This is a genomic window from Pseudoalteromonas sp. NZS100 (genome assembly GCF_015864815.1).
Taxonomy (GTDB): Bacteria; Pseudomonadota; Gammaproteobacteria; order Enterobacterales; family Alteromonadaceae; genus Pseudoalteromonas; species Pseudoalteromonas distincta.
Genome location: NZ_JADYWM010000020.1, coordinates 1 through 57,671, shown reverse-complemented (window position 1 = coordinate 57,671; position 57,671 = coordinate 1). Strand labels below are relative to the sequence as shown.

Annotated in this window: 45 protein-coding genes (1 of these 45 running past the window's edge); 17 read left to right on the top strand and 28 right to left on the bottom strand. The window is 38.6% G+C overall.

Features of this window, described 5'->3' with window-relative positions; translation table 11 throughout:
• Together I6E69_RS17170 and I6E69_RS17165 are read right to left on the bottom strand one after the other, a co-directional pair.
• Positions 1-1,733, bottom strand: the 5' portion of a protein-coding gene (locus tag I6E69_RS17170; RefSeq protein ID WP_197121731.1) for a TonB-dependent receptor. 856 nt of this gene lie to the left of the window's left edge; 1,733 of the gene's 2,589 nt are visible here — the first part of the coding sequence; its start codon is at positions 1,731-1,733; its stop codon lies beyond the left edge, outside the window.
• Positions 1,734-1,966: 233 nt separating this feature from the next.
• Entirely contained in the window at positions 1,967-3,124 is a 1,158-nt protein-coding gene (locus tag I6E69_RS17165) for an ROK family transcriptional regulator (RefSeq protein WP_220486982.1), read from the bottom strand.
• 286 nt (positions 3,125-3,410) lie between these two features.
• Here I6E69_RS17165 and fucP point away from each other — a divergent pair, with 286 nt between their 5' ends.
• The 7 genes from fucP to I6E69_RS17130 all read left to right on the top strand — a co-directional run bounded on the left by fucP (position 3,411) and on the right by I6E69_RS17130 (position 11,861).
• Positions 3,411-4,718 carry an L-fucose:H+ symporter permease gene (gene fucP / locus I6E69_RS17160; protein WP_029753314.1) on the top strand — a complete coding sequence of 436 codons (1,308 nt, stop codon included), beginning with the start codon at positions 3,411-3,413 and terminating at the stop codon, positions 4,716-4,718.
• 131 nt (positions 4,719-4,849) lie between these two features.
• Entirely contained in the window at positions 4,850-5,458 is a 609-nt protein-coding gene (locus tag I6E69_RS17155; protein ID WP_197121730.1) for a flavin reductase family protein, read from the top strand.
• Between the two features lie 43 nt (positions 5,459-5,501).
• On the top strand, positions 5,502-7,433 hold the full coding sequence (locus tag I6E69_RS17150; RefSeq protein WP_024598254.1) for a S9 family peptidase: 1,932 nt from the start codon (positions 5,502-5,504) through the stop codon (positions 7,431-7,433).
• 76 nt (positions 7,434-7,509) lie between these two features.
• The gene (locus I6E69_RS17145; RefSeq protein ID WP_197121749.1) at positions 7,510-9,159 is read left to right on the top strand and encodes a YHYH protein; all 1,650 of its coding nucleotides are present in this window, start codon (positions 7,510-7,512) and stop codon (positions 9,157-9,159) included.
• A 9-nt stretch (positions 9,160-9,168) separates the two neighbouring features.
• On the top strand, positions 9,169-9,711 hold the full coding sequence (locus I6E69_RS17140; protein WP_197121729.1) for a hypothetical protein: 543 nt from the start codon (positions 9,169-9,171) through the stop codon (positions 9,709-9,711).
• The gene (locus I6E69_RS17135) at positions 9,698-11,143 is read left to right on the top strand and encodes an ATP-binding protein (protein ID WP_197121728.1); all 1,446 of its coding nucleotides are present in this window, start codon (positions 9,698-9,700) and stop codon (positions 11,141-11,143) included. The genes I6E69_RS17140 and I6E69_RS17135 overlap by 14 nt, the downstream gene beginning before the upstream one ends.
• Before the next feature lie 43 nt (positions 11,144-11,186).
• The gene (locus tag I6E69_RS17130) at positions 11,187-11,861 is read left to right on the top strand and encodes a response regulator (RefSeq protein ID WP_197121727.1); all 675 of its coding nucleotides are present in this window, start codon (positions 11,187-11,189) and stop codon (positions 11,859-11,861) included.
• 24 nt (positions 11,862-11,885) lie between these two features.
• Here the strand turns inward: I6E69_RS17130 and I6E69_RS17125 are convergent, their stop codons facing one another.
• On the bottom strand, positions 11,886-12,743 hold the full coding sequence (locus tag I6E69_RS17125) for a PA4780 family RIO1-like protein kinase (RefSeq protein WP_197121726.1): 858 nt from the start codon (positions 12,741-12,743) through the stop codon (positions 11,886-11,888).
• 311 nt (positions 12,744-13,054) lie between these two features.
• On the opposite strand from I6E69_RS17125, the gene I6E69_RS17120 reads away from it, so the two are divergent.
• Both I6E69_RS17120 and I6E69_RS17115 read left to right on the top strand, forming a co-directional pair.
• The gene (locus I6E69_RS17120; protein WP_197121725.1) at positions 13,055-13,330 is read left to right on the top strand and encodes an EF-hand domain-containing protein; all 276 of its coding nucleotides are present in this window, start codon (positions 13,055-13,057) and stop codon (positions 13,328-13,330) included.
• Between the two features lie 12 nt (positions 13,331-13,342).
• Entirely contained in the window at positions 13,343-13,798 is a 456-nt protein-coding gene (locus I6E69_RS17115) for a hypothetical protein (protein ID WP_197121724.1), read from the top strand.
• A gap of 88 nt (positions 13,799-13,886) precedes the next feature.
• On the opposite strand, the gene I6E69_RS17110 is transcribed toward I6E69_RS17115, so the two are convergent.
• The 5 genes from I6E69_RS17110 to I6E69_RS17090 all read right to left on the bottom strand — a co-directional run bounded on the left by I6E69_RS17110 (position 13,887) and on the right by I6E69_RS17090 (position 20,280).
• Complete coding sequence (locus tag I6E69_RS17110) at positions 13,887-15,266, bottom strand: VCBS repeat-containing protein (protein WP_197121723.1); 1,380 nt, start codon at positions 15,264-15,266, stop codon at positions 13,887-13,889.
• A gap of 499 nt (positions 15,267-15,765) precedes the next feature.
• Positions 15,766-17,706, bottom strand: coding sequence for an EAL domain-containing protein (locus I6E69_RS17105; RefSeq protein WP_197121722.1), 1,941 nt, complete (start codon positions 17,704-17,706; stop codon positions 15,766-15,768).
• A gap of 259 nt (positions 17,707-17,965) precedes the next feature.
• On the bottom strand, positions 17,966-18,811 hold the full coding sequence (gene yghU, locus I6E69_RS17100; RefSeq protein WP_149603032.1) for a glutathione-dependent disulfide-bond oxidoreductase: 846 nt from the start codon (positions 18,809-18,811) through the stop codon (positions 17,966-17,968).
• An 87-nt stretch (positions 18,812-18,898) separates the two neighbouring features.
• Positions 18,899-19,480, bottom strand: a complete 582-nt coding sequence (locus I6E69_RS17095; protein ID WP_010555361.1) for a rhomboid family intramembrane serine protease — start codon at positions 19,478-19,480, stop codon at positions 18,899-18,901.
• 116 nt (positions 19,481-19,596) lie between these two features.
• Positions 19,597-20,280, bottom strand: a complete 684-nt coding sequence (locus I6E69_RS17090; RefSeq protein ID WP_182196857.1) for a type 1 glutamine amidotransferase domain-containing protein — start codon at positions 20,278-20,280, stop codon at positions 19,597-19,599.
• A gap of 157 nt (positions 20,281-20,437) precedes the next feature.
• Here I6E69_RS17090 and I6E69_RS17085 point away from each other — a divergent pair, with 157 nt between their 5' ends.
• Complete coding sequence (locus I6E69_RS17085) at positions 20,438-21,361, top strand: LysR family transcriptional regulator (RefSeq protein ID WP_024597041.1); 924 nt, start codon at positions 20,438-20,440, stop codon at positions 21,359-21,361.
• Between the two features lie 19 nt (positions 21,362-21,380).
• On the opposite strand, the gene I6E69_RS17080 is transcribed toward I6E69_RS17085, so the two are convergent.
• The 5 genes from I6E69_RS17080 to I6E69_RS17060 form a co-directional block, all read right to left on the bottom strand.
• Positions 21,381-22,115, bottom strand: coding sequence for a dienelactone hydrolase family protein (locus I6E69_RS17080; RefSeq protein ID WP_149603030.1), 735 nt, complete (start codon positions 22,113-22,115; stop codon positions 21,381-21,383).
• A 245-nt stretch (positions 22,116-22,360) separates the two neighbouring features.
• Positions 22,361-23,686, bottom strand: a complete 1,326-nt coding sequence (locus I6E69_RS17075) for a glycerophosphodiester phosphodiesterase family protein (RefSeq protein ID WP_197121721.1) — start codon at positions 23,684-23,686, stop codon at positions 22,361-22,363.
• 69 nt (positions 23,687-23,755) lie between these two features.
• The gene (locus I6E69_RS17070; protein WP_175413904.1) at positions 23,756-24,607 is read right to left on the bottom strand and encodes a carboxylate/amino acid/amine transporter; all 852 of its coding nucleotides are present in this window, start codon (positions 24,605-24,607) and stop codon (positions 23,756-23,758) included.
• A 114-nt stretch (positions 24,608-24,721) separates the two neighbouring features.
• Positions 24,722-26,857, bottom strand: a complete 2,136-nt coding sequence (locus I6E69_RS17065; protein ID WP_197121720.1) for a M3 family metallopeptidase — start codon at positions 26,855-26,857, stop codon at positions 24,722-24,724.
• A 213-nt stretch (positions 26,858-27,070) separates the two neighbouring features.
• Complete coding sequence (locus I6E69_RS17060; protein ID WP_002958182.1) at positions 27,071-27,277, bottom strand: hypothetical protein; 207 nt, start codon at positions 27,275-27,277, stop codon at positions 27,071-27,073.
• 195 nt (positions 27,278-27,472) lie between these two features.
• Between I6E69_RS17060 and I6E69_RS17055 the strand changes: the two genes are divergently transcribed.
• From I6E69_RS17055 to yegD, 6 genes are all read left to right on the top strand, one after another.
• Positions 27,473-28,333 carry a mechanosensitive ion channel family protein gene (locus I6E69_RS17055; protein WP_002958183.1) on the top strand — a complete coding sequence of 287 codons (861 nt, stop codon included), beginning with the start codon at positions 27,473-27,475 and terminating at the stop codon, positions 28,331-28,333.
• A gap of 415 nt (positions 28,334-28,748) precedes the next feature.
• Positions 28,749-31,019, top strand: a complete 2,271-nt coding sequence (locus tag I6E69_RS17050) for a TonB-dependent receptor (protein WP_197121719.1) — start codon at positions 28,749-28,751, stop codon at positions 31,017-31,019.
• A 105-nt stretch (positions 31,020-31,124) separates the two neighbouring features.
• Positions 31,125-31,424 (top strand): hypothetical protein, encoded by a 300-nt coding sequence (locus I6E69_RS17045; RefSeq protein ID WP_002958185.1) that lies wholly within the window; start codon positions 31,125-31,127, stop codon positions 31,422-31,424.
• Between the two features lie 75 nt (positions 31,425-31,499).
• Positions 31,500-32,156: an HAD family phosphatase gene (locus tag I6E69_RS17040; RefSeq protein ID WP_197121718.1), complete on the top strand. Its 657-nt coding sequence runs from the start codon at positions 31,500-31,502 to the stop codon at positions 32,154-32,156.
• Between the two features lie 33 nt (positions 32,157-32,189).
• Positions 32,190-33,032: a DNA ligase gene (locus tag I6E69_RS17035; RefSeq protein ID WP_197121717.1), complete on the top strand. Its 843-nt coding sequence runs from the start codon at positions 32,190-32,192 to the stop codon at positions 33,030-33,032.
• Positions 33,033-33,094: 62 nt separating this feature from the next.
• Positions 33,095-34,459, top strand: a complete 1,365-nt coding sequence (gene yegD, locus I6E69_RS17030) for a molecular chaperone (RefSeq protein WP_182753206.1) — start codon at positions 33,095-33,097, stop codon at positions 34,457-34,459.
• 19 nt (positions 34,460-34,478) lie between these two features.
• On the opposite strand, the gene I6E69_RS17025 is transcribed toward yegD, so the two are convergent.
• The 3 genes from I6E69_RS17025 to I6E69_RS17015 all read right to left on the bottom strand — a co-directional run bounded on the left by I6E69_RS17025 (position 34,479) and on the right by I6E69_RS17015 (position 36,850).
• Positions 34,479-34,943: a methylglyoxal synthase gene (locus tag I6E69_RS17025; RefSeq protein WP_039487135.1), complete on the bottom strand. Its 465-nt coding sequence runs from the start codon at positions 34,941-34,943 to the stop codon at positions 34,479-34,481.
• A gap of 66 nt (positions 34,944-35,009) precedes the next feature.
• Positions 35,010-35,654 carry a LysE family translocator gene (locus I6E69_RS17020; RefSeq protein ID WP_024589445.1) on the bottom strand — a complete coding sequence of 215 codons (645 nt, stop codon included), beginning with the start codon at positions 35,652-35,654 and terminating at the stop codon, positions 35,010-35,012.
• On the bottom strand, positions 35,651-36,850 hold the full coding sequence (locus I6E69_RS17015; protein WP_002958193.1) for a multidrug effflux MFS transporter: 1,200 nt from the start codon (positions 36,848-36,850) through the stop codon (positions 35,651-35,653). The genes I6E69_RS17020 and I6E69_RS17015 overlap by 4 nt, the downstream gene beginning before the upstream one ends.
• Positions 36,851-37,033: 183 nt before the next feature.
• On the opposite strand from I6E69_RS17015, the gene I6E69_RS17010 reads away from it, so the two are divergent.
• Positions 37,034-37,507 carry a hotdog fold domain-containing protein gene (locus I6E69_RS17010; RefSeq protein ID WP_002958195.1) on the top strand — a complete coding sequence of 158 codons (474 nt, stop codon included), beginning with the start codon at positions 37,034-37,036 and terminating at the stop codon, positions 37,505-37,507.
• A 21-nt stretch (positions 37,508-37,528) separates the two neighbouring features.
• Here I6E69_RS17010 and I6E69_RS17005 read toward each other — a convergent pair whose 3' ends face one another.
• The 12 genes from I6E69_RS17005 to bcsR all read right to left on the bottom strand — a co-directional run bounded on the left by I6E69_RS17005 (position 37,529) and on the right by bcsR (position 57,513).
• Positions 37,529-38,011 (bottom strand): polymer-forming cytoskeletal protein, encoded by a 483-nt coding sequence (locus I6E69_RS17005; protein WP_076925442.1) that lies wholly within the window; start codon positions 38,009-38,011, stop codon positions 37,529-37,531.
• Positions 38,001-39,164 (bottom strand): M23 family metallopeptidase, encoded by a 1,164-nt coding sequence (locus I6E69_RS17000; protein WP_076925443.1) that lies wholly within the window; start codon positions 39,162-39,164, stop codon positions 38,001-38,003. Before I6E69_RS17000 ends, I6E69_RS17005 begins: the two co-directional genes overlap by 11 nt.
• Before the next feature lie 143 nt (positions 39,165-39,307).
• Positions 39,308-40,621 (bottom strand): fumarylacetoacetase, encoded by a 1,314-nt coding sequence (gene fahA / locus I6E69_RS16995; protein WP_197121716.1) that lies wholly within the window; start codon positions 40,619-40,621, stop codon positions 39,308-39,310.
• Between the two features lie 135 nt (positions 40,622-40,756).
• Positions 40,757-41,803, bottom strand: coding sequence for a 4-hydroxyphenylpyruvate dioxygenase (hppD, locus tag I6E69_RS16990; protein WP_024589439.1), 1,047 nt, complete (start codon positions 41,801-41,803; stop codon positions 40,757-40,759).
• Positions 41,804-42,121: 318 nt separating this feature from the next.
• Positions 42,122-44,851: a metallophosphoesterase gene (locus I6E69_RS16985; RefSeq protein ID WP_197121715.1), complete on the bottom strand. Its 2,730-nt coding sequence runs from the start codon at positions 44,849-44,851 to the stop codon at positions 42,122-42,124.
• 147 nt (positions 44,852-44,998) lie between these two features.
• Positions 44,999-46,492: a peptide MFS transporter gene (locus I6E69_RS16980; protein WP_170072070.1), complete on the bottom strand. Its 1,494-nt coding sequence runs from the start codon at positions 46,490-46,492 to the stop codon at positions 44,999-45,001.
• A 246-nt stretch (positions 46,493-46,738) separates the two neighbouring features.
• A complete protein-coding gene (locus I6E69_RS16975) occupies positions 46,739-50,557 on the bottom strand; it encodes a cellulose synthase subunit BcsC-related outer membrane protein (RefSeq protein ID WP_197121714.1) in 3,819 nt (1,272 codons plus the stop codon).
• Positions 50,548-51,678, bottom strand: coding sequence for a cellulose synthase complex periplasmic endoglucanase BcsZ (bcsZ, locus tag I6E69_RS16970; protein WP_010555125.1), 1,131 nt, complete (start codon positions 51,676-51,678; stop codon positions 50,548-50,550). The genes I6E69_RS16975 and bcsZ overlap by 10 nt, the downstream gene beginning before the upstream one ends.
• The gene (bcsB, locus tag I6E69_RS16965; RefSeq protein ID WP_197121713.1) at positions 51,678-53,924 is read right to left on the bottom strand and encodes a cellulose biosynthesis cyclic di-GMP-binding regulatory protein BcsB; all 2,247 of its coding nucleotides are present in this window, start codon (positions 53,922-53,924) and stop codon (positions 51,678-51,680) included. The genes bcsZ and bcsB overlap by 1 nt, the downstream gene beginning before the upstream one ends.
• Complete coding sequence (gene bcsA / locus I6E69_RS16960; RefSeq protein WP_197121712.1) at positions 53,917-56,586, bottom strand: UDP-forming cellulose synthase catalytic subunit; 2,670 nt, start codon at positions 56,584-56,586, stop codon at positions 53,917-53,919. Before bcsA ends, bcsB begins: the two co-directional genes overlap by 8 nt.
• A gap of 1 nt (position 56,587) precedes the next feature.
• The gene (gene bcsQ, locus I6E69_RS16955; RefSeq protein WP_197121711.1) at positions 56,588-57,304 is read right to left on the bottom strand and encodes a cellulose biosynthesis protein BcsQ; all 717 of its coding nucleotides are present in this window, start codon (positions 57,302-57,304) and stop codon (positions 56,588-56,590) included.
• Positions 57,305-57,324: 20 nt separating this feature from the next.
• On the bottom strand, positions 57,325-57,513 hold the full coding sequence (gene bcsR, locus I6E69_RS16950; protein WP_007581346.1) for a BcsR/BcsP family cellulose biosynthesis protein: 189 nt from the start codon (positions 57,511-57,513) through the stop codon (positions 57,325-57,327).
• Positions 57,514-57,671 lie beyond the last annotated feature (158 nt).

Here is a 57,671-nt window from a genome sequence, read left to right as displayed (position 1 = left end):
ACATTAAAGTTTCGGTAAGTCCCATCACCAAAGGGCAGGGTAATATTCCCATTGACGGTATCAGTATCGCTGGCAAAACTGTCAATTGTGTAATTAGCTTGGTTTTGCGCTTCCCCATCTGCTTTGAGGGTTTCGTACCTTAGGCCCAGATTAAACGACACATCTTCAAGCTCGTATTCAAAGTCAGCAAAGGGCGCCAGGGTATTTTCACTATAAACAATATCGGCAAAACCATGTGATCCAGCCTGAATACCTTTGTAAGTACCGCTGGCAATGTCAAGACCTTGTGCATCTGTAAATACAACATCTAAGCGCTGCGGCAGGGGCTCTACTGATTGCAGTGTATTAATTCGATAGTCGGTAACATGGCCATTAATATTAGAGAAGAATAAGCCAAAATTAGCATAAAGAGTCCCTTCGCCTACATCATCAAAGGTGTAGTTGAATCTGGTTTCGTTTTGAAAGTTATCGCCTTCAAAACGTCTATGCCAAAAGCCTGCGTTTATTCCGTATCCATTGGTGTTGTAGGTATTTACGTTGCTTGAATCAGCCAATACAAAGCCGTTTCCTGCATCGCGTATATCGTAACTTAGGTTACCATCAACCATGGCACCTGCAAGGACATCAGTATTTGCAGCATATATAGCTTGTGCTTTACTAGCTAACGATTCGGCGTTACCTACGTTAATGATGCCGGTAAAGGTTGTTAGCATATCGGTATAACGCATTTGATTTGAAAAGACTAAGTTTTCGTTGATTTCAATTTCGGTTGTATTGCCAAAGTAGGTCACATTAGCGTAGTTACCATCTGCAATATCCAAATCAATGTCGCCGCTTGGGGTGTTATTAAGAGTTAATAAACGCGCACCTGCTGAGTTACCGGTGGTGCCATCTCTGATATCCATCCCGCCTGGGATTGTTTTAGCATTGGTGGTTGAGCCTATTAATGGCTGAGGAATAAAAAAGAATGATCTATCGTTTTGTTTATTAAACTCAAAGCGGGTAAAGCCGCTGCCATCTTTAAAAAAGTGCTTAATATTGCCATTAAGCTCACCACCTTGGTTAGCTGTATACCCCGGATCGCGTGCGGAGTCATCCTTGCGATACCAAGCGCCAACAGCATAGGTTGTCTGATCGTCTATTGATCCGCTAACCCAACCTTGTCCACCTAGGCGGTTGTTGCTGTTGGTTTCAAAAAACACATCACCTTGGGTATCATCGGAGCCTTCACGAGAAATAAAATTAATAAACCCAGCTGGCGCGCTACCAACAAAAATTGACGAGGCACCACCACGAATAGCTTCAACGCTGCCAACAAAATTAGACAAACGGGTAAAGCGATCATTTTGAGTAAATAAAATATCTTGATTATAAAACACGGTCATACCATCACGAAGTAGTGCTGTAAACTCTGTTTGCGTTGATAACGGAAAGCCTCGTGGGGCTACGTTGTTACCGGTTTCTCCACCGGTGTCTTCGGCATGAAAACCAGGAATACTTCGCACTAATTCAGCAACACTGTGCGGAGCCAATTGCTCTAACTTTGCTTCGTTAAAGGTAGTTATTGCATTAGTTGATTCGATTTTCTCTTTTGGCCGAGATGTTCCCGTTACAATGATGCGCTCAAACCCTAAATCACTTTTTGCTTCTTGTTGCTCTTGTGACAAGACGCTAGGGGATATGGATAGACCTACAGCGACTGCAATTAGAGTCATTTTTGCTGATACTTTCATTTTTCTGTTCTCTCTTTGTTGTGTGTGTATACAAATTTGCGGTTTTATTAATCAAACATGTCAGTGTTATCAAATTTGTAAATAGAATGTAGAGAACTTAAAATAATAAATCAACTATTATTACTTATTATTTTTTGTACAGCTTTTTGATTGTTCAAGTGAATTTTTTCCTCTGATAAAAAATAAATAAGCAGCCAACGTTACCGATGGCTGCTTTTTAACTTTAAAGTATATTAGTGGTGTGAAAGGCTTGCGTGATCTTGAGAAAAGTTGATAAGTAACGGAAGGTTAGCGCAGCCTACTGATTGAGCCTTGGCGCCAATAGAGCCACTTTGTACTTCACAGCGATTAATACCGCGATGATCAGCCTGGCTCAATTTTAACTTTGTTGCCAAAACTATTTTTTCTCTGACATTGATAGGAATGGCGCCATCAATGACAATCGCCTCAAAATCAAAAATAGCTAAAGAACACAATGCCGCGTAGGCGAGACCATCTGCAACTTGGTCTATCCACTTATCGAGTACGGGGCCTAAGTCTCCCCAATACTCTTTTGAACTCCACAGTATGTCAGTATTGTAGCCATCACCTTTGAGCATTTTTTCGAGAATATACAGTGATGATTGCATAATAAGTTGTTGGGAGGTTAGTTGACCTTCACTATTAAGCATAGGCCTAGGTAATGAGCCTATAGCGCCGGCATTACCTTTTTTACCGGTAAATAAGGTTTCGTTTATAACAACTCCACCACCAATAAAAGTACCAATAAAAATATATAAAAAATCGCTAAAACGAGCAGGATTACCAAAGCTTAATTCAGCTGAACAAGCCGCGGTATCATCATTACATACATACACGGGAAGATGTACAATTTGATTTATTTTTTCTTTAAAATCAAAAGACTTCCATTCATTCAATACTGTTTTTGGAGCGCCGGCTTCTTCTGTCCAGTTCCAAATTTCGTAAGGGGTTGCAACACCCACACCTAAGATACGCTTGGCTAATTCGTCACTTAAGCTCATTTTAAGTACGCTGATCCCTTTCTCTAAAAAGGTTAGCAAGCTCTGTACTGTGGGGTAAGCGCAGTTTTCGTGCAAAGTTGCGCGTATATTTCCTACTAAGTCAATCAAGGTTAAATCAAAACTGCGACGACCTACTTTTAAGCCAATTCCAAACGCACCATCTGGATTTAACGCAAATGGGATGGTTGGTTGGCCAACCTTACCACGCTGAGGGTCTTTCCGTATTAATAACGATTCGGCTTCTAAACTATTGATAATTACTGTGACGGCCTGTGCTGAAAGCCCTGTTTTTTGTGCTATTTCAGCTTTTGGAGCACTACCGTGTTGGCGAATTAATGACATAATTCGGCGTTCATTATGAGCACGCAGGCCAGATTGGCTTCGGCCTTCTTGTAAAGAGAGTCGAGGGTTTTTAGATTTGATAATTATTCCTACCTAGTTGTTATTATCTTGAATAACCTGATTAATTGTACACCGAGTGTGTGTAATTGGCGACTATATTAGCTTTATTGCCGGGTTCATTTCTTATTATTAAATTTACGACAGAGTATAAATAAGTCACAGGAGGTCAATAAATAACTATAGTTGATTTATTGACGGAGTGATATTTAACTGGTTAAATGCTTTACTTAACATTAACAACTGAGACACGGCAATGACCACACACACACACACACAAACACCTCTTGTCTCCAAGGAGATGGTGGTTCCCTTTATTTTACTTGTTCTGTGCTTTGCTGCATGGGGAGCTGCGGCAAACATGACTGATCCGCTAGTAAAAGTGTTTAGTAAAATTTTTACTATGTCGTCAGTGCAGTCTGCATTGGTACAATTTAGCTACTATGGAGCTTACTTTTGCTTAGCTATTCCGGCGGCATATATCAATAAACGCTTTTCGTATAAAACAGGTGTGTTAACCGGTTTAGGGATGGCTGCAATCGGAGCATTTTTGTTTTATCCCGCCAGCCAAGCAATGACTTATGGCTTTTTTTTAGTGGCTTTGTTTGTGTTAGCTGGAGGCTTATCTATTTTAGAGACATCAGCAAACCCTTATGTAATGGGAATGGGCACCCAACAAGGTGCAACTCGCAGGTTGAATTTGGCGCAATCATTTAACCCTGTTGGTACTAATATTGGTGTTTTTTTAGCCGCCACCCTTATTTTACCAAAGCTCAATACAGCAACCTCTGGTGAGCGCACAAATATGAATAGTGAGCAATTAACCAGCATTATAAGCGCAGAACTTGATGCAGTTATGGTGCCTTATGTTGGTATGGCTTGTGTGTTGGTTTTTATTTGGTTGGCAATTGCGTTTACTAAAACACCTAATTTTTGTAAGCAAAAAAAAGTCTCTAAGCATGTAGAATTTAGTGCAACGTTTAAGCGCTTGTTTAAAAATACCCATTACCGCTTTGGTGTTATCGCCCAGTTTTTTAATGTTGCGGCGCAAACTTGTGTATGGACATTTACCATCCAGTACGTAATGGAGGCACTCGATACAAATGAAGTTACCGGGGGAAGTATTTTACAATACAGTATGATCACCTTTTTAGTTTCTCGATTTGTAATGACCTGGCTTATGGGATTTATTCGTCCTGCCAAACTGTTAATGGCAACCTCTATTATTGCAATGCTGCTGTGTTTTTATATGGTGAAAATGCCAAATATAAGTGGCGTATGGGCGCTGGTAAGTATATCGGCTTGCTTATCATTAATGTTTCCAACTATTTACGCGATTTCACTACATGGGTTAGGCGATGATGCAAAACTAGGTGCTGCTGGTTTAGTAATGGCTATTTTAGGTGGAGCGATAGTTCCTGTATTCCAAGCTGTGTTTATTGATACATACAGTGTCGCGTTTTCTTATGTTGTGCCTGCGGGGTGTTTTATTATTGTTGCAGCTTATGCTGCATTTGATTTAAAAACAAAAGTCAGAGTATTCAATAATGTAGCGCCTTGCTAAATGGATTGAAAACCGAGCCTGTAGGCTCGGTTTTACTTTTTAACTTTTCTCATTTGTAAATCTTCTTTAACCCCAACCTTCATCGGATTAAGATATTAGGCATGTTGATATTCTTATTTAGTTGAAAAAATATGTTTTTAGATCTCACCGAAAATACCAACCAAAATGTTTACTCTTACTTAGTAGGCGGTATCAGCCCAAGGCCTATCGCATGGATAAGTACATTAAATAGCGAAGGTATTGCAAATATTGCGCCTTATTCATTTTTTACTGTGGCTAGCTGCAAGCCAGCTGTTTTAAGTGTTACGCAAGTAAACCCAAGTGATAAAACGAATAAAGATACGCTCAGTAATTTAATGGCAACTAAAGAATGCGTGGTTAATATTGTCAGCCAAGAGCTAGTTGAAAAAATGAATCAAAGTTGTGCAAATTATCCTAGTGATATAAGCGAATTTGATGCAGCTAACATTGCCCAAGCTCCAAGTAAGTTAGTTAACGCGCCAAGCGTTGCCGATTCAAAAGTACGGTTTGAATGTAAGTTACGCGAAGTTATTAGTATTTCAAATGAGCCTGGCGGTGGAAAAATGATGTTGCTGGATGTAGTGGGTATTTGTATAGACGATAAAGTGATGAGTGGTGGCTATATTGACCCTGAATTATTAAATGCAGTGGGCAAAATGGGCGGCGATTACTTTAGTACAACCAAAGGTAAGTTTTTGCTTAAAAGGCCACAGTTGTGAAATAATCGTTTACTTAGGAATACAATAATAAAAGGATTTACGAATGTTTAAGTTCATTTTCACTTTGTTAATTGCTTTGCAAAGTTTTGGCTCTTTTGCCACACAAGATAAAAAACTCCCTATAGAAGTTTTTGCAGGGTTAAAAGATTTTAGCCAAGTTAAGCTATCTCCAAATGGTAAGAACCTCGCTTTTGTAAGAAATCATCAAGGGACTTTAATCTTAATGGTTAAAAACTTGGAGACGGGGGTTACTACACCAATTATAAACTCAAATAACCATACAGTGTTTTTTGATTGGTATAACTGGGCAAATGATGACGTACTATTACTTGGTGCTCGCTATATAAAATATCAGTTTGGCGGAGTTAAATATACATCAACGCTTATGTATGCGTATAACTTTAAAAATGATAAAGGTCTTAAATTAGCTTTTAAAGCCAACACAGTAAGAGATGAAATCCAGCCACAATATTCAGACCGAATTGTTAGTTTTTTACCTGAAAAAGAAAATAAAATTTTAGTTCAAGGGGATTTTAAAATAGCAAATACCCCAGCAGTTTATGAGTTAGATTTAACCACATTACGTAAGACCCAAATACAAAGGCCACGCAGTAATGTTGTTACTTGGTTTGCCGACAGGCAAGGTAAAGTTCGTATTGCAAAAAAAATGGACGATACGCAATTTACTTACGATTATTTTGATGAGAATAAACAGTCGTGGGAAACTTTATTTGATTATGAGGTTTTTAGTAAGCAAAGTATTTCTATATTAGGGTTTGATAAAGACTCTAATTTTTTATACATCACTGCGTTACATGAGGGGCGCGATGCATTATTTAAACTCAATTTAACGACTAAAGCTCGCGAGCTAATTTACAGTAATAGTAAATATGATTTTGATGGGTCTATTTTTTATTCACAACAAACTGGCGAAGTTGCAGGCTTTACTGATTCCCATTTAGATGATGGTATTAAATATTGGGATAAAGACTTAGATAAATTACATCGTTCTTTGCGCGTATCGCTCCCTAAAGATGAATATAAATTAGACATTGTAAGTACCAGTAAAGATCAGCAAAAATATATACTCTATATTAGCTCAGACAAAACGTCGGGTAGTTATTTATTTGGGGATAGAGTAAAAAAGCAGGTGAGTGCAATTGCTGATGTTTATCCGCAAATAGATGCCTCTGTATACAGAGGCAAAAAGCGCATTAGCTACAAGGCAAGAGATGGCTTGAAAATAGAAGGCTATCTAACTCTACCAGTAGAATATAAAGAAGGTGATAAGTTACCAACAATTATATTTCCACATGGCGGCCCCATGGCAAGGGATTATGCTAATTTTGATTACTGGACAGCTTTATTAGCCTATAACGGATATGCTGTTTTACAGCCTAATTTCCGTGGTTCGAGTGGCTATGGGCACGACTTTTTAATGCAGTCAATCCAAGGTTTTGGTTTGGCTATGCAAGATGACTTGCAAGACGGTGCAAACTGGTTAATTGACCAAGGAATAGCACAAGCAGATAGCATTTGTATTGGTGGTGCTAGCTATGGTGGCTATGCAGCGTTAATGGCTGTAATTAAGCACCCAGAAACGTTTAAATGTGCAGCTAGTTTTGCTGGGGTAAGTGATTTACAGTATTTAGTGAGTAAAGCACGACACTTTACAAACAAAAATATCGTTAGAAAGCAGTTTGGAACTGATGATGATTTACTAGAAGCTAATTCTCCAGTGAATTTTGCTAAAAAAATAACAAGACCAATATTGCTTGTACATGGAACTGACGACAGTGTGGTACCTGTTTATCATAGTAGAGAAATGCAGGATGAACTTGATGATGAAGCAAAAGATGTTACTTATATTGAGCTTGAGGATGGCGATCATTACTTATCTTATCAAGAGCACAGAGTTAAAACTCTTCAGGCATTTTTAGACTTTTTTGATAAACATTTGAAAAAAAATAAATAGCCAGACTCCAGTTAAATAGCAAAAAGACAACTTAGGTTGTCTTTTTTTGATCACAATCTTCCTTTGTTTGTGCACATTGTTTGCACTTTTACTTGTTAACTTTGTTTTATTAAACGTTAAAGTAAAGGTTCAAGCATTGAAAACACTTCTTAAAACAAAAGCCGCTAATGCAACTAAGTTATTTGCGTTAAGTGCGCTTTGTATCGCTTTAAGCGCATGTAATAGCGATTCAACAAGTACTGCAACAGACGGCGATACAGTCAGTAATAGTGCTCCAACGGTTGATGCTGGTATTGACCAAACTGTTAATGCGGGCGATACCGTTTATTTAAGTTCAACGGTTGAAGATGACGGTGAAGTATCGGTTAGTTGGTCACAAACATCAGGCACTACCGTTAGTTTATCTTCAAGTACTGCAATGTCTACAGAGTTTGTTGCTCCTGAAGTTTTAACCGATGAAGCACTTGTATTTGAGATCAGTGCAGATGATGGCACAAACGATGTCGTTGTAGATACAGTTATAGTTAATGTGATTGCTTCATCAGATACAGTTGATAATAGTGCAAAACTTACCAGCTGGTTAATTAACAACGATACAACTTCTACATACATACAAAATAATGGTGCAGTGGTTGAAGATGTTCAATCAGTTGAGGTCGTTAGCGTTACTGAGGAAGATGCTGACGTTGAATACATGTACGTGCAAACTACTGACATTCCTAAATATGATGTAACGCTTACACAAGACCAAGTAGACGCGTTAAATAACCGCCCGCGTGCAGCTACCGATTTTTATAACGGTGTAACTTCTGCAGCAGTAGGGCAAACCATTTCCTTTGGTGAAGATATTGGCTATAACAGTAGCACTGAAAACTGTGATGACACAGGCGGTGCAGGTTATTGGCCTCCAGGCCCAGGCTGCCCAACAGAACAAGCGGTTGAAGCGTATTTTCCGCTAACACCTACCGATTTATCTGACACTGAAATTTGCGAAACAGGTTTAGGTACAGTTGGCTTAATGGTTAATGGCACCAGTATATTTAACTGGGGCGATGGTATGAGCTACGGTAATAACATTTGGTATACATTAGCGCCCATTGCTGAGCAATACGATGTTGATGTGTGTGGCGGACATGCTGCTAACGGGGAATATCATCATCACTTTTATACGAGTTGCTTAGCTGATTTACTTGAAGATGATGGCGATGCACATTCACCTATTTATGGTTTTGCAGCTGATGGCTATCCGCTTTATGGTCCTTATGAAAGTAACGGACAACTAGCATTAAGTGGCTGGGAAATGCGAGATTACGGTGCACCTACAAGTGAAGGGGGTTGTGGTACTGAGGGTGAGCGAAGCTGTACCTTAGTTGATCAATACGATGTTAGCCAAGGTACACAAACAAGTGATGCAGGTCCTGCTATCGGTGCAGAAGTAACGACGCTCTCTGGTAATACATTAAATGCCGACGATGGGTATTACTTTGAAGATTATTACTACGCACAAAAAACAGTAACCGGTGCTCAATTAGATGAGCATAACGGCCACGATACTAATGATGGCAAGGGTTATCACTACCATATAACACTAACGTTAGACAGTGATGGTAAATTACAGCCTTCTTTTCCTTATCAAATAGGGCCTCGTTTTAAAGGTCAATTAGCCGATAATTCAATTGGTCGCTGTGATACTGGCGAAACAATGGGTCCACCACCAGGAATGTAAGGAGTAACTATGCGTTATTTTAAATACGCATTGATCCTAACAACTGCTGCGCTATTGAGTTTTAAGCTCTTTGCGCAGCAGGAAATGATGGATCATAGCCATATGCCTATAGCAGTGCCAAATGATGCGCCAACCCCGGCATTAAGCCTTAAGTTATTAAAAGATAGTATGTCGGGTTATAACTTAATTTTAGATACACAGCGTTATGATTTGTCTGTGCCGCCAGAGGGCACGATGAACATGCAACAAATGATGGGCGTGACAACAAACCAAGGCACCGGTTTTTTACAAGGTCATGCTCATTTATACATTAATGGGGTTAAAATACAGCGAATTTACGGACAAGCGTTGCATTTACCTGCTAACTTATTTAAAACTGGTATAAATACCGTATCGGTTACTTTAAATAATCATGGTCATATGTATTGGACCGCTCGAGGTAAAAAAATAGTTGCTACGCTGTATGTTAACGACCAAACCAAAGAGTTTATAACATACCGATTTGAAAGCTTTCCTAGCAAGGTTAAAACACGCATTAATGAAAATTCATAATAAACTTTTTTTAATACTATTTAGTTTTACCTTTAGTGTTATTGCGGGACTGGTGGTTCTTATACAGTGGAGCATAGGGCAAGGCGTAATTGATTTTGTGAATGCAAAAGAGGTGAAAGCGCTTGAACCACTTGTTGTGCAACTTGCAAAGCAATACGAACAAACTCCCTCATGGAAACGTGTTGTCGGCAATGGCGAAAATTTTAGAAAACGTGTTGAATCGCAATTAGAAAATAGCCAGTTTTTGCCTAGGCCACAAGAAGGCCCAGGTCCGCGTGGGCGAATGATGCGACGACCGCCGCCAGATCATGTCGGCTTAGGAGGGGAGCGCCATCCACCACCAGGTAGCATTGCTCACTATGCTTTGCTTGACGAAAATAAACAGCGAGTAGTGGGTAGATACCTCAGCGGTTTAAAATATATAACAACCCCAATTATTGTTAACGATAAAATTGTGGGTTACTTAGCAGTTTCTAAAAGAGATAGCTTGGTTGATGGCTATGAGCTTGATTTTTTACAGCAGCAAACTAATTACTTATGGTTTATTGCTTTAGCTGCGGTATTGCTAACATTAATGGTTACTTTTTTATTGTCTCGTCACCTAGTAAGCCCTGTAAAGCAAATTGCTAACGGTATGCATCGCTTAACGCAAGGTAATTACGAGACCAAACTCACGCTTGAGCGCAAAGACGAATTAGGCCAGTTAAGCGAAGATTTTAATACGCTTGCATTTACACTCGCTAAAGATGAGCAAGTACGTAAACGTTGGCTTGCTAATATTTCTCATGAGCTTAGGACGCCAATGAGCATTTTACTCGGTGAACTTGAAGCTATGCTACTTGGTATACGAGAACCGAACGCAAAAAATATAAGTTCGGCTAACGATGAAGCTTTGCATTTAAAACGCTTAATAGACGACTTGCATATGCTCAATAGCGCAGAGTTAGGAGGTATGCACTACACTATGCAACCTACTGATATGGCGTTATTATTAAATACTATTGAGCAAAAATATCAGGTTGTGCTTGAACAACATAATATAAAAATATACCTACTAAATAGCGCTAAACACATAACTGTACAAGCAGATAAAACACGTCTTTTGCAGTTACTCGATAATATTTTAATGAACGCAGTACATTATGCACAATGTACAACTATTTCAATAACGGCTAATAATATAAGCATTAAAGGGCAAACTTATTTAGAGCTTATAATCGAAGATAATGGCGTAGGTGTAGAGCAGTCGCATTTATCGCATTTGTTTGAGTATTTATACCGAGTAGATAGTTCGCGTAATCGCCAAGAGGGCGGTTCTGGCTTAGGCTTATCTATTTGCCAGCATATAGTTAAAGGTCATAAAGGTGAAATAGCTGCAGAAAAAGCCAGCTTAGGCGGCCTTGCTATTATTATTAGATTGCCAACTATTTAGTTTATAAAATAAAGTTAAGTTAAGGTTACTTACAGAGATACCTATGAGTGAACAAATACTAATTGTGGAAGATGAAGTAAAGCTAGCTAACTTAATGAGTGACTTTTTAAGTAGCCATCACTTTATTACTCATCAAATACACCACGGGGATGAAGTATTACCTTGGCTTGAAATTAACAGGCCGAGTGTAATCTTGTTAGACATAATGTTACCAGGGCAAAGTGGTATTGAACTGTGTAAAGCAATCAGGCGCTTTTCAAACGTGCCTATTATTATGGTATCGGCAAAAGTAGAAGAAATAGATAGGCTGCTTGGGCTTGAATTAGGTGCAGATGATTATATTTGTAAGCCGTTTAGTTATGCTGAGCTGGTGGCACGCGTAAAAGCTATTTTAAGGCGATTAAATAACGCAAGTGATGTTACAGAGTCAACAATGAAGCTTGACGAGAGCAGCTACAGCGTAAAATATAAATCAAACTGTATAGAATTGACGAACTTTGAGTTTCAGCTATTTAAACCTTTGTTTAACAACCCAAATCGTATTTATTCGCGCGATAGCTTAATGGATACTATGTACGCCGATCAGCGTATTGTGAGCCACCGTACTATTGACAGCCATATTAAAAAGTTGCGTAAAAAACTAGATGAAGTGACACAAACTGAAAGTGTTATCCAGTCTGTTTATGGGGTTGGCTACCGATTTGTGCATCCACAGTAAGGTGGAATGAGCTATGACGATGAGTTATTCATCATCGTCAGCATTTTTAATTCGCTCTAAACGGTCAAACTCTTCGTATTCTGCTGCTTGAATTTCATCAAGAATAGAATCTACATCAGCAAGTTCGGCGCTGTCTTCAAATTCACCTGTAAGCGTTGAATTAGGCGTTAAATTGGCCTCTTCAAACAGTGCCCACATTTCTTTAGCGTATTGGGTTTTTAGTATGCTTGGCGCAAATTCACCATAATAGCGGCGTATGTTATTTACATCGCGTGCAAACATTGCCTGTGCACTGTTATTTGCTGAAGCGTTAACGGCTTGCGGTAAATCTATAATTACAGGGCCGTTATTATCTACAAGCACATTAAACTCAGATAAATCACCGTGTATTATACCTGCACAAAGCATAAGCTTAATGTAATGTATCATGAGTTTATACTGCTCAATCGCTTGCTCTTCACTAAAAACGACATGCCCAAGTTGAGGGGCTACGTTACCGTCCTCGTCCGACACAAGTTCCATAAGCAGCACGCCATCAATACAAAAGTAAGTGTCAGGAACACGTACACCTGCGCCAGCTAAACGAGATAACGCATCAACTTCGGCATTTTGCCAAATTTCTTCTTCCAATTGGCGGCCATAGCTAGAGCGTTTACCCATAGCACGCGCTTGGCGTCCACCACGTACTTTTCGGCCTTCTTGGTATTGTGCCGCTTTTTTAAAGCTACGCTTAACCGCGTCTTTATACACTTTCGCACAGCGAATGTGCTCACCACAGCGGACAATAAATACATCGGCTTCTTTACCGCTCATTAGTCGGCTTATAACTTCGTCAATAAGGCCATCATCAACAAGGGGTTGTAGGCGTTTAGGTATTTTCACAGATTGCCTGCTAAGTAGGGTTGGTTATTAATCATTATTTATGAAAGTGCTCTGTATTTGTTTGTTTAATTGGCTCAAGCAGTATATCAGCTTTGAGAATTAAGGGCAGTAACACTACTGCCTGAGAGTAATTAATCGTATTATTTTATTAGCTTATATATTGATTGCAAAGCAATCAACCAGAACTTTTTAAATAAGTATTTAGATTACTATTTTTTATTAAAATAATTTATTACTTCCTCATTATTTGCACATTGTTTGCGTTTTTAAAGCGTAAGCTTAGTTTAATTCTTAAATACGAGGTTATTACTATGAAGCATTTTTCAACTCTTGCCACTGTGGCAATATTATCTATTGCTTTTTCAGCTAATGTAGCTGCTCGAGGCGGTGACAATCCTCCTGAAAAACCTGACTTTTCAGCTATTGATATTGATGGTGATGGCGTAATCAGCTTTGAAGAGTTTAGTGCAAAAAAACCGCCGCACGGCGATGCACAAACAATTTTTGATTCTATAGATGCTGATGGTAATGGTGAAATTAGTGAGCAAGAACTTAGCGAACATAAACCACCTCGTCGTGAACGTTGAAAGGATAATAAAATGATTAATAGTATTAGTGGTAGTTCTGCGAGTTTCATATCGCAACAAAGCAGCCAAGCTTCAAAATTAACAACAGAGCAAAGCGATTTTGTTAAAGAAACGCTTGCAGAGTTTAATGCAGAAAACTTAAGCGCAGAAGACGCGCAAAGTATTCAAGCGGCATTTAAAGAACAAGGTATTGAGCCAACAAAAGAGCTTGCTGATTTAATGAGCGAACTTGAGTTTGATGCTAAAAGTATAGGTGATGTAGGACGAGTGGAAGGTCAAAGACCGCCGCCACCGCCACAAAACTCATTAGAATCAGTAGATACAGACGAAGTAGTAAGCTACTTAGATGAGCTATTAACTGAGTATTCAAGCCAGTTGTCAGATGAAGATAAAGAATCAATCCTTGCATCAGTGCAAGAGAAGTTTGGTTTAAGTGAAGGCGATTCACTGCTAAATGTAACTGCTTAGGTGTTATAACTTAGAGTAAAGCTGACTGTTACTCGAAAGTCTTAAGTCCAAAGCCCAACGGTTAATTCTGTTGGGCTTTTTTAATGGCTTAATTTAAACGCGTTTCTATTTTGCTGGTGCCATCTTCTTCGGTAAATTTAAATACAAAATCTTTTTTACCGTCTTGGTTTATATCTACCAAAAGAATATCTTTATTATTCTTAGGCAGCGTTAACTTTAATTTTTTACGCTTATCATTTAGCAGTGAGTCTTGCTCACCATAATAAATATACAGTGTTTTTTTACTGTATTTGTATACTGCATCAATATAGCTGTCGCCGTTAATATCACCTAAATAGAGTGCTGGTTCGGAGTCATCGCCATTCATTCCCACTTCCATTTCTAAATCAAGTTCGATACTCGATTTATTGGCAAATGAGCCATCAGGTTGCTGCTTATAAAGATTCATTTCTACATCTACATCAGTACTGCCGCCGCCTAATGCCATAGACGCAATAGTACCTAAGCCAATATCTAAATCCATTTTTTGTAAATCAATTAAACCATCATTATTAAAATCTGTTTTGAGTAATAACTCGCTAGGGCCTTGTGTTTCAAATAAGGGAATGGGCGTATTACTAAACCCTTTAGCACTTCCTAGGTACAAAGTGTGCGCTATTTTTATATCTAACGAATCCATACCTTGCGTAGGTTTAAACTGCCTAGTTGTAAAATCTAAAAATCCGTCGTTATTAATATCAATAATTTGTTTTATTTTGCGAGTTTCGCCATTGCTTAGCTCGCCTAACTCGATGTTAAAATCAATTGAGGTGAGCTTTTGCTCAAAGCCCTCTGAATTAGCAAGTAGTACATCTGCTCCAAAGTCATTTGAAAAAACCAGGTCGTTTAATCCGTCGTGGTTAAAATCGATAACGACAGGTTTATTGTTAATATTAACTTCTAAAGAAAGCCCTTTTCCTGAAAAGCGGCCTTCATACTTAGGTGTTTGTTTAAATTTGTTAGGCTTAAAGCTGCCATCTTTATTTTGAATGTATAAAGTACTGCTTGCTAACCCAGGGATAAAAATATCGCTTAGACCGTCGTTGTTAGCATCGAAAACAAAGTCTACTTTTTCAAACTTATCTATTTTTAATTGATTAAGAACCGACTCATAATTAAACAACAATGTTGGTTTACCTGCTTGGGCTTTATATACGCCATCACTTGTTAGTACGAGTGCTTGTTTATCGGTGATGTTAGCAAGTGTTGCCACATCAAACCCGATGGCGTTTTTTGGTAAAGCAAGTTCACTACTAAGTGATGTAAGTAAATTGATGGCTTCTAATTGTTTTAATTCTTTATTATATGCAAATAAAATCTCTGAATCGGTTGATACTAATTCATCCGTTGTTTTTATTGCCATTGTTTGAGCAATAACGCTTATGGGGGTAAGTAAAGTGATGAGTGAATAGCAAAGTGGTTTTATCATGCAAATTCCTTTTTATATTTAGTTGTATCGTTAAAATTTTTATTATTTAAGCAACGTCAGCGCATAATTTTACGTACTATCCAGCGCTGGGGCTTTTTTGTTTAAACGTAATATACATATGTAAGTTGGATTATATTTAGCCTACGCTAATTACTATGTACTGGTTGTAAGCAATTGTAAGTTTATGTTTTAGGGAGGGGCTGTTGACCTTTAAGGATTGAAATTTGTTCAATCTAAGGACGATTTAATCGTGGCGCGAGGTTTGTAACCTAGTAACAAAGAGTCAATCTCCCTAGGCAGAACCTTTGGGCAGCGCATGTTTGGCATTAATACTACGTTATCAACTATGTATGGTTAATAATCACACTACATAGGCTCTGCCTTGCTTAAATACCAAACAGTCTACTGCAAATTAAACCTCAAAAAATAAACAGGCCCTAATAAGAAAGGTTGCGCATAACTCATATGGTAGCTAAGCGCTTTTAGAAGTGTTTGGTTATTAACTACATTGCTTATTTTGCTCGTTTAAATAAGCATCTACAAAACCTACTTCCATCGGTTTTGAAAAGTAATAACCTTGTAGGTGAGATACACCAATTTTAGTTAGTGTGTTTGCTTGCTCAATAGTTTCAACGCCTTCTGCAACAACAGTAAAATCTAAAGTAGAGGCCATTTGTACAATTGCATGAATAATACTTAACCCTCTTTTATCCATATTTTGAATAAAGCTTCTGTCTATTTTTACTATATCTACACCAATATCAAGCATGCTTGATAGTGATGAGTAGCCTGTACCAAAATCATCAATTGAAATACAAAAGCCTTGTTTTTGTAGTGCTTTAACGGCTGTCAAAAATGTGAGTTTATCCTCGGCAAATACTGACTCAGTAATTTCTATGTGTAGGTTTTTAGGTTCTACCCGGTGGCGATTTACTATTTTTAATACCTTAGATACAAAATCAGGATCTTGTAGCTGAATAACCGATACGTTTACGCTTATAGCAATTTGTGGTTGTAAGTGACTTAATTTTGTTGCTTGTATACATGCCTGTTCTATTACCCAAATACCTAACTCGGTTATTAAACCGTATTGCTCGGCAATAGCTATAAATTCATCAGGGAAAATATTTTCACCATCTAGTTGCCAGCGTAATAATGATTCAAAAGAGGTTACTTTTGAGGTTTTGCTATCAACAATTGGTTGAAATACTAGCCTTAAGCTATTTTCTTCTATGGCACTGGCTAGGCGTTGACTCAAAAGATACTCTCTTTCTTGTATTAATTTGAGTGAATCGCTATAAATATTGATATTACCTTTCGCCATGCGTTTTTGGTGATACATTGCAGTATCAGCAGAGCGAATTAAGGTATTAAAATCGCTCCCGTGCTCAGGATACATGGCAATACCAATAGTTGCAGATACCCATTTTTGATATTTATATGTTTCATGCTCGGCATCAATGCTTTGAAGTACTTTATCTGCAAACTCGATAAGCTCAGCTTGTTTTTGATACGTTGCTAAAATTAAAAACTCATCCCCGCCCCATCGGCATTTAAATAGCTGTTGATTGCATACATTACTAATTCTTCGTGCTATTTCTTTTAATACTTTATCGCCTACTTTATGACCCAACGAATCATTTATTTGTTTAAACCCATCTAAATCTACGAATAATAAAGCAAAGGGTTCTTGAGGGTTGTCTGCTAGTTGTCTGTTTGCATTTTTTAAAAATGCGGTTCGGTTTAATAGATTTGTAAGTGGATCGGTATTCGATAAACGGTAAATTTCTTCTGTGCGTTGCTCAACCTTGTTTTCCATTTCGTTAAGCAGCTCTCTGTTTTGGTTTTTGAGCTTTATTGCGCTGTGTGTAAATGTGGCTGATTTGTACGATGAAGCCACCATAATAGCAGTAAATGCTAGGCCTAAAATACCGAGGACAGAGTTGTAGTTTTCGTTAGAAAAGGTTAATAAAAAAGAGTAGGGCGCCAGTAAAATAATGCTATAGAGTACAGCGGTTACTCGACTTCCTGAAAGCAGATTTGCAGAGCCTCCTGCAAAGGCAGATAAAATAGCAATAGTAGTTGTAGTTTCTATTGCTGATGAGGTGCTATGAAACCAAAGTGCATACCCACACCACGATAGCGCAGTTAAAATACACCCGGTTGAAAATCTTTTTGAGTATGTGTCAGCATTAAATAACGGGCTATCCTTTTTGGTTTTATAAAACCACATTACATCAATAGCGCGAGCTGCTAATAAGACAACCATAATGCTTAGCCAAATACTTTTTTCGTAGGATATTTTCTGGTTATTTAAATCAAAAGCAAACACTAATATAAAACTGACTACAGTCGAAATGGCAATGCCAGAGATGGCATTAGAGTATAAAATTTTAACGGTTTCTCTGCGTTCTTCACTATTTAGATTTTTATATGGCACTAAGTAAAACCTTATACAAAAGTCACTCCAACTAGCGATGGAGAAACGTTCAAGAAATACAGCAAATATTTCAGATGAACAAAAGCGTATTAAACATCGATTAGTTAGGCTCTAATCCTGAGTATAAGAATAAATATAGTTTATGAAAGCAAAAAAAAAAGCTAGCACAGTAAAAAGGCTCATAATAAATAATCATTATGAGCCTTAAAATTATTAAGCAGGTTAAAGTGTTAACGACTTTACTTGCTGTTTAGTAGATTTAACCTTCGAAATCACTATCGTTATGGCGCTCTGCCATTTGATCTTCTTCAGGGCCCCATGTGCGATTTACGCGGCGGCCGCGCTTTACAGCAGGGCGATCAGCAACTTGTTTTGCCCAACGAACAACATGAGTGTATGAGGCAACATCTAAAAATTCAGCTGCATCATATAAGTCGCCTAAAACAAGCGAGCCATACCAAGGCCAAATTGCAATATCGGCAATTGAGTATTCATCACCCGCCATGTATTCATTTTCGCTTAAATGACGATTTAACACGTCAAGTTGGCGTTTAGTTTCCATGGTAAAACGATCAATAGGGTATTGCATTTTACTTGGTGCGTAACTATAAAAGTGACCAAACCCACCACCTAAGTATGGCGCTGAGCCCATTTGCCAAAATAGCCAGTTACGACACTGCGTTTTAGCTTTTAAATCCTTAGGGATGAGTACATCAAATTTTTCAGCCAAATACTGTAAAATAGAACCTGATTCAAAGATGCGAGTAGGTGGTGTGGTTGAATGATCCATTAGCGCTGGGATTTTTGAGTTTGGATTAATATCAACAAAGTCAGATCCAAACTGATCGCCATCACCTATGTTTATTAAATATGCGTCATAGTCTGCATCGGTGAAACCAAGCTGTAAAAGCTCTTCAAACATGATTGTAGCTTTTTGGCCATTTGGTGTAGCAAGAGAATAAAGCTGAAATGCGTGCTCGCCAATAGGTAGAGTTTTGTCATGAGTCGCGCCTGCAATTGGGCGGTTAATGCTGGCAAATTTACCGCCACTTTCACTTTCCCACGTCCATACTTTTGGTGGCGTGTATTCGTTTTGATCACTCATAAATAACCTCAATGTTAAATGGAAATGTTTAATACTTACTCATAAATGTGGCCATAAAAAATTAATTAAAGGCCCTAAATATTTAATTTACCGACCTTTTAATTTATCGGCTTTTGCTAATCTATAACCTAAAAACAACCCGCTTAGCGCTCCAAATAAATGGCTTTCAAACGATACATGATAGCGCTGAGGTAAAACACCCCATATAAAACCGCTATAAAGTATAGCCACTACAACTGCAATTATAATTGATTTTAATGAGCGTCTTACTAAGCCGTAGCATAGAATAAAACCCCATAAACCATATATAACACCGCTTAAACCAACATGTATGTTACTGCGCCCAAATGCCCAAACTAAAAGTCCACCGACTAGAGCGGTAAAAATAAATACGTTATAAAAACGTTTTACGCTGTACTGGCAAATTAGCCAACTTAATACTACAAATGGGATCATATTACTGGCAAAGTGCCACCAGCTACCATGTAAAAAAGGTGCGCATAGTATGCCAATTAATCCTTGGATACTGCGTGGATATATGCCTAAACCATTAAGATTTATGCCAGGTAGACTATTGATCACCTGTAGTACGAAGCAAATAACAACAATACTAAATATTGCGAAACGGGTACTAGTTAGTAATGACAGTGTGGTTGGCTTGGTTGCCATATAATCGCCCTAATTGACTTTAAGAGTTGCCAGTATAGGAATTGTATTTGCTAATGAAAAGCAATTAAAAAAGCACAGCATAAAATGCTGTGCTTAATTTTAATTATTACTCACTATTAACCTAATTTAGTTAATAGTTTTTTTGCAGCTAGTTCAGAGCTTGCTGGGTTTTGGCCGGTAATTACTAAACCGTCTTCTAGTGCTAATACACCCCAGTCGTCAGTTTTTTGATAATCGCCACCTTTTTTAATTAGCTCGTCTTCAACTAAAAATGGCACGATATCGGTAAGTTGCACTGCAGCTTCTTCAGAGTTAGTAAAACCAGTTACTTTTTTACCCGCTACTAGTGCATTGCCATCGGCATCTTTAACATTTAAAAATGCAGCACTTGCATGACATACCGCAGCAACAGGTTTTTGCTCTTTTACAAAGCTTTCGATAAGCGAAATTGAATCTGTGTTGTCAACTAAGTCCCATAATGGACCGTGACCGCCTGGGTAAAATACAGCGTCAAAATCGCTAGATTTAACTTCACTTAACACTTTAGTGTTTGCCATTAATGTTTGCGCCGCGCTGTCTGCGTCGTAACGTTTTGTTGCATCTGTTTGAAAATCGGCAAGTGTACTTGTCGGATCAATGGGTGGTTGACCGCCAGCTGGAGACGCTAATGTTACTTCAACGCCTGCATCAACAAAGGCGTAATAAGGGGCTGCAAATTCTTCTACCCAAAAACCTGTTTTTTCGCCAGTGTTACCAAGTTCTGCGTGAGATGTAAGAACCATAAGTATTTTTTTAGACATTGAATATATTCCTTCTGATGATTTAAATTAGTTTATCTTGCTTACCAATTACTATATGCACTAATACTGCTTTAAACAACGATGATAAATTTAACTTTATTGGTTTAATAATTGATACAATAAATAGATTGAATTTAAAACACACTACGGAGCATTTATGAAAGTGTCGTTTGAGCAGTTAAAGAGCATGGTTGTATTTGCACAAATTGTAGAGCAGGGCAGCTTAACCGCTGCTGCTAAACAGCTAGGGCTTACGCGAGCAGTTGCAAGTTATCATTTAAAAAAATTAGAAACGCAGCTTGAAGTTACTTTACTAAATCGCTCAACCCGTACCATGGCGCTGACTGAAGCGGGTATTGCTTATTATGAGCGTTGTAGAATAATTACCGAACAAGCTAATGCGGCTAATCAGCAAATAGAAAATATAAAGAGTGAGCCACAAGGTTTACTTAAAATTAGTTGCCCAGTAAATGTGGGAATGCAGCTAATTGTGCCCGCAATAAATACGTTTAAGCGCCAATATCCTAAAATTCAAATAGACTTACAGCTTACTGACGATGTGGTTGATATTATTAAAAATGGGTTTGATTTTGCAATTAGGGGCGTGGCACTGAGTGACTCCAACTTGCAGGCAACCAAGCTGACTACAATGAGCACTTGTATTTGCGGTGCGCCGGAATACTTTGCACATTTTGGTAAACCTAAAACGCCTTTAGAGTTAGCAGAGCACCAATGGGTCGTTTATCAATTGGGCAGTAAAACACTAACACTTCAAAAAGATGGCAAAAAACACGATATTACAATGCAAGGCGCCTTAAGCACCAATAATGCCGCTGCTCGTACTGCTTTTGTTGAAGCAGGGCATGGCATCGGGCGTATTCCGCTTTACGATGCGTGGCCAAAAGTACAAGCTGGACTGCTTGAAATAATATTAGATGATTATAAAAGCAAAGATATTGAACTGTACGGGGTATTTCCGCCAGGGGCTGCGGGCTCTAAAAAGCTACGATTGTTTATTGATTACTTAAAAGCATACTTTGTAAAACAGCATACCGCTTTAGGTATGCTGAAAAGTACTTAATGAGTAGTTTTTACAGCATTTATAAAGTTCGGCTAAATAATGCCACCGCTTGTTGATACATATTTATCGCAAGGGCTGCATCGTATCGCTCACCTTCATCACGCATAAAGGCATGCTGTGCGTTAACTTCCTGCCACTGGTAATTGATGCCTGTACTTACGCATTGCTGGTATATTTTAGCGCGGCCCTCTTTTGGCACATGCGGGTCTTGTTTACCCCATATAAAGTGAATTTCGCCTTGTATATCAGCCATACGCTCGAATGAGTTATTTCCAGGTTGCGCAGGTAATGTATTGCTGTGAATATCAGTTGCGTATAAACAAAAAGCCGCATTAATTTCAGGATTTAGTGCCGCTCTGTAAGCTAAGTGACCGCCAATACATACGCCCATTGTGCCGACGGTGCCTGTGCAATAGCTTTGTAATCTAATGAAGTCGATCATAGTTTGTGTGTCACTGTCGTGGTGCTCAAGTGGCTTTGCCCACTTATCGGCATTGCCTTTGTCTTTACCTGTATCATCATAAGCAAGCACAGTGCCTATAGGGTTTAACTCATGAAACACTTCAGGCACTAACACTACAAAGCCATGGCTTGCTAAAATAGCTGCGCTGCGTGCGATGGGGGCAGTTTGCTGAAATATTTCAGAATAAAAAATGATAGCAGGGAACTGTCCTTGCGCTTGAGGGCGATATACAGTTGTTCGCATTAAACCGGTCGGTGTTGGCAAGTCAGCATTATGTTGTTGGATTATCATAAAAAGCGCTCAGTAAAATAAAATTATATATGCTGATATGGTAACTGAGCGCGATAAAATATACGACTTTTGTCGTTGAGTATTTATACCAACCTGCATAAATCTTTGATCAATTTAACGAATTAAATTTCATTATAACGTCGTTAAAAATTTTTTATTTAGAACAACTAGATAAAAAAATTTTTGCCTAGTTCTAGCGTAATTTTCTTAACGTTAAATAGACCCCATATATAAGCAGATTGGTATTAAATACTTGCAGGCATTTTATTACAACTGGCGTAGTAACTTACCGTAGCTGGCCAATCTGAAAAAATACCCATTACCCCCACGTCCTTTGCGAGTACGTCGACTACCGTCATCATGTCGCCATCGTTATCTATAACATCAGTAATTGATTGATAGTAATAACCCCCACCTTCATTAAGCGGGCCCGAGCGCTCAAGGCTCCATGCAATAAGCTTTAAACCTGCTGCTTTTGCGTCAATAGCGTATTGCGATGGCACAATATTACTTTCGTTATCTATTGTTAACATCATCCAAATTGGAGGAGCTAAAATTTTCACCCCATCAGCCACTAACTCATCCATACCCGGTTGCCATGTTTGTGGGTTACTTGGATCAAATCCGGCTTCACTGTCACGTCCATCTAGGTAAACGCTTTTATCTGCAAAGTCAGGGTTATTGTTAATCCAGTATTTTACGTCTTCAAGGTTAAATGATTGCGGATAAACTTTTGAGGCTGGCACACCCATTTGCGTGTACTCGTCTAGCATTTTTTGCGCATATTGTTCTTGCGTCATTCCATCAAATGGCATACTTACTTGTGGCGATTTTAGCTCTGGTGTCATTTTTACACCTAGCTCATTAAACAGTGCAATGCTTTGTTTATGGGTCATCAATGTGCCGTTGGTGGCATATAAATCAGTGCGCCAACTTGGTGTGCCATCCATGTAATCGGCAACGGTCGTTGCATTAGTGTTTGCACCATCCATTTTACCTTCAAGGGTTAAAAACTCCGCTAAGCTTATATCGCTGGTACAACATTTTGCAGAAGCGGCAATACCATTAGCAGGGTCGGCTGGTGTAAATGGCACACTGCATTTAGCTGCAAGTTCAGGAATGGCTAAAATATTAGTTGTGGTATGCAAATCGCATTGAGAGTGGCGACAAACAAGCTCTTTGTCGTTTGTAAATGTAACATCGCATTCAACAATGCCAGCGCCCATTCTCGCTGCCGCAATGTAGGCTTCTTTAGTGTGCTCTGGGTATTGCATTGATGCACCGCGATGACCAATAGAAAAATCGGTGCGGTAAAAAGGACCTTCGCTGCATGACTCTAATTTTGTTTTTAGTGTGCTTTGCGCCATATCGTTAATTAAATAGTCAGGGCGAGTCCCTAGCTGAATATTTACTCCTTCAGCAACCTCTACAACAATGGGTGTAGGTACTTCAACAATTTCCACTTCGGTGTTGGTAACAACCACTTCTTTTTCTACTATTTCTACATCGTCGTCGCAGCCAGCAAGTGTGGCTAACAATATACAGCTTGTAAGTAAGGTAATACGTTTCATTGTTTATCCTTAAAAAGTAAAATTTGTACTACCTTAATGATTATTAATGACGATTTTGCTACAAGCTTATTAATTTACTTTTTTATTAAGCATTTGATTGACCAATAATGCACCTAACATTATAGCAGCCCCAATACTTAACCGAACTATATCGGCATCTCGGTTCCAGATCAGCACGTTAATTATAATCCCAGCTGGGATAAGCAAGTTATTCATAACTGCCAAAGCACCTACGTTGACAAGGGTTGCGCCTTTATTCCACATAAAGTAACCAAGTCCTGATGCAACCAACCCTAAATAAATTAGTATGCCCCACTGTGTGAAAGTGGTTGGTAATTTGTTTGAGTTACCAAATAATGCATAGCAAATTGTGGCAATAATAAGTGCGCCTATAAAAAACCATCCAAATACGGCTTTGTCATCAAGCTGATTGTTATTCATTAAGCGTTTGTAGGTAACTTGGCCTACAGCAAAACTTATATTCGCCCCTTGAACGATTAATAAGCCGATTATGAAATCGCTATTTAGGTTTTCGTAACGAATAGTAATTGCACCGATTACAGCAATAAGTGCGACTATAAAAAAGCGTGGGTTAAAGCGTCTGTTCAATCCATCATTTAGCAGGGTAATGTACAAAGGAGTCATTACAGTAAATAGCAGCACTTCGGGAACGGTTAAAAATAAAAATGAGTGGTAGTAAAAGCTATACATAACACCAAGTTGTATAGCGCCAATCAGCATAAGCTTTAAGGCTAAAGGTTTAGGCGTTTGTTTGAGCTTTAAAAAAGGTAAAAAAATCAGTGTTGCCAGTGCTATGCGTATTAATACGCTAAACCAAGCGTCAACTTGGCCTGCTAAATACACACCAATTAAACTAAACGAAAACGCCCAAAGCAAAGTGACTGCAAATAAGTACTGCATAACCATCATCTTTTAATAAATATTGAGCTAAGTTTATCTGTTATATGTGAGGGTATAAACAATAAAAGCCCGCAAGCGGGCTTTTATAAAAGTGAGCTTAATAAATTAAGTTATTTACTCAACTAAACCACGGCGCTTAAGTAATGCGTCGGTAGTTGGTTTTTGACCTCTAAACTCAATGTAGCTTTGCATTAAGTCGCGGCTGTTACCTTTAGATAGGATTTCTTTACGGAACTTATCACCATTTTTACGTGTTAAGCCGCCGTTGTTTTCCATGTGTGCAAAGGCATCGGCTGCAAATACTTCAGTCCAAAGGTATGCGTAGTAACCCGCAGAGTAACCACCGGCAAATGTATGGCTAAAGTAGTTTGATTTATAACGCGGTGGTACAGGGTAGTAATCAATACCGTGTGCTTTAAGCGCATCGCTTTCAAACTTTTGAACATCAGTAATTTTTTTATCTGAGCCAAACGAGTGCCATTCCATATCAAGTAAAGCAGCTGCTAAATATTCAGTGGTACCAAAACCTTGGTTGAATTTTTGCGATGCAAGTACTTTATCAAGTAAAGCTTGTGGAATTGGCTCACCTGTTTTGTAGTGTTTGGCGTAGTTAGCAAGTACCGTAGGTTCAATCATCCAATCTTCATTCGCTTGCGACGGAAACTCAACAAAGTCACGCGCTGTAGCAGTACCCGCTAAGCTTGGGTATTTAACGTCAGAGAATAAACCGTGCGCCGCATGACCAAACTCATGGAACATAGTTGACACTTCGTCAAACGTCATTAACGTTGGCTCGCCTGCAGCAGGTTTTGGAATGTTCTGCGCATTGTAAATAACTGGTTTAGTGCCTTTTAAGCCGCTTTGACTTACGTAAGCGCTCATCCATGCACCGCCACGCTTACCTTCACGTGCGTATGGGTCTAGGTAAAATAAACCGATGGCGCTGCCGTCAGCGTTAAATACTTCGTAGGCTGTAACATCTTCATGATAAACCGGTAAGTCTTTACGCTCTTTAAATGTAATACCGTATAGCTTGTTCATTGCAAAGAATAAACCATCGTGAATTACAGAATCCATTTCAAAGTAAGGCTTAACAAGGGCAGGATCTAAGTCGTACTTTTCAGCACGTACTTTTTCTGCGTAAAAAGCCCAATCCCATGGTTTAAGCTCAAAGCTTTCACCTGAATCGTTAATTACTTTTTGAATAGCAGCTGCTTCAATTTTAGCTTTTTCAACTGCTTTTGGTGCTAGGTCATCTAAAATGCCGTACACGTTGTCAGTTGTTTGTGCCATACGCGAAGTCATTACATACGATGCCCAATCTTTAAACCCTAGTAGCTCTGCTTTTTGAGCGCGTAGGTTTGTTTCTTCAATAATAATTGGGCCGTTAGTTTTTGCTGCACGGTTAGCAGAGGCTTTAAATATTTGCTCACGTAGGTCGCGGTTTTCAAGGCTTGATAAAATTGGCTGTTGAGTCGTATTTACTAGCGTGATCATGTAGCCGTCTTTACCTGCTTTTTTAGCAGCGGCCGCAAGGCCTGCAATTTCACCTTCAGAAAGGCCAGCAAGTTTAGATTTATCGGTAACGACAATGACATCTTCTTTAAACGATTTTAAAATGTTTTGAGAAAACGCAGTAGAAAGCTCTGCAAGTTGTGAGTTGATTTCACGCATTTTTGCTTTTTCAGCGTCATTTAATTTAGCGCCTGCTTTTACAAATTGCTTATAGTAAAAATCCACAAGGCGTTGATCTTCAGCATTAAGCGAGTCTTTGTTGTCGAAAATAGTTTGTACGCGCTTGAATAATGCACCATTTAAGTAAATGTCGTCAGAGTGAGCAGATAATACCGGCGCCATTTTTTTACTTATACGTTGGTATTCGTCATCAGAAATCAAACCTGAAAGGTTATAAAAAGCAGCTGATACACGATTTAGTAGCTCGCCAGACATTTCCATTTCAACTAATGTATTTTTAAAAGTTGCAGGAGCTGGGTTGTTAGCAATAGCTTGTATTTGCGCAGTATGCTGAGCAATACCAGCATCAAAGCCGGCTTCGTAGTCTTTTGTACCAAACTTATCAAACTCAGGTGCCATGTATTGTAATGGGCTTGGTTTGAATAAAACATTGTTTGCGTTCATGTCTTGCACTTGTGCTGCGCTCTCTTTTGCCATGTCTTGAGGTTCGTTAGAAGAACAAGCCGATAGGATTAGGGCACTAGCAATAGTAGTGGCGATCAGGGTTTTACGCATAATAACTCCATAAAAAGATTAGCCGAAATAGGCTTTGCGAGTCGAAAAACCTAGTTAACTTATCAAATTTGTGGGTTTATACAATAAAGTTTATCGGTATTAAGGGGGATTTGAACGCAAATTAGCTAATAATTAGTATTAAGGTGGGTAAAAGTAGCTCTAAAATTAAACGTTAAAGCTACTTAATTATACGATTGTGTGCTTGAGGGGGGGTTAGTTATAACCTAAGACAAATTTTTTCTCTGAGCCAAAGCTATTAGATTGCTGCCCAAACTCTTTATTAATAGTTGCTAGAGTTTGCTCTTGTTCGGCGAGCAAGCACAAAACTTTATTTCGGTAATCTAGGCTGCTTTCAAACAATTTTAAATCTACCTGCGGCTGCAAAGTAGCGAGTCTTTGATTTAGAGTAAGTTGTGTCATATGTGATCTCCAGTGCTTGTACACTATTTATATAGCACTCGGTGCAATAAAGAGTTAATAAATTGTTTATAAAATTCATATTGAACTTATTAACTTGGCGTTTTAGTTATATTATGACGTGCTAAGCTTAGCGAAAACTGAACCACACTTATTTTTAGTGAACAAATAACAATCAAAACAATATTGGGAACACTTATGACCCTCGAACAAATTAATCAATACTTAGCCTTTGTAATATTCACTTATAACGATGTGAATATTACAGTAGCAAAAGTAATTCAAGTGCCACTTATATTGTTTGCTATGTGGTTTGTAGTCACACGTATTGGCAAGCTTATTAAAAAAACATTACTCGCTAAAAAAATAAGCCAAGATGCAGTGCATTTGTTTACTCGCATTTACTTTATTTTAAGTATCGCAATTTTAATTTTTACATCGCTTGAAGTGCTCAGCATCCCGCTTACGGCATTTGCTTTCGTATCCGGTGCAATAGCCATTGGTGTAGGTTTTGGTGCGCAAAATATTATTAATAACTTTATCAGCGGTTGGATATTGATGTGGGAGCGCCCAATTCGCATTGGTGACTTTTTAGAGGTAGGTAACGCAAAGGGCGTAGTTGAAACTATTAATACGCGTTCTACACGTATTCGCCGAAATGACGGCGTACATATGCTTATACCTAATTCTCAATTGCTCGAAAATACAGTAACAAACTGGACGCTGATAGATGGTAATGCACGCTCATCGGTCAGTGTCGGCGTTGCGTATGGTTCAGACGTTATACTGGTTAAAAAGCTTATCCAGCAAGTGCTTGATGATCATGATGCAATATTGGTTAATCCAAAGTCATCAGTGTTATTTGATGACTTTGCAGATAGCTCGCTTGTATTTAATGCTATTTTTTGGGTATGCGCCGAGTCTGAAACCATGCTTAGAAAAGTGCGCAGTGATATTCGTTTTAGTATTTATGCTGTATTTGAAGAGCATGATGTAGTGATTGCGTTTCCACAGCGAGATATTCATATAGATGGTGAAATTGCTTTTAAAAGGTCGTAGTTCTAATAAAAAAAGTCGCTTGCGGGTGACTTTTTTTATGAGTAACCATAACGTTTCTATTTTGGGTTAATATGTAAAGCAATCCATTTTTCCTACTTTACTTCGCGATCTTCAATAAAGGACATATGTCCTCATTATTAGGTTTTCGCATCTAAATATTGATAAAAACACGTAATCTTGTAGTTAAATGTTGCAAAAAAGTTTCCATTTATGTTCATATTTATGCAGTAAAATTATTACACAATGGTATAATCTTAATCGTTCGTTCAGCCTTGTTACTCCGTTTTGTACTCTCGGTGATGAGGTCCGCGCGCCATATAGCAAGTCGCGAAAAATTGTACGAGCCCGCAATGAATACATTGCGCAACACAAAAAACCGTTGAACAAGAGTGCATACTAAAGGTTAATACCCGACATGAAATCATTAAAGAAATCTGCAATAGCGACAATTATTAACGCTGCACTACTATCTGCTGCTGGCACATCTATTTCAGCATTCGCCGCTGAAGAAGAAACGGCTAAAAAAAGCAATCAACTAGAAGTTATTCAAGTTACCGCCCGTAAACGCGTAGAAAATGCACAAGAAGTACCTGTAGCAGTATCTGCATTACAAGGTGATAACCTTGATGCATATAGCTCTGCAGGTATGGATATTCGCTTTTTAAATGCGAAAATTCCAAGTTTATCTATTGAGTCTTCATTTGGTCGTTCATTCCCACGCTTTTACGTTCGTGGTTTAGGTAATACCGATTTCGATTTGAATGCATCACAACCAGTATCACTTGTTGTTGATGAAGTAGTTCAAGAAAATGCAATTTTAAAAGGTTTTCCAGTATTTGATGTTGAACGCGTAGAAGTATTACGTGGTCCTCAAGGAACGCTATTTGGCCGTAACACGCCAGCTGGCCTTGTTAAGTTTGATACTGTTAAACCAAGTCAAGAATTTGATGGTTATGGCTCTGTTTCATACGGTAGCCGTGGTGCTGTAGATACAAGTGGTGCTGTAGGTGGTGCTTTAACTGATCGTTTATCTGCTCGTGTTTCATTATTATGGCAAGACAAAGACGATTACATTGATAACCAAGCTCCAGGCTTTGAAGCTAAAGATGAGCAAGGTGGTTATACTGAAAAAGCGGCACGCGTTCAGTTTTTATATGAAGGCGATGATTTTACTGCTTTATTAAACTATCACACACGTGACTTAGATGGCTCACCAATTGCCTTTCGTGCAAATGTAATTAAAGCGGGTACTAATGAGCTAGTAGATAACTACGAAAGTGATGTTGTTTATCAAGATGCGGCATCTCGCTCTACTCAACAAGTAGAATCTGAAGGTGCAAGCTTAAAGCTTGAGTGGGAACTTAAAAACCACACAATTACTTCAATTTCTGCATGGGAAAGTGCTGAAATATATTCGCGCGCTGATATTGACGGCGGTTACGGTGCAGCATTTATCGCTGATGGTAATTACCAAGGTCCTGGTACCATTCCATTTGCTTCAGAGAGTGCTGATGGTATTCCAGAGCAGGACCAGTTGACGCAAGAGCTACGTTTATCTAGTAACTTTGATGGTGACTTAAATTATCAAGTAGGTGTATTTTACTTTGATGAAGAGCTAACGATTGAAAACTTCAGCTACGATACATTCTCAACACCTAATGCAGGTGCTTTAAATGGCTATGTTCGTCAACAGCAAGATACTACAGCTTGGGCTGTATTTGGTTCTGTAGATTATACTTTTTCAGATGATTTAAAAGTAACAGCGGGCCTTCGTTATTCTGATGATGATAAAGATTTTGTAGCTGATCGTACACTTAGCCCAATTGGTGGCGGTGCATTACTTGTAGAGCGTGATGTTAGTGACGACCATGTTAGCTGGGATTTATCTGCAAACTATAAAGTAAACGACGATGTTAACTGGTACGGCCGTGTAGCAAATAGCTTCCGCGCACCTAGTTTACAAGGTCGTATTTTGTTTGGTGATGACGTAACAACAGCTGAGTCAGAAACGGTAACATCGTACGAGACAGGTATTAAATCAGACGTGCTAGACGGCCAAGGCCGTGTAAATGCAACTGTATTTTACTACACGATGGACGATCAACAGCTTACTGCTGTAGGCGGTGGTGCTAACTTTAACCGCTTAGTTAATGCAGATAAAACGACTGGCTATGGTTTTGAGTTAGATACGCAGTGGGTATTAAGCGATGAGTTTAATGCAACGTTTAACTTAAGCTACAATAAAACAGAAATTAAAGATAACGATTTAGCTGTCGCTGTTTGTGCTCAATGTACTGTAACTGACCCAATTAATGGTTCTGGCCTTGCTGTACTTGACGGTAATAGCTTACCGCATGCTCCTGAGTGGATCTCTAACTTTACGCTTCGCTACACTAAAGAACTTGCCGATGGTAACTTCTTCGCAAGCGGTGATATTTCTTATCGCAGTAAAATCAATATGTTCCTTTACGAATCAGTAGAGTTTGAAGGTAAAGAGCTTATTGAAACAGGTCTTCGTACAGGTTACACATGGTCTGAAGGCGATTACGAATACGAAGTTGCTGCGTTTGTTCGTAACTTATTTGACGAGCAACAAGTTATTGGCGCTGTAGATTTCAATAACAATACAGGTATTGTTAACGAAGAGCGTTATGTTGGTGCTGAATTTAAAGTTAACTTCTTCTAGAGATAACCTTAAATTATACTAATTCTTAAAAGCCTGCCTTGTGCAGGCTTTTATGTTTTTATAAAGCTGGTAAAGTAGCGTTAATTAATTTAAAGAGATAAAAAGATGGCTGGATTTTGGAATTACCGTGTAATTTTTTGTGAAGCAACGAAAGACGAAGCAGCGCAATATCAAATACATGAAGTAGAATATAACCTAAATGGTAAAGTAACTAACTGGTCAGAAACTGGCGCAGCCCCTTTTGGAACAACCTTAGATGAGTTGAAAGATGACTCTGAGCGTTTAAAAACTGCATTTGATAAACCAGTACTTAAAGTTGTACGTAAAACGCGTGGCTACGAGCTTGTTGATGTTGAAACGGGTGAAGAAGCAACGGGTGAGCCGCCAGCAGGCTTAACGCAATAACTGTATTTATATAAAAGGTGCTTTAGGCGCCTTTTTTATTGTCAAAATTAAGCTCAAGTTAAATAAGGAATGAGGATGACTTTAAAAGCAATATTATTTGATATGGATGGCACATTAGTTGATTCAGAAAGCATGCACTTTGTATGCTGGAGTAAATTACTTAAACCCTACGGTGTTAGTTATTTAGAAAATGATTTTTGTCAGCGCTTTTCAGGACGACCCACTTTAGAAGCTGCAATAGAGATTAAGCAAGAGCATAACTTATCAGTAAGCGCACAGTTTTTAGCAGATGAAAAATACCGTTTATTTGGCGAATATGTAATAACACATTTACCACCACTGATGCCGTTTACTGAGCAAACGTTGAAAGCTGTAAAAGCGAGTGGCTTAAAAATGGCGCTAGTAACGGGCAGTGCTAAAAGTGAAGCCATGCCAATACTGAAAGGTTTAGGGTTTTATGAGCTGTTTGACACGGTGGTAACAAAAGACGATGTAACTAATCCTAAACCTGCTGGAGACCCATATTTACTGGCACTTAAGCAGATAAATATACAGGCAGGCAATGCAATAGCCGTTGAGGATACATTTACCGGCGTTACGGCGGCCAACAACGCGTTGTTACGTGTTGTTGCCATTGCTAATAGCCACACTAAAGATCACGACTTTAGCCAAGCTACCTATCAAATGAGCAACTTAGATGAGTTTTGGCAATGGGCGCAATCTCAACTATAGTTTAAGCCAACTTTTACGTGCTTGGATGCGCCAATGTTTACTATTAAACACCTGCTTTTAATTGTTATTGTACTTTTTACGCAATGCATAAGTGCAGCACAACCGTCAGTTTTACTGTCTAAAGTATATGACGAAACGAAGCATTATGATGTAAGTAAATATTTAGTCAGTGAAAAATATGATGGCGTAAGAGCTATCTGGACCGGCACGGAGTTTGTCACTCGTAAGGGGAATATTATCAATGCGCCAAGTTGGTTTACAGCGCCATTGCCAAATGTATGGCTTGATGGTGAGCTGTGGACTAAACGTGAGCACTTTTCTGCGCTTAGTGGCATAGTCAGAACTAAAAAACCTAATAATCATGATTGGCAAACTATTACTTATAAAGTATTTGATATGCCAAATGAAAATCTGCCTTTTAGCACTCGCTATAAAAACTATAATGAGCTTATTACTAGCCTAAACTCGCCGCATATTAGTGCTGTAGTTCAATATAGCTTTACAAATAATGAGCAACTTACAGAGTATTTTGAGAACATAACTAAGCAGGGTGGCGAGGGCGTAATGCTTCATTTGGCCAGCGCGAAGCACAGCAATGGAAGAAGTAATGCATTACTAAAATTAAAACCTTATTTAGATGCAGAAGCGGTTGTAATTGCGCACTTACCAGGCAAAGGTAAATATCAAGGTATGTTAGGGGCATTAAGGGTAAAAACAGCGCAGGGGCAGGTATTCTCTATTGGTACTGGGTTTAATGATGCACAGCGCTCCATTCCACCGGAGATTGGTAGTATTGTAACGTACCGATTTCATGGCTTAACAAAAAATGGGTTACCGCGTTTTGCCAGTTTTTTACGGGTCAGAGATAGTTTATAACATTTATAAATTTTACAAAGTGTGCTAAATTGCGCGGCCTTTTTGGTAATGTGTGGTGAAGTATGTTTGTAGGTTTTGATTACGGTAGTTCTAATTGTGCTATGGGTGTAATGAGCGAGGGTAATGTTCAATTAGTACCGCTAGAGCAAGGAAAACATTACTTACCGTCTACACTTTACACTCATCACAGTGCGTTGGTTGTGGATTTTGTTGCTAAGCATTTACATGGCACAGCCCATGAGCATGACTTTTTAACGCAGCGCCAAGCATTATTAAATACCTTACCTCGTATTAAGTCAGACCTTGATTTACAACCTTCAGATGAAACCCTATTTATTGGTCGTGAAGCGATTAGCGAGTACGTGCAGTTTCCTGAAGAAGGCTATTTTGTTAAGTCTCCTAAATCATTTTTTGGTGCAACAGGTTTAAAGCAAGGTCAAATTAACTTTTTTGAAGATATCGCAACCGCGATGATCTTAAAGATTAAGCAACGCGCTGAGCTCTCTTTAGGTAAAACACTTACACAAACAGTGATTGGTCGCCCAGTAAACTTTCAAGCTGTGGGTGGTGAGCAATCAAATCAACAAGCGGTCGGTATTTTAGAGCGTGCTGCTAAACGTGCTGGTTTTAAAGACGTAGAGTTTTTATATGAGCCACTTGCTGCGGGTATCGACTACGAGAGTGATTTAACTCAGGATCAAAAAGTACTCGTTATTGATATTGGTGGTGGTACAAGTGACTGCTCATTTGTACAAATGGGCCCAAGCTTTAGAGGAAATAGTCAGCGCGATAGCGATTTTTTATCTCACAGTGGTAAACGTGTTGGCGGAAATGATTTAGATATTGCTTTGAGCTTTCATGGTTTAATGCCGTTATTGGGTTTAGGTAGTACGTTTAAATCGGGTTTGCCTTTGCCTAATCAAGCGTTTTGGCAAGCGTGTAAAATTAACGATGTAAACTTACAAAGCCAATTTTATAGTGAAAGCCATACCCGAGAGCTAAACGCACAATTACGTGATGTAAGTGCACCTGAGCTTTATAAGCGTTTAATACATTTACAGCAAAACAAGCAAGGCCATCAGTTAGTGCAACAAGGTGAAGCGGCTAAAATAGCACTTTCGTCTGCTAGTGTGTTTGATTGTGATTTAAGTTTTTTAGATAGTGGACTGAATAAAAATGTATCAGTAAGCGATTTAGCTGTTGCCGTTGAGAGTAGTATTAGCCAAATAGTTACTTTAGCAAAACAAGCAATCAGTGACGCTGCGACCACGCCAGACATTATCTATTTAACAGGCGGTAGTGCACAATCACCATTGATTAAAGCGGCTTTAAGTGAGCACTTAGGCGATATAAAAATGGTTAACGGGGATCACTTTGGTAGTGTAACTGCTGGCCTGACTAAATGGGCCAGCATGCTTTATAAATAACCTAGATTACAATTGAGGTTTAAAGATCTATTTGTCGGGTTGCGAGGTATTTTTCGTAATCTGGCAATGTACGTTCAAGCTCTACATCCATAAGTGGTGAGCTTAATAACATATCTGCACTTACCTCATTACACGCCACCGGAATATTCCAAACAGCGGCTAAACGCAGCAGCGCTTTAACATCAGGGTCATGAGGCTGTGATGCTAATGGGTCCCAAAAAAATATTAAAACATGTATCTCATGTTCTGCTATTTTTGCGCCAAGTTGTTGATCACCGCCCATAGGACCACTTAAAAGCTGAACTACATTAAGCCCCGTGGTTTTTTGGATTAAATGCCCCGTAGTACCTGTGCCATATAAAGTGTGCTTACTTAGTATTTCTTTGTGTTTTTCACACCATAATTTTAGTGCTGCTTTTTTACCATCGTGTGCCACTAAAGCAATATTTTTTTGTGCGGGAAGAGATTGTGTTTTTTGTTCCATGCTAATTCTTTTTATTGGTGAACCTAAACTCGGAAGAATAAATCTCTTAACCAAAGTGCAGGTTAGTTAAAATAATAGATTGATAGCAAGGGCAATAAATACAATGCCAGTGATCCTATCAATCCAAAGTTGGCTATTTGGGTTACGTCTAAAAAACTGTGCAATTTTGTCGCCAAAATAAATATACGTGCAGTCAATCGGAAAAGCAAAAAGAGGGTAAAGTAAGCCAAAAAAAGCGAGCTGAAAAGTAGCCGATGAAAGCGTTGGATCTACAAATTGTGGAATAAATGCAATAAAGAATAATGCTACTTTAGGGTTTAGTACTTCAGTCATCATGGCCTGAAACATGACATTACTTTTTTTACTGGTACTTATATGCGGTTTATCGGTTTGCTTGTCATCAGGTGTCGGCTCTGGCTGCTTTAGCGTGCCTTTAATCATCATAAACCCTAAATAGCATAAGTATGCTGCGCCTGCGTATTGCACTGCTGCATAGGCACTAGGGGAAGCTTTTAGGACTGCGCTTAGGCCTACAACAGCAAATAGCGTATGAACAACCCCACCTAATGCAAAACCAAAAGCACTTTGCATACCAGCGCTTCGACCATTAGCAAATGTTTGCGCCATCAAAAATGCATTTGATGGCCCAGGCGCTACTGCCATTAAAAAGCTGGCTAATAAAAATGAGACTAGAAAGTCAGGGTTGATCATTGAGTACTTTTAGCTGGGTGTAAAGTATGTGCTTTTTTGCTCATTAAAATAAGCCAAAGCGGAACTAGCAATAATAAGTGAAAAGCAATCAACCACGGTGTGCTTAGCCCTAAATATTGGGTTAAAACGACGAGTATACTTGCGCCACTCATTTGCATAGCACCGAGTAATGCAGAGGCTGTGCCTGCTTGTTTAGGAAAGCTAGACAGAGACATTCCTGCAGCAGAGCCTAAACTTAAAGCAAACCCTAATGCTGCAATTAAGATAGGTAGCATAAGCGCAAATGCTGTTTCTATATGACTCAAGGCTAGCATTAAAATACCTGAGAAAACCAGTACACTCACACCGACACGCAAAGCACGTTGGCTATTTCGTTTAATGTAGGTTGGTAAAATAAAACTTGCGACAATACTTATTACGGCATTTAACGTAAACCAAAAAGTAAAGTCGGCTACGGTGCCCCCTAAATGTGTAATAAGCCAGCCTGGTGCGAGCGTTACATACACTAATATGGCTGACATTGAGACCATACAAATTAGGCTATTAAACAAAAATACCGGTGTTTTAATAATCGGTGTAAAGCGACGTAAATCTAAAATATGCCCCTGATAATGACTATCAGCAGGGCGCGTTTCTCTAAAAAAGAATAGGGTAACAATAAGGCCCAAAATAGCAAACGCGGTTAAAAACATAAAGTTCATACGCCAGCCAAACTGTACGGTAAGCCAAGCCCCTAAAATAGGAGCCATTGCCGGAATAAAGCACACAATCCCGTTAAGGTAGGTAATCATTTGTCCGCTTCGTTCACTACCATATTTATCACGCACTATCGCAAATGCGACAACAAATGTGGCACACGCTCCAAACCCCTGAAAAGCACGTGCTATTAGTAATATCTCAAAAGAAGGCGAGTAGTATGCGAGTAATGCAGAGCTTGCATACAAACTAATGCCCACTACTGCCACTGGTTTTCGGCCAAATCTATCAGCCAAAGGGCCCGCAATTAATTGGCCTAAACCCACTGTTAGCATAAAAATAGCAACGGTTTGCTGTACTTGTTGTTCAGTAACTGCAAATTGTTCTGCAATAGTTGGAAAAGCAGGTAGGTAAATATCGATTGCCATAGGGCAAAATATAACGAGTAACGCTAAGATAAGTAACAAAGTCATATTAGGTTTAGCGGGCTGTGTTTGCATTGAGTCTCCTTTTGTCGAGTATTTTAGGTGGGCACTCATAAAAAAGAAAGGGCTTATGACCCCTGCATAGGTCGTCATTCTTACTTTTTGATTGGATTAAGCTAAAAAGCCAGCATAAATGCACTTTTTAAAACTGGTCTGATGTGTTAATTTTAAAAAAGTAACTGTTGATGGAAAATAATAATGAGTAATAAATCTGCACTTGTACAAACATGGCATAAATTTAAGCGCCTACCTTTTGGGAATTGGCTTTTTACTAAAGCTGTTTGCTTTAAAGCGCCATATTTTGGTTCGATGAAACCTTACGTACTCGATTTGAGAGAGGGCCATTGTAGTGCGGTGGTTAAAAACCGTCGCAGCGTTCATAATCATATTGGAACTATTCATGCTATTGCGCAGTGTAACTTAGCTGAATTGTGTGCAGGTGTAATGGTTGATGCAACAGTGCCAGTTAAAACGCATCGTTGGATCCCAAAAGGGATGACAGTTAGGTATTTGGCTAAAGTAGATACAGATGTACGAGCAGTCGCTGAAATTGATTTACCACATAAGTGGATTGATAAAGAAGACTTAGTAGTACCGGTTAAGCTTTATAACACCCGCAATGAACTCGTTTTCACTGCAGATATTACAATGTACATTACTGAAAAAAGGTAACTTACGTTAAGCAGATTTGACTTAGCTTTTATCAGCGGCTTGTTTATTTACAAACGATAAGTCGCTGCCGTCTTCCTTCAACAATGCTTTAACTTCTTTTGCGGGTTTAAGTTCTTTCGAAATTAGTTCAGGCTCTTCTTTTTCAAAACGTTGCTTTAAACTGCCTTCAATTACTGCGCCTGCATCAATACTCAATGTATCGTGAAACACATCGCCATGAACATGCGCACCGCTTTGTACTTTCACTTCACTGGCATTAATTGAGCCAATAACTTTGCCTTTAACAATGACGCTTTTAGCTTCAACAATACCTTCAACAACACCCGTTGAACCAATAACTAAATGCTCCACTTTTATGTCGCCATCAATGCGGCCATCAAGTTGTACTTCACCCTGGCTAATTAAAGTGCCTGTAAGGCAGACGTCTTGTGAAATAATAGACGGTGTGTGATTTACTCTTTTTAAATTAGAGCTAACTGTTTTTTGTTTTTTTCTACCAAACACGAGAAAGCGCCTTTGTTATTTTTAGAGGATTGACTTGTTTACCGTTAAGCAATACTTCGTAGTGTAAATGAGTGCCTGTGCTTCTACCTGTGCTGCCCATTAAACCAATTATGTCGTGTTTAGTGATCTGCTGACCTTTTTTCACCTTAATTTTATTTAAGTGTCCAAATCGTGTCACTAAGCCATTTTTATGCTCAAGCTCAATAAAGTTACCATAACCACCATTGCGACCGGCACGAAGCACTACAGCGTCTGCTGGCGCAAATATTTCGGTTTTATGCCAACCGGCTAAATCTATTCCTTTATGAAAGGCATGATTGCTATTCATTGGATCTTTTCTGAGGCCGAAGTTGCTTGAAATATAATATTTAGCTTTAGCTAAAGGCAGGGTATTTGGTAGCTCAGTTAAAAAGTTTTCTAAATTATTTAATGCTAATAACTTATCAACGATAGCTAAAAAGTGGCTTGGGATTTTTGTTTCGTTAAATGTATCAAGTGGGCCACCTTGTGCGGTTGTTTGGTCGCTTAAGATTAAATGTTGCTCAAGCGCAGACTCAATCCCTGCACCTTTCACCATAGCTAAAATAGCTTGGTGACGTTCGCTAATTTGGTTATCTAAAAAATTAAAGCTTTGTTCATAATGCTTATCCAAGTTAGCAATTCTTGCTGCGAATGTAATCGGAGCTACTAACTGAGCCTGTTTATCTTTTAGGTTTTCATCGACTAATGGTTCGTGAAACTCATTGCTGTTTTCATTGATTGGTACGTCAAGATCTGTATCAAGCTTAATAACGTCTTTACTGATTGAAGCGGGAAGGGACTCTATCATGCTTTGCAGTAGCGCCTGCTTTTGCTCAAGTACTGCAAGTTGTTCTAATTGCGTAGCTTGAAGAGCTTGCTGCTCATTTACTTTTTGTTGCCAAAGTGTTTGCTCGTTTATTTGACTTTGTTCTATGTCGGAAATTTTATTTGTTTGTGTGTAAACACGAAAGCTCGAAATACTCAGCCAAGTGAAAGTGACTAAAATAAGCAATGCTACAAGAAGTTGAAACCAAGGAGCTAAAACAACGTGCTTAACTTCGCCATTTTGACGAATAAGTAGCTGTCGAGCTGGGAAAAATTTATGATAAAAAGACTTTATAAATACTGACATGGCATATAAACACTGGCTATTAACCGAATTAAGATAGCAATTTGAGTTAAAAAAGCTAGAAAAAAATTGTAACTGTTCAAAAATTAATAAAAAAGGGCTGCTTTTAGCAAGCGGCCCTTTTATGTTTAATTTATGAAAATGTATTATTTTGTAGGCAGTACGGTGCTCTCTACCGAGCCAAAACCTATACGTGCATAGCCTTCTTTTTCACACCAGCCGCGCATAATAACGTTATCGCCATCTTCTAAAAAGCTACGTTGTTCGCCATTGCTTAGCGTAATTTTCTCCTTACCGCCACGAGAAAGCTCAAGTAAAGAACCCGCTTCTTCGTGCGTTGGACCAGACTGAGTGCCCGAACCTAACATGTCACCTGGCATAAAGTTACAGCCATTTACTGTGTGGTGAGTAACCATTTGTGCCACAGTCCAGTAAGAGTGCTTAAAGCTAGATGTTGATACGCGCGTTGGGTTATGGCCTTCGCTACGCATTTTTTCCGTTTGGATTTTAACATCCATTTGAATATCAAAAGCACCTTGGTCGCGATTCGCTTTTGACTCTAAATAGTCCATAGGCTGTGGGTCGTTTTCATCACGTGTCCAGCTTGTTCTATAAGGTGCTAGCGCTTCGGTTGTAACAATCCAAGGCGATACAGTTGAGGCAAAGTTTTTAGCTAAAAAAGGACCAAGCGGTTGATATTCCCACGCTTGTAAGTCGCGAGCTGACCAATCGTTAAATACACAAAAGCCAAATACATGGTTTTCTGCATTTTCAATCGCAATTGCATCGCCAAGTGCATTACCCTTACCTAAATAAATACCTATTTCTAGTTCGTAATCAAGGCGCTTACATGGACCAAATGACGGCACTTCTGCATCTGGCGCTTTGGTTTGACCTTTAGGGCGATGAAATGTTTGACCCGATACGTCAATAGATGAAGAGCGACCATGATAACCAATAGGTACCCATTTATAGTTAGGTAGTAATGGGTTATCAGGGCGAAATAAACTACCTACGGCTGTAGCATGATAAATAGAAGTGTAAAAGTCGGTGTAATCACCGATGCGACAAGGTAGTGAAAACTCTATATTAGATTGTGAAATAAGCGTATCGTTAAGTGCTTGTTGGTGCTCAGAGCCTGCTCGTAGTGCTTTTGAAAGCGCTAAACGAAGTGCTGACCAATACTGCTCCCCTAAACCCATAAATGTATTTAGGGTTGCTTCACTTGCTGCATCAGCGGCAGTTTTAGCATTACCTTTTAAAACGTTTAATTTGCTCAGTTTTGCTAAATCAATTACTTGGTCGCCAATTGCAACACCACCACGAAAGGCCTCATCAGACCCTTTGCGACGAAATTCTGCAAACGGTAAGTTTTGAATTGGGAAGTCACAATTATCAACATTAGCTGACTCTACCCAGCTGGTTAAATTAATATCATGGGTTTCGTTAATTAGGCTCATTACATTTCCTTTGGATTTTACTGTATGGCGACAAGGTATAGTTTATTTAATCATACTTGTACTTAGCGCAATACTTTTTAAATATTAAAACGACAAAAGCAGCGAAGTTCGCTGCTTTTAATGTACTCAAATATTTTATAAAACGCCGCGACGCTCTTGGTCGCGTTCGATTGATTCAAATAATGCCTGGAAGTTACCTTCACCAAAGCCACCATCATCAACGCGTTGGATCATTTCTATAAAGATTGGACCAAATAAGTTTTTAGAGAAAATTTGTAATAAGTAACAATTTTCACTTTGGCTATCTACGAGTATCTGATGTTGACGAATTTTTTCTTTATCTTCTGCAACCCAAGGTACACGGTCAAAAATAGTGTCGTAGTACTCTGGAATAATATCCAAAGTAGCGATTGTTGATTTATCAAGCTTATCAAGAGAGCTTACTAAATCATCTGTTAAAAACGCTAAATGTTGAACGCCAGGGCCGTTGTACTCACCAAGGTATTCATCAATTTGGTTGTTATCGTTACCTTTACCTTCGTTTATTGGAATAGAGAAGGTGCCACAAGGGGACTTAAGTGCATACGAAATAAGCGCCGTTTTTTGACCTTTAATGTCAAAGTAGCGTACTTCTGTAAAACCAAACACGTCTTTATAAAAGTTAGCCCATTTTTCCATGGTGCCTTTATAGACGTTATTAGTTAAATGATCGATTCGGATAAAGCCTTTATCTTCTACAACATTTTGCGTTTCTAAATCTTCAAAATCACTTTCGTATATAGTGCCTTTGTCGCCAAAGTTTTCAATAAAGTAAATTAGGCTGTCGCCAATGCCATAAATTGCAGGGTAAGGCATATTTTTATGCGTTGAATCAGTGGCTGGTTTCGCACCACGCTCTACTGCAGTTTCAAATGCTTTTTGCGCATTCTCAACACGCCAACCCATTGAACAAATAGCAGGACCATGGCTTTTAGCAAATTCTGCCGAAAAACCTTCACGCTCGTTATTCAGTAAAAAATGAATATCGTTTTGGTTGTAATAAACAATGTCTTTACCTTTGAATTTTTTAAGCTTAGAGAAGCCAAAATCAGTAAATACTTTATCCATATAATCAGCATCAGGTGTTGCGTACTCGGTAAATTCAATACCGACTAAACCTAAATAGTTATTTACTTCACTCATTATTATTACTCCCGCAATTAAGCACTGCGATTATGTGTTGTTGTCATATTGCAGTAGATAATCAACCAGATTTTTGATTTGGGGAAGAGGGGAGCACTATTTAGTAAATGTGGTATGTGTAAATTTAATAGGACGGTTATTATAAAGTTACGCGTTTGTAATACAGTTAAATAAAATGAAGTTATATGGTACAAATTAAAGTGGAAGCACTTGTTTTTAAGTTGCTGTATTTAAATACTAAAAAGGAGGTTTAACCTGCGTCAACCCCCCTTTTGTAATGAACAAGCCAAAGCCTGTTTGTATTTAATTGTTTACACTTTAAGAGCCATTACCAAAGAACTTGTTTCGCTGCTCTATCCACAAGTTAGTTTTAATTGCTGGAGCTGCTTGGTAATGGCGCTCAATGGTTTGATTTAGCACTCGTGTCGATTGCTCAAAAGAGAGCTTTTGTTGTGCGCCGCCCATACTTTTAATTTCATCTCTGGTCATCGCACGTCCTGCATAAAGCAGCGAGTTTAAGTACCCTGGTACTGTTTCGTAATTGTTATCTGTAAAAAGCAATACAGATTGGTTGAGTGCCCAGCGACTATCGATTTCGCCATCCTCTTTTACGCCAGCAAGTTCTCCATCTATGTAAACTTCGAACACCCCATTGGTGGGTGCTGTATAAAATACAAAAGCAACGCGATGCCAAGAGTCGGGTTGTGTATTGCCAAAATAGCCGCTATCGCTAGTTGCTTGTCCATAGCCGCCGCTTGGGTCAATAAACATATCGGCATCATCATTAAGATAATCAGTTGTATTGGCTTGCATAATTGCACGGTAAATATCTTTACCTTCTGCGGGCCAGTATAAATCCATCACTAAGGTGTAGTCAGACACCATTCCTTCGTTTGCAAAGTCACCATTTGCTGGTGTGTTTAAATCAATAAGCAAGCCTTCTGTTGGAGCGTGGCGAGAAAACGCCATAACACCTGAAGGACCATCATTTAAATCATCAATATTTAATTGAGTAGTGGTGCTATATTGTGTCTCTGCAGTGCCCCAATTTGTTTCATCTGGATCAAAGTAGCTAAGTATTGAAGGTCCAAAATCAGCAGCTAACGGATTGTTAGTATCGTCAAAATTCCATACGGTTACATTTGCTAAGTTGTTACATGAATAGAGTTCGGTGTCAGTGTCAAGGTGTAGGCACTGACTTGTTCTAGCACGTGCATATTTATCAAGTAGCCACCACGCTTCGGCTATTGGTTCTACGTTTGAGAATGTAACACTATTAAAAAATAAATCAGGATTTAAAGCTGCCCCTTTAAATAGTGCAACTTCGTAATTATTAGTAGATTGTATATCTTCAGGTTTAAGTAAAAACCAATCTGGTTGACTTGCAAACATCGCCGTTAAGTCGCTTCCTGATACTGTTACTTTATAAATAGAGTTAAACCCTGGCGTATTTGATGGCTGCCTTTCTACGTAAAAAGCTTTATGGAAGTCTTCTTGAGTAAGAGTGCCGGGTGTCCAGCGCTTTTGTACTAGTTCAGGATTAAGTAATGCTGCGCTAATTGTGCTTGAATGTTTTGCGGCTAAGGCTGTGATTTCGACTAGCTGCACATCAGTTGGGTAGTTTTCAGAAATAGCGATTTCAGTTTCTGCATCGGGAGCATAACGCCCCATTATCTCATCTATTGCTAGTTTTGTTGTCTCATCACGTTCAACGATTGTATCGGTTTCAATCGTTTTGTAATCAACAACTGGAGATGATTTATCAGCTAAATTAAAATTAAGCGTTAAGTCAGTAATACCTTTAGCGTAAAAGTCCGGTTGTAAAACAATAGCGCCGTTATCAAGGGTTGTGTAGCTTTCCCCACCGTGTGTATGGCCGCCAAGTACTAAGTCGATACCGGGTACGTTTGTTGCCATATCAGTGTCTTGGCCTACACCTAAATGGCTCAACATAATCATGTAATCTACATCATCACTGTATTGGTTTACGATGCTTTGTCCGATTTGTTGCCATTGCCAGCTCATTTTAAATTGTTTAATAAAATCAGGGATCGGATCATCTTGAATTGGTTCATCTAGCTCATTCCATGGCACTGAGGTCATGCCAAACACACCAAGTGTAATACATCCTACTTGTACTTTTGCAAATCCTACACCTGCAAAATCTTGTAGTTGCTCTCCTTCATAACGAGTATTACTAGCAAGTACAATTGCATTCTCGTCTTGGGAATAACTTAGTAATTTTTCTGGGCCCCAAGCATAATCATGATTTCCAACGACTCGTAGGTCAAACTGCATTGCTTTAATAGCTTCTTCTGTCGCGGTACCTTGTGATAATTGCTCAGCAACGGTGCCTTTTTCATAGTCGTCGCCACCGTTTGTAAATAAGGTATGAGGAGTTTGGCTTGCTACTTGGTTGTAGTAGGCCTTGATACGGCTGAAATATTGCTCTTCATAGCCAAAGCGTGCATGTAAGTCTGCAACGTGGACAAATCTTACTGACTGCTCTGTTGCGTTAACATCGCAAGTTGGGCCGATATTTGCGAAAGCTTCATTGCGCTGCATTTGTATTGCATATGTGCCCAGTGTTGTTACTTGAGCGCTAACAAATCCATCTAAAACTATTGAATTTGCAACGGTATCCCAGTTAGCGCCCGATTGCTTTGCGATAAACAGTTGTCCGCCTAATGCATAGTCATCGGGGATTTTTATTGTAATGGTAATAGGTTTTGAAAGGGTAAGCGTGGAGGGGGTAACTGCATGTAAATCAGAAATTATATTTTGCTGTATATTTGTCTCATCTAATAATGTTTTCTCGTAGGTAAGATCTACATCGCTAGAAATAGCACTGGAAGGTGCATTAAATATAAAATTGCCATCGTCTAATGTAGCGTCTAAACCATTAGCGCTTGATAGTGTTAATTTGCTAGGTTCAGGTTCAACAGGATCGTTTGGATTGACTGTTACTTCATCGCCGCCACCGCAGGCAGTTAAAATAAAGCTAAGAAATATAAATATAATAACACGTGATATCGTTAACGATTGCATCTACGGATGTCCCTGAGTCTATTCAATAACCAATCAGGATATAATATCAGTTAACGGGGGCAGGGCAAAGTTGAATAAAAAATTCCCCCATAGAAGCTATGGAGGAATTATCTTAGGTTATATTGCTACATTTAAAATAAGCAATAATTAAGAGGCTTTCTCTTCTAACCCTTGTTTTTCCCAGACTTTAGCTTTAAAGGTCATTAGTACTAAAACAACACCAACACCAATGCTAAATAATGCAATTTGTAAATATAAATTAGGAATTTCATCAACATTGTTCGGATCGAAATTACCAGCAAGTAAACCTGCAATAATATTACCGATTGAGTAAGTTAATACAAACACACCCATCATTTGACCTGTGTAACGTTTAGGCGATAACTTACTTACAGCACTTAATGCTACAGGGCTTAAACAAAGCTCACCCACAGTATGTAAAAAGTACGTAGTAACAAGCCAGTAAGGCGCTACTTTTAAGCCTTCAGCTGCGTAATGAGCCGCCATAAACATAACTAAAAAGCCTGAAGCCATAATAATTAAGCCAATTGCACACTTAACGCTATAGCTAGGTGATACTAAGCTTTTAGATAAGTTAATCCAAAGCGCTGCAAAAAATGGCGATAACGCAATAATAAACAGTGAGTTTAATGATTGAAACCACGTTGTAGGGATTTCAAAAGTACCAATAAGACGGTCAGTATAGTCGCGAGCAAATAAGTTTAATGATGAACCTGCTTGTTCAAAGCCAGACCAAAAACATGCAGATGCAATACAGACTAAAAATAGTGCCCACATTCTTTGTTTTTCTGCATCTGTTAAATTACCTGTAAAGTAAATAACACCAAAATAAACAAAAAAGATAATAGTAAATACAATCGCCGTGTAACCTGCAACCACTGTTGGGTTAATAACAATAGCGCCGGTCATTGCAGCTGTAGTAACTGCAGCAGCTGCAATTACAAATGCAGCAATACCAATCCATGCACGTGAAGTACCCTTAGGACCCAATGGGTTGGCAGGTAAAGCGCTGTGCTCTGGTAAGTTATTAAGTGTGAGTTTGTACTGAACTAAACCAATGGCCATACCGACAGCTGCCGCACCAAATGCCCAGTGCCAGCCTACGTTCTCCATAAAGTAACCACATACGTAGTAACCTATTAAAGAACCCATGTTAATACCCATGTAATAAATAGCGTAACCGCCATCACGACGCTCATCAGCATCGCTATATAATTGGCCTACCATTGCACTAATATTTGGTTTTAGTAAACCAGTACCTGTTGCTACAAATATTAAGCCAATAAAGAAAGAATAATCATGTGGAATAGCCAAAATAATATGGCCAATCATAATAATTATGCCGCCATACCAAACTGCTTTTTGACCACCAAATAATCTATCAGCTAGCCAGCCACCCGGTAAGCCTAAAAAGTATACTGCGCCTGTGTACAAGCCATAGATTGCAGCAGCTGATGCAACAGTAAAGGCAAGGCCTTCTTCTTGTAAGCTTGCTGTCATGAATAATACGAGCATAGCTCGCATACCGTAATAACTCATTCGTTCCCACATTTCAGTGAAGAACAATGTCGAAAGTCCTTTAGGGTGGCCCCACCAGCCACTATCTGGAGTTGAACTCATATTTACTTCCTAACTTTAAGTATTGTTATGATGGCCTTATAATTTTTTGCTTTAGCTATTTTAGAGTTTTTACACACTAAAATGCTCGACCATCAGTATAGTATTTGTAGCTAAGATAATGATTTGCTGTATGGCTATAACACCACAAAGTAAGAGACACACCCTTATCCTAGTTACAATTGCGCTCAAGTATACATATACCTCTGTGCTAGGGGAAGCATTCGCGATGTATCACCGTCCACCGCGTTAAAAGTCAGCGTAAGGAATAATCGGCGTGCCTGGAAACTCTAATGTACCGTATACAGGGTTAAAATAGTAACGTATATAAAGTTGACCAAAGTTTGGTTCGTAAAAGTCAGAACGATCGATGGCTAAGTAACCACCAAAAAACCAATTCGGCGTTATTCTATACTCAAAACTACCTTCAAGATTATATGAAACACCAGAACTTGTTTCACCTTCAAATACAGGATCAACACCTGTTATTGACTCTCTATCATATGCAGCTATTTGCAAATCGCTATCGTTAGGGAAGAAATCAATAGATTGAGTTTTTGTTTGTGAGTACGAAACACCTGTTTTTAATCGATAGACAAAATCATCGCCCCAACGCGCGTCATAAGTGAGTGGCACAGATAAACCTACATAGTTTTGTGGACTGTAATAACCACCATGACCCCATGTTTCTTCACTTAAATTATACTTGTATGCCCAATGTAATAAGCTCGCGCCTGCGGTAAATTCACGCTCTTGATTGCTAATTACACGGTAATAAGTACCGCCCATCATACGATAGCGTTGGTTGTCTTTTACATTTTGACCTTTATAAAGGGTAAAGTCGGCGCTGGACCAAAAACCCCATTTGCCGCCTAAGTCATGCGATACATTAGCAGTTAGACCTGTAGAGCGTACACCACCCCAAACTTCACCTGTATTTACATCTTTTAAGCCCGCATAAGAAAGTACCGAATTTGTAACTGGGCGCTTTTCAAGTTCTAGGCTGTATCCAAAGTCGCCAAAACTGTCTGCGTAATTTACACCCCACACAATGTCTTCAATTAAAAAGCCAAGTGGGGTAGTGCCGACATCTACACGCCAATTTTCGTTTTGCCAACCAATACCTACATCTACACCACTTTCCTCTGGTGTTACTTCATCAATTGCACAGGTAAAAATACACAGTGCACCTTGTCCGTAGCGGCTACCTGCGAACTGCTCATCAAAGCGCGTTGTTTGTGCGCTAATAGTAGTCGGGTCTACTTTAATAAATCCTTGGCCTTGCCAAAGCGGAAAATAAGCTTCAATCGGTACTAAGCCCGCACCAAGTGTTGCTTCACTTTCGGTGCTTGTTTGCCCACTAAAGTTAACACCAATGGCAATGTATGCTTGGTTTTTGTTTTGCTCGTTTATTAGCTCACGTTTAGCACCGTTTACATACCATTCATCGTTTTCATCTATTTTTAAAAGCGCTCCGTAAAGCTCTTTTTCGTTTAAAGTTCGATCAGATGAAAGGGTTTGTGTGTACCAAGATTGTGCTTGTTCGGTTTCATTAAACTTACTGGCTACTTGAGCACCTAAATAGCGTAACTCTTGATCATTTGGTGACTTTTCAATAAGTTGCTTAGCTAAATAAAGTGCATCCCCTGAGTAATTAAACTCATTAAGAGATGACATGATTTGGCGTTGCAAATAACCCTCTTGCAACGTAGTCTGCGCTATCGCTTTTTGCGTAACTTCTTTAGCTTGAAAGTCGTCTCCAAGTTCTATGTATGCATTAGCAATAGCTAGAAGTGCTTGGGGCTCAATTGTTTGACTACTTTGTACTTTTCGCTGATATAAGATAACGGCTGCTTCATATTGTTCTAGCGCTAAGTTTGCATTAATAAGGGCAGTTGTTGTTGCTGGATTATCTTTATATTTTTGATCAAGCTGATTAAGCTTAGCAATTAAATCACTGCCAGTGTAAAACTGGTTTAGGTAGTTATTTTGTAACTGCACATATTGAGCAGTTTCGTTTTCAGAAGCGCTCTCTGGTAACACGTAACCCTCAAACCAGCGTTTTATTTCAACTTGGTTACCTTGCTCTAGTATCCACTGACCTTTTAAAAGGTGCCAATAAGGCGACAAAGATGAGTCAGATGAAAGGGCACTTGAAAGTAATTTAAGAGCATGTCGTTTTTCATCAATTTTGTACCAACTATTAGAAAGCTCTGCTTGCATTTCAGGTGTTAGCTCTCTCGCTTCTAAGTTACTTAAGTGGTAGATAGCGACAGATTTGTTTTTTAAATCAAGATATTGCTGGCTTTGTGTAAGAGACTCGTTAAGCAACAATTGCTGCTCTAAAGCAATAATATCGGTATCTCGATTTTTAAAAGGAATATATTTAAGTGTATCTAAAGCACCTTCATAATCATTTATAGAGCGCAAAAATAAAGCATGGCTATATCTAATTTGGGGGTTTAGCGGAAATTGCCATAATACATTATTAAATAAATCACGTGCTTGAGGTGTGAGGCCTTTTTGTTGGTATATAAAAGCTAAATCGTAATATAACCAAGGTTGCTCTGGTGAAAGCTCAATAGCTTGCTTAAGTAATTCCTCTGCTTTTTCTAGCTCTCCACTATTAGTGTACTGACTTGCTTTATCTCTTAGAGTATTACTGGTAGCTAGTGCATATGAGGGGTAGATTAAATCTCGTTGCTTTGCATTTAATGAATTATAAAAGTTGCGAATTGATTTTTGGTTTTGATCTAGTTGCGCGATATTTAATAAGCCAAGTAAGGCATTTTCATATAAAGGGTTGGTTTTTAGGGCAGCTTGATAGGCGGTAGCAGCTTGTGTGTAATTTCCTTGAGCTACTAATAATAGGCCTTTGTTATAAAGAAAAGCTTCTTGGTCATGATTTAATTGCTCAGCTAGATTTAGTTTTAATTGTGCTGTTTTAAAGTCAGATTGCTCTATAGCATCTTCCATTTCAGACATGTATAGCCAAAACTTCGCAACTGTAGCCAGTTCTTTAAGCCCTTCCCGCTCATCGAAGTTAGGTGTATATTTTTGAGCGGTAAAAAAATAGTAATAAGATTTTTTGTAGTCGCTTTTCGCTAAATACAAATACCCTAAGCTGCGCATGATTTCTTTATCGGTTGGCCGCCCTTTTAAAGCATTTAATAGCAGGGGCTCAGCTTCATTTAATTTTTTATTATTAAGTAAACGATCACCTTTGAGCCAAAGCTGATAAGCGGGGTCGGCAAGTAATGCTTGTCTTACTTTAAAATCTCGTTGGAAATCTTCGTATTGCAACTTACCTTTACTGCTAAATGGGTACACAGAGAAGTAAAGTTGGTATTGTTCAACTGTTTTTTGAGTAAGATTCATACTCTTAAGAGCTGCAAGCCAAATAAACTCTACTTCATTAATAAAAGAAGGGCTAGTTCCGTAATTACTTAAAATATCTATAGCTTTATTATTTGCTGGGTTTTTTCTCAGTAAATGGCGAGCATAAGGTATTTCTACTTGGGCGATATTAGAATAGCTTTTTAATAACTTTTCATAGCCTTTTTTAACACTTTCCCACTGGTCGCTGTCTTGCCCATACCAGCCTAAATGTTCAAGTTCGTAATTAAGTGTAGGGTAGGTGTTTTTAAATATTTTATTGTATATTTCACGGGCTTGTTCATAACGCCCAGCTCGAGAAAGTAGCCTAGCTTCATGAATTAAAGATTTATCTTCACCCTCAATACGAGAGAGTATTTTAAGCTTTTCAACACAAGGAGCTTGCTTAGTGAGTCCGTTATCTATTTTGCTTAATAATTGGTTGGCTTTCACTGATTCGCCATTGGCAAAATCATAACGCGCTACTGCGCACTGTGTTTCTATTCGGGCAGGGGCAATAGCTACTAGTTTTCGTAAGCTATCTTCAACTAGTTTTTTATTTTGCTGTGCTTCACCAATACCTATTTGGCTTAGTAACCAATCAACAGATTGCGTATCAATATCATTGACTGTGTTAGCGCTTAATCCAGAGCTAAGCGCTAATGTGCAAGCGAGGGCAAACCTTAACGGCATTCAGTGCTCCATACCGGTTGTAGCGTCCCATCTGCTGTAATTGAAAAACGCTTATTTAAAGCACTTGTACCAAACAAGTTAAGTACGCTGTCGTAATAACGAGTCTGGGTAAATGATTTATCAATCATTAGTTTTTGCTGAATCGCCATTACTGTAGAATTATCGTTATTAGTCGCTAGTAAAGGTAATAGAGCTGAGTTAAAGCCTAGAGGGCCTCTTTTTTCAGATTTTCCTGATTTAGCAAAAGTATTTAAAGGCACGTAACCACGTTTATTAATTGTTTCTATAAAAGGGTTAAATTGCGCTAATAGCTCTTTTTTATAAGGTGCGTTGTCTGCCATCATACTTGCCCATAAATACACTCTAATAGCGTTGTAACTGCCCAAGTCGCTCGTTTTTTTATCGTAATAAAAGCCGTTATTTGCATCAAACATTACCCAGTCAGGGCTAACACCTTGCTTTGCTGTATCTAAAATCAACTTTGCTGAGCCTTCGTGCAGTTGATGCCAAGGCGAGTGTGGATAAAGCTTTTTAAACTGCTGATAAATAAATAACGGTGAGTAGCTTGGGTTTAACTTAAAACGCTCATTATCAAATTCAAAACCAGTAGGGGCGGGTAGTAATGATAAACCTAAGCCCGAAATATAGGCGGTTTCTTCACGCATTATCCGCTGTGCAAGTACGGCTGCTAATATGCTGTAGCGGCGGTCATCCCAAAGAATAGCAGCTTGCGATAAACTGTATGCTATCCATAAGTCAGAATCAGACGCTGGATTTGAATCTAAAATTCCGCCAACATTTTGATTGTTAACACCCCATTGCCATGCCGGTAAACGAGTGCTTAAATCACCTTCTGATAAATGTTCTTGCGTCCAATCAAGCACTAAGTCAAACATTGCTTTGTCATTTGCTACAACAGCAAAAAATAAGGCATAAGATTGGCCTTCAGAGGTTGTGACTTTTTGCTCACTCCCCAAATCAATAACGCGACCATCTTGGCTTATAAAGTTACTTTTAAACGTTTGCCATGCATCCCATGGTTGGCATTGCTCTATTTGTGCATTGGCATTAAAGGTAAATAATGCAATCACGGTAAAAAATACATTAATGAGTGACTTCATTACTTATCTCCTTCAGCTAATCGCTTGTATGTTAATGCTTGCAGTAATCGCCATATTATAAATGAGATCAACAGTAGTGTTAAAATAGACAATAGTGCCAGTACAAATGGGTGATCCGATAAATGGAACCAAATTAGGGTATGCACAGGAATGTGACCAACAAAATATTGCTCATCAGTTTTAATTGTTTTAATGCCTTGAGAATTTATGACCGCAGCACTGCCTTTAATTTGCGCAAGCGCTTGTGAACTCATTAACGCATCATCAAGTAGAGTAAAGGCTTTTTGTGATGTTGCACTAAGCGATACAATTGAACGCTCTGAATCAAACGGTGATTGAAAGCCAGTAATAACGGCCATATCACCACTACTTTTTATACTTACTTGGACTTTATCTGTTGTCTGCTCATCGTAAGCACCATTGTATATGGCTTGTTTTATAGCGCGCTGATTATTATCAAGCAGGATATTGGTTTGCGCATCTTCATCTAAGTTATTAGCAATGCTATTAGGTTTTGCGATTACTAAGATGTCTTTATCATCTAAGTTGGCATCTTCATTTAAATGAGCAACGCTTATTCTGTGGGCTGGATAACCAGTAATTGCACCAAAGTGACCGGTTAAGTTAAGCAGTACAGAAAGCGCTTTAGGTGATGGCACTTCATCTATTAATACTAAAGTTTGTTGTAAATCTGCATATTTTGTAAATGGGAATCCGCTATTTGCAAATACATTTAAATCAGGCAAAGCCATGTAATGGTCAAATCCACTTACATCAATGTTAGAGTTTCCATCAATTACACCGTACTCGCCACCAGGAGGGGCAACTGGACAGTCGCCTTTTATAGATATTGCAAACCTAAAGTCAAAATTTAGTTCATTGCGGTTGGCAAGGTTAATACCCTCTAATGAAAAATCTTCTGCGCTTTGTGTTGTGTCTGTATTAGCTATTAAAGGCAACAATGTTTTAGCGGTCGTTAAAGATGTATCTTTTTTATCAAGTAAATAACCAGTTATGAACTCTTGATTTATTAACATGTTCAAACGTGAATTTAAGGTTTCGCTATCTGGTGTATTACGGTATTGCAGGGTTATTGGAATCCCTTTTTCACGCCAAGTAAATAAATCAGGAGCAAAACGAACGTTTAGTTTTATAGGCCCGTTGTTAAGACCTTCAGCTTGTAGCTGAGTTGGGTAGTCAATAAGTTCGTCAAAGTGCACGGGACGATCGTTTCTTAGCCATCTCGGCGCATCATAAGCTTTACGCAGTGGGAGTTTGTTAATAGCCTCGATGCTTGCACTTCGGCCAGTCATAATTTTATGACCAAATACAAGACCAGTGACCGCTGTTTTTAAGTCTTTTTCGTCACGCCCCAAAATTAACAGCATTTTATTGTATCTGTGAATAGGGCTTGAAATTAGCTCGACGGTTGGCTTTTCAACATCTGGATAATCTTTTAAAAAATCAGGTTTTGAGTCATTAGTAATAAACACCACACTGTGCTGCTCTGGTGCTTTATTTAAAACTACTGGAAAGTTAGCGCCACGCCAGTCAGCTTGTGCGCCAAACCAACTAGATAAAGTGGCTGCAGCTTCTATTGCTTGTGTATTAGGTGTGCTTGCAAATACAAAAGGTAAGTTTAATTTGTTGTAATCTTTAGCATCAAAAAATGGTTCTGGTAAATATTCAAGGCGGCTATCAATTGCTAACTGTTTTTGATCAAGCGTGATGTGGCTTGATTTGTTTATTTCAGTCCAAATTGAGCGGCTAAAGTAATCTTGGCATCGTAAGTCGTAGTAGCCAACTAGTTCAAAGCGAATTTGGTTGTAGTCTTGAATGTATTTAGCATTTAGGTCTAGGCTATGACTTACCGTATTTTTTACAATACTTAATTGCTCATTAATAGGTAAAACAGTAACTAAGTTATCGTTAAAATAAACTTTTAAATGCGATACATTAGCCAGCAATGAAGGTGAGTTGGTGTACGAAAAGTTAAGCTTTAGATTAGTGCTTAATTTATCAATTCTATTTGTGAAATCGACTCGAGAATTATTATTCACGCCGTCGAGTTTATAGTCGTTGAACCCTAACTTTTCAAAGCTAAGACGTAAACTAGAAACCTGAGCGCTCTCAGGGTAGCCATTTACAAACATAGTTTTGTCGTGCATAGGCTCGATAGCGAGCACTTGATATGCGCTACTAATAAGTAACAATGTTAGAAATGTATTAAGTAACTTTTTAATCATAATTATTATGCACTATCGGTTTTTTTGGAGTAAATGAATTTATGTAAATGACAGTATTAGTCATAAACTTAATTATAGGTTGTAACGCTCTTGGGGCATGAAACAATAAATTACTAAAGCCCCGTAAACTGGTTTTTTGCACTTCTTTGAAGCTATACGATGGACGGTCATGTCTAAAGTTATTTTGCCAATCTAGCCAAGCATCTGCTCTGGAGAAAGTACATTGTATAAAAGCTCTTTGCTTTTCGAGGGATAAATCTTTAAGTGTAAGGCCAATTTGTTTTTTACGGGTATTACATACATACGTTGTAAACGAAAATTGCTTGTTACCGCGACTCATTAATAATTCAATTTTATCGTTAACGCGGCATAAATGTGCGTGTTCAGTCTCTATGCCTACACCGTTATCTGAATAATCTGTTATTTTTACTTTTAAAGTATGACCATTTGCTAACCGAACGCCGGCAGGAAAGTTTGCCTTAATACGATGCGAGTGCCTCACTTGGCGTGCTTCAGCAGCAACTGCAACAGCAGCACCTAAAATAATAATATTATAAAAAGCCCAACCCATACTTATTATAAGTACACCAATCTGACTTGAGTCACCTAAAAACAGACGTAATACACCCACTATTATTCCAAGTAAGTTAATAAGTAAGAGAATTAAATACGGTTTAGAAATGCCCCAATCGTAATGTTCTTCATCATTTAAACCACCTTTTTCGGTTACGTTAAATTTACCTTTATTAGGATTAAATAAAGCAACGGTAGTGGGTTTTAATATGTACCAAGCAAGTACTGACTCATAGACTTCACCCCAGAAGGAATAACGATACTTGCCTTGAATGCGTGAGTTAGTCGCTTTTATTTGAATTAGTGTTGGCACTACATAGATAAAAATAGCTATAAATGGGGCATAAATTATGTAGGCATTAAAATATATTAGCGCTAAAGGAGCTGTTAAAAATACAATACGAGGAATACCCGAAAGGAAATGCAACATTGCGTTTATATAGCATAATCGTTGAGGAATGCTTAAACCTTTACCCATCAATGGATTATCAAGCCTAAATATTTGCGCCATACCACGCGCCCAGCGAATACGTTGGCCTATATGCGCTGACAAGCTGTCGGTTGCAAGGCCTGCGGCTTGTGGGATGTTTATATATGCAGTTTTATAACCTGCGCGCTGCATACGAAGGGCCGTGTGAGCATCCTCAGTTACTGTTTCAAATGCAAAACCACCAATATTATCAAGCGCTTCTCGTTTTAATACGGCGCAAGAACCACAAAAGAAGGTTGCATCCCACATGTCGTTACCGTCTTGAATTAGTCCATAAAACAACATGTTTTCGTTAGGGATTTGACTGTGGTTATTAAGATTTCGCTCAAATGGATCGGCAGAAAAAAAGTGATGCGGTGTTTGGACTAAACACACTTTACTGTCTTTTAAAAACTGTCCCATTGTCATTTGTAAGAACGAGCGAGCAGGAACGTGGTCACAATCAAAAATTGCGATATATTCGCCATCGGTATAACGCATAGCGCTATTCATATTACCGGCTTTAGCATGATTGTTATCCGAACGCGCTAAATAACCCACTCCAATCTCGGCTGCAAAATCCTTAAACTCTGAGCGCTTACCATCATCTAATATATAAACATTTAGCTTGTCTGCAGGCCAATCGATACTTAAAGCAGCGAGAGTAGTGGGTCTTACAACGCTTAACGGCTCGTTATAAGTTGGAATATATACATCAACAGTTGGCCATAGGTCAGTGTCTTTAGGTAAAGGCACTGGTTTTCGCTCAAGCGGATTAACTGTTTGAAAAAAACCTAAAATCAGTACAAGCCATGCATATGTTTCAGCAAGTAGTAAACCGCCACCTAGTGCAAGTGCAAGCGGATCATCCCAGTTTAAAGTCTCAGTGTAACGCCACCATAAGTAACGAGAAGAGGTAGTTACTGACAAGGTGATCATGACAATGGTTGCCATTTGGCCTTTTACTCGTTTAAGTGCATACGCAACTAATAAAATAAAGCTTATAAATACGGCTTGAGCTTCCAAGCTAAAAGGAATTGTAATGAATATTGCTAATAAAAATAAAATAAACGCGAGAATTACATACTTAACTAATTTATTTTGCCATACACGTGCATCAGCCATGGTTTTAAATGCACTTTTTTTAGGGCCTTTTTTGTTTTTTGATAGTAGGCGTTTTAATAATTTACCTAACTTTAAATCAAACCAACGTAATTGCCTTAAAAGGTAGCTAACGCCATCATAGAAATAATTAACTGCATCTTCTTTTACTGAGCTAGATTTAAGCTGGTTTTTAAAAAACACTAAAAAAACACTTTGAATAATAAAGCGTAATATATTTGAGTAAATATAGGTTCGGTAAGGCAACCTTAAATGAGGGTAGTAGTCATAAAGGGTAAACTCAAAGCTGATTTTATGCTGTTTAATGTTTATAAATAGCGAGCTTAAAAGCGTAATAAAAGGCATTAAGAAAGCTTCAATTACATTTACTTTATGTTGATTAAAGTAGCTATGAAACTTGAATAAAATGTACCGAACTAACTTATCAGTAAATAAAATGCTCAGCAGCAAGTATAAAGTGCTGTGAATAGGGCGCTGATAAAAGAGTGTAATGCTCATTTTATAAGGCCGCTTTACTAACTAGCCAACCAGCTAGTGTTTCAAAGTCATCGTTTGCGACACTATATGGCGCGCAGTTAAGTGCTACATTTCTGTATGCGGTTGACTCTTTAATAACTTCGTCACTATTAATAAAAAAGGGAGCCATAAGCGGAAGTGTCGATTGCCATAGGGAAAATAAGTCAAATTCTAGCGTTGATGCAGAGTTATAGCGGTTAACTAAAAAGTAATGTTTCCAATTGGTATCTGAAAATTTAAGTTTTTGCAGGCGTCTGTAAATTAAGCTGTGACAAATAGCGTCGCAATTAACAAGTTCAATTACAATATCGTCTTTCTCTAATGGGTAGTGAGAAAGGTTAATATGTGAAGGGCAGTCAAAAAGTATCCAGGCTTCGTTGTTATAATTTAGGTTTTTGCATTTATTGACCATTTTAGTGATGTTATCGGTGCTAGTGTCGTCGTTATCGCCAAATGGTAAAAATATAATGCCATCGTTATCTTGGTGAAAATGCGTAAGTGCATCTTCAAAGCGCACTTCATTACTCCAGCCTTTGGTGTATTTCCACGGTAAACCAAAATGTAAACCTAAGTCACTTTTTGCATCTAAATCGATAGCAACAACGTCAACGTCAGACTTTTTTAGCACGCATGCAAGATTGGCAACTACAGAAGTACTGCCTAAACCGCCTTTGATACCTTTAATGAAAACTCTTTGCAACGGGGTTACCTATCCTTAGTTTAACTAGTGTATGTGTTTAGTTCGTTGTTTATCTCTTTAAGCAATGCATATTTATTAATTGTATTATTATTTTGCTGCTTGTTTACTATTTCTATGTAGTCATCACTCTTTCCACCAAAACGCAGTGTAAGGTTTTCTATATCACTCGATGTTAACGTTTGTGAGTTTTTAGATGTTAAGTTGTTCATCTTTACCTTTACAGTTACTTTAATTATTTTGATTAAAAGTGGACAATATTTGGCTATTATATATAGAATAACGGTTAAAACTAGGGCGTGTTGATCTTTGTGGTATGAAAAACAAACAGCATGAAGATAAGGTATAATTGAATTCGCCAGAAAACTTT

Coding starts and splice junctions, on each gene's coding strand:
- I6E69_RS17010 (WP_002958195.1), top strand. CDS start 37,034: ATGAGTAATAAATCTGCACTTGTACAAACATGGCATAAATTTAAGCGC.
- I6E69_RS17045 (WP_002958185.1), top strand. CDS start 31,125: ATGGCTGGATTTTGGAATTACCGTGTAATTTTTTGTGAAGCAACGAAA.
- I6E69_RS17075 (WP_197121721.1), bottom strand. CDS start 23,686: ATGAAACGTATTACCTTACTTACAAGCTGTATATTGTTAGCCACACTT.
- I6E69_RS17070 (WP_175413904.1), bottom strand. CDS start 24,607: ATGCAGTACTTATTTGCAGTCACTTTGCTTTGGGCGTTTTCGTTTAGT.
- bcsR (WP_007581346.1), bottom strand. CDS start 57,513: ATGAACAACTTAACATCTAAAAACTCACAAACGTTAACATCGAGTGAT.
- yegD (WP_182753206.1), top strand. CDS start 33,095: ATGTTTGTAGGTTTTGATTACGGTAGTTCTAATTGTGCTATGGGTGTA.
- I6E69_RS17025 (WP_039487135.1), bottom strand. CDS start 34,943: ATGGAACAAAAAACACAATCTCTTCCCGCACAAAAAAATATTGCTTTA.
- I6E69_RS17085 (WP_024597041.1), top strand. CDS start 20,438: ATGAAAGTGTCGTTTGAGCAGTTAAAGAGCATGGTTGTATTTGCACAA.
- I6E69_RS17080 (WP_149603030.1), bottom strand. CDS start 22,115: ATGATAATCCAACAACATAATGCTGACTTGCCAACACCGACCGGTTTA.
- I6E69_RS17000 (WP_076925443.1), bottom strand. CDS start 39,164: ATGTCAGTATTTATAAAGTCTTTTTATCATAAATTTTTCCCAGCTCGA.
- I6E69_RS17020 (WP_024589445.1), bottom strand. CDS start 35,654: ATGATCAACCCTGACTTTCTAGTCTCATTTTTATTAGCCAGCTTTTTA.
- fahA (WP_197121716.1), bottom strand. CDS start 40,621: ATGAGCCTAATTAACGAAACCCATGATATTAATTTAACCAGCTGGGTA.
- bcsA (WP_197121712.1), bottom strand. CDS start 56,586: ATGAGCATTACACTCTTTTATCAGCGCCCTATTCACAGCACTTTATAC.
- I6E69_RS17130 (WP_197121727.1), top strand. CDS start 11,187: ATGAGTGAACAAATACTAATTGTGGAAGATGAAGTAAAGCTAGCTAAC.
- I6E69_RS16975 (WP_197121714.1), bottom strand. CDS start 50,557: ATGCCGTTAAGGTTTGCCCTCGCTTGCACATTAGCGCTTAGCTCTGGA.
- I6E69_RS17140 (WP_197121729.1), top strand. CDS start 9,169: ATGCGTTATTTTAAATACGCATTGATCCTAACAACTGCTGCGCTATTG.
- I6E69_RS17155 (WP_197121730.1), top strand. CDS start 4,850: ATGTTTTTAGATCTCACCGAAAATACCAACCAAAATGTTTACTCTTAC.
- I6E69_RS17110 (WP_197121723.1), bottom strand. CDS start 15,266: ATGATAAAACCACTTTGCTATTCACTCATCACTTTACTTACCCCCATA.
- I6E69_RS17120 (WP_197121725.1), top strand. CDS start 13,055: ATGAAGCATTTTTCAACTCTTGCCACTGTGGCAATATTATCTATTGCT.
- I6E69_RS17015 (WP_002958193.1), bottom strand. CDS start 36,850: ATGCAAACACAGCCCGCTAAACCTAATATGACTTTGTTACTTATCTTA.
- I6E69_RS17035 (WP_197121717.1), top strand. CDS start 32,190: ATGTTTACTATTAAACACCTGCTTTTAATTGTTATTGTACTTTTTACG.
- I6E69_RS17115 (WP_197121724.1), top strand. CDS start 13,343: ATGATTAATAGTATTAGTGGTAGTTCTGCGAGTTTCATATCGCAACAA.
- I6E69_RS17150 (WP_024598254.1), top strand. CDS start 5,502: ATGTTTAAGTTCATTTTCACTTTGTTAATTGCTTTGCAAAGTTTTGGC.
- hppD (WP_024589439.1), bottom strand. CDS start 41,803: ATGAGTGAAGTAAATAACTATTTAGGTTTAGTCGGTATTGAATTTACC.
- I6E69_RS16980 (WP_170072070.1), bottom strand. CDS start 46,492: ATGAGTTCAACTCCAGATAGTGGCTGGTGGGGCCACCCTAAAGGACTT.
- I6E69_RS17050 (WP_197121719.1), top strand. CDS start 28,749: ATGAAATCATTAAAGAAATCTGCAATAGCGACAATTATTAACGCTGCA.
- I6E69_RS17055 (WP_002958183.1), top strand. CDS start 27,473: ATGACCCTCGAACAAATTAATCAATACTTAGCCTTTGTAATATTCACT.
- I6E69_RS17135 (WP_197121728.1), top strand. CDS start 9,698: ATGAAAATTCATAATAAACTTTTTTTAATACTATTTAGTTTTACCTTT.
- fucP (WP_029753314.1), top strand. CDS start 3,411: ATGACCACACACACACACACACAAACACCTCTTGTCTCCAAGGAGATG.
- yghU (WP_149603032.1), bottom strand. CDS start 18,811: ATGAGTGATCAAAACGAATACACGCCACCAAAAGTATGGACGTGGGAA.
- I6E69_RS17040 (WP_197121718.1), top strand. CDS start 31,500: ATGACTTTAAAAGCAATATTATTTGATATGGATGGCACATTAGTTGAT.
- I6E69_RS17095 (WP_010555361.1), bottom strand. CDS start 19,480: ATGGCAACCAAGCCAACCACACTGTCATTACTAACTAGTACCCGTTTC.
- I6E69_RS17065 (WP_197121720.1), bottom strand. CDS start 26,857: ATGCGTAAAACCCTGATCGCCACTACTATTGCTAGTGCCCTAATCCTA.
- bcsB (WP_197121713.1), bottom strand. CDS start 53,924: ATGATTAAAAAGTTACTTAATACATTTCTAACATTGTTACTTATTAGT.
- I6E69_RS16985 (WP_197121715.1), bottom strand. CDS start 44,851: ATGCAATCGTTAACGATATCACGTGTTATTATATTTATATTTCTTAGC.
- I6E69_RS17090 (WP_182196857.1), bottom strand. CDS start 20,280: ATGTCTAAAAAAATACTTATGGTTCTTACATCTCACGCAGAACTTGGT.
- I6E69_RS17060 (WP_002958182.1), bottom strand. CDS start 27,277: ATGACACAACTTACTCTAAATCAAAGACTCGCTACTTTGCAGCCGCAG.
- bcsZ (WP_010555125.1), bottom strand. CDS start 51,678: ATGAAGTCACTCATTAATGTATTTTTTACCGTGATTGCATTATTTACC.